We start from the raw sequence: 57,671 nt of genomic DNA, 5'->3' as shown, positions 1-57,671 counted from the left end.
TATTTTTACCTTTAAAATATTTTGCCATGTATTTTGTTAAGTGAATAAGACCAGATTTTATCGCTGCATATTCTACGGGCATAGTCATGGCCGTATTATCATACACCTCAAATCTTGGTGCTACTACTCCGTATATTGAAGAAATATTCACAATATTACCATTACCTTGCTTATAAAAATATTTTGAAAATAATTGTGATGATAAAAAGTAGCCACCTAAATTCATACCTAAATTATCGCAGAAATCTGAATAATCTACATCAAAGAAATGTTTACCATAATTTTTATTTCTGGGATATGCACTATTAACTAAAGCATCTATTCTACCATGTCTTGAATGTAATTTATTAATCAATTCTTGAATAGAGTTTTTAGAAGTTATGTTTATCTCCTCCACAAATAACCTATCACTAGCTATTTTATTTTTCACTTCTATCGCATGTTCAATGTCATACTCTGCCATTATTGCTATACCACCGTTTTCAACGATCTTCTGACAAAAGTCAGCCCCTAATAAACCAGCTCCTCCAGTAATAACAATTATTTTATTATTTAAAAGCATAGGTCTAAAACTTTATATCCTTCTTGGATTGTATTAAAAGTATTTTTTTTTGATAACGCATTTTTAATAAAGAAATTCATTTGATCTACATACATATCCATTATTTCTTGATCTTCCGAATATATAACTTCATTATTAAATAGAATTTTGTTTTCAAGTAAATTCAATAAATAAGTCCCATTACTTGTTATAACTTCAAAGGTTCTTTTAGCATCTCTTCTATAATAGTTCAAAACGATATTGACATTAAAACTATCATAATTAAATAGATAATTAGCGTAATCATATGCCGTGATATTTAGAGAAGAATTATTACTAAAAAAACACTTTTTACTAATAGGCAATCCAAAAATCCAATAAATATAATCCAACTCATGTATTAAATCTATATGTACACCACCACCTTGTTCTTTATTAGCACTGTATACATTCTTGAGATCAACTCCAGGTCTCCAATCAGGCAAATATGAGCCACAATAACTATTTACTTCTTCAATACGACAGTCATTAAGTAATTCTCTTATTTTATTTATCCCTTTATGAAATCGCAAATTACAAGCAACATATGTTGAATTATTATCATCTATTAACTGAACCAATTTTTTCTCTTCAATTCCCTTTGTGCTAAACAAAGGTTTTTCTATAAACAAAGGTATTTTGTAATGATATAAATCTTTAAGTGTCTTAAAATGAATATTTGTAGGATTAGAAATAATAATAAATTGAAGTGATAATTCTAGAATATCGGTCAAAGAATAGATGTTCTTTATCCCATCTTTTTCTTCAGATTCAGATCTTTTTAACGCATATATTTCAACTGAAGAATCAATTGTTCTCAAAGCAGTAATGTGCTTTTTAGCTATAGAACCTAACCCTATTATTAATACTCGCATTAATCTAGTTTAAAATCTAATTTATCATTAGACAACAAGTATTCCATGTAATCAAAATCCTTAGGGTGATCTAAATCAAAACAAATATGATTCATTTGAAATATTAAACTCCGGTCAGTTATAGCTGATTTACATTTATTGTCGAAAAATGATTTTGAATAAATATAAAATGATGCGTTCATATCATAAACTTGAGGGGCTGACTGTCTAGTGGAGTAATTAGCTTGCTTAGACAACCCATAGTATCCATCTTGATTTTTCTCCACCATGTTAAAATAAGGATTTCTTTCAGCCACATTAACTGAAAAAATGTTATGAGCATTTGAATCTTTTAATAATGACAATGCTTTTTCCAAATCTTCAAGAGTTCTTAAAGGCGATGTTACATCTAAATCTATTACATAATCATATAATTTATTTTGAGTTCGCTCAGCATAATTTTTGACATCTACGATGACATCAATTTTGCCAGCATTATCCGTTGCCAGAAAATCTGGCCTTGAATAACTTAAGTCAATATTATCTAGACCAAAGCTAACAACTTTATTCTTTATCCTATCAGAATCTGTTGACAAAATTATATCTGCCTTATGTTTGTTAGCAAAATTGTGTGCTATTTTTAAAGAGTAATGAATTAAGGGTCTACCTACCATCAATTTTATATTTTTATCAGGAATTCCCTTAGAACCACCTCTTGCGCACAAAGTAATTAATATATTCATATTTAGTCTCTAAGTTATTTAAATTTATAATTTACTTAAAATGCTTTATAAATTCTTGAGCTTGTTTATAATCTGACGGTTTACCTATATCTATCCAAAATCCTAAAATAGGATCATATACTAGTTTTCCTCCATCTTGGACAAGTTTCTCCATCACATCAGTAATATCACAATACTTATTTTTAGTCATTTGATCAATTAATGATTTTTTTAAGATATATATACCGGCATTAGATTGATAAATGTATGAAGGCTTTTCTTTGAAAGCTTTTACCCTATTACCATCAGTTTCAAAAACAGCGTAAGGCACATCAACCTTATACTCTGTTGAGGCAACTACCATGTCCGCATTTTCTTTAAGTAAAAGTAAATACATCTCTTCAAAATTAACGCTGGTAAACAAATCACTATTCATTAACAGTACATAGTCTGTATTAAATTTATCAACCAGTTTTAAAGCTCCTGCAGTTCCCAGAGGTTCCTCTTCCCAGATATATTCAATTTGTATTCCCTTTGAAGAGCCATCGCCAAAATAAGCCTCCAACTGTTCTCCTAAATACTTTACTGATATGTAAATTTTTTGAATCCCATAGCTTATCAAGCGATCTATGTTATGCTCAATTATAGGCTTATCACCTAGTGGTAACATGGGTTTAGGAATACTATCTGTTAATGGGCTTAATCTTTTTCCTCTTCCACCAGCCATAATCATACACTCAAGTGGTAAAGTAGACTTAGTGATTTCTAGATCTAAAATTCTAGATAAAGTTTTATCACTATTAAGAACTGGTAATATTTTAATATTTTGTTCTCTATAAACAGAAAGATCTATAAAATCTCCATTTTCAATATGGTGCACAAAATTCTTAAAACATACTTCTTCTACAGACTTATTAAGATCTTGATCGAGAGCTAGTGATCTTCTTATATCTCCATCTGTAACTGAGCCTATAATTTTAGCATTCTCATTTTTAACAAATAGAATGAGTCTACTCACTTTCCTTACTTGATTTAGCTTGTTAAGCGCGTCTAATATGGTCGCTTTTGACTCTATTGTGATTTGATTCAAATCCATAAATTATTATTTTGGAAGGTCGTAAAATGGTTTCTTTAATGATGCCTTTGTAAAATTCTTTAAAATTTTTATGATTTGTTGAGTAGCGGTGCCATTACCATATATGAGTGATTGTTTTTGTATCGCTTTCGCGAAAGCGGAATCTAAACCTAAATTTAAAGCTTTTTGAATATCCTCATATTTATTTGAACACTGTATCACACTTTGTGACATTAATCGACCAGTCTGACGATCGCCTATGTTAATGGTAGGTATATTGAAATAAGGTACTTCGAGAATACCGCTTGAACTATTTCCTAAAACAAGGTCTACATACTGAAGCATACTGAAATACCTTACTTGACCTAAAGATATAACACTTAATGATTTATCTCTATTTAAAACGGTATACTCTTCTATCATATTATTGATAACCTTACCGTTTTTATCTGAATTTGCATGTGTGAAAATTAAATAAGTATCTTCAAGTTCGTCGAGTGCTTTTAAAATCGCTGTGAATTGCTCCTCAGCACTTGATGATTCTAAGGTAACGGGATGAAACGTTATTAATACATTTCTTTTTCTAAATTTAAAATTTAAATTAACTTCTAGCTCTTCTTTACTTAATAAAGGTAAATTTTTAATAGAATCTATACCTATAGCACCTACATTAAACACACGACTAGGATGCTCTCCTAGCTGTATAACTCTATTACGATAAACACTTGCAGCAGTAAAATGCAGATAGCTCATTTTAGTAATGCTGTGCCTTATACTTTCATCATATGCTCCTATGGTAGTTTCTCCTCCATGTATATGAATAATAGGTATTGTTGCAACAGTAGCAGCAATCGCAGCACCTAGCATTTCTGTTCTATCACCTAAAATGATTAAAAAGTCTGGCTTTTCCTTATCAATAACTGTTGCAAATCCATCTATAGCTCGTGAGATGGTTTTACTTATAGCAATGCTATCATCATTTTCTTCAAGACAAGGAATTCTATAATGAATTTCAAATCCTGCTTTTATAATTTCATCGATTGTATAACCGAATCGTTCTGATAAATGCATAGCGGTAGCCCAAACAGATAATTTAAAGAAACTATCATCTTTTAATTCTTGCATTAAAGGCCTAAGCAAACCAAAATCTGCTCTTGTTCCTGTAGCTACAGCTATTTTCATTATAGTACTATTAATTCATCTACATTAAAGTTCTGTTGTGCTGCAGTCCCTAGTACTTCATCCCATTTCATAGGATTTATTCCTGTACCAGGTCTTTTAACGCCAATATTATGTATGGTAAGTTCTTCACCTTTTTTAATTGACGTTAATGCTACAATACTTTTTCTAGCAACTGGCTTATTTTTCAACTCTGATGGTGAAGGCTCTTTTATGCCAGAACCACTTATTGCAAGTTCTATATTTCTTATGGATTGAACCATATTTTTAAGCTCATCAGGCTCTAAAGATGCTCGATGATCTGGACCAGGTAATGTCCTATCTAAAGTAAAGTGCTTTTCAATAACAGTTGCACCAAGAGCTGTAGCCGCCACTGGCACCTCAATTCCCAAAGTATGATCGGAATAACCTATATCAATTCCTAACTTTCTTTTGATATCTAACATAGCAAGTAAATTTACATCCTTCATAGGTGTAGGGTACTCTGTATTACAATGTAAAACAGTAATATTGTCTTTTAAAACACCACATTCAAGAATAACGTTTACAGCTGCTTCTACTTCTTCCATAGAAGCCATTCCTGTGCTCACAATAATTTTCTTAAAATTTTGAGCCATAGCTCTTAAATAAGGCAAGTTGGTTAGCTCACCAGAAGGAACTTTAGCTAGTTCAATCCCTATTTCTTTAAGAAAAAGAAGACTCTCAATATCAAATCCTGTAGATAAGAACTTTACGTTCTTTTTTTTACAATGAACAATTAAATCTAAGTGCATTTGCCTAGTTAACTCAAGCTTCTTAAGCATATCAAACTGACTGCTATTATCGTTGGTATTCTCGACCTGATAATCTGCTTTTTTAGAGTTTTGAGTAACTAATTTATTTGCTTTGAAGGTTTGGAACTTGACATAATCTACTTTTGCTGCCGCTGCTGCATCAATGAGTTCTTTTGCCTTTTCTATATCGCCATTGTGGTTCACACCAGCCTCAGCTATAATAATTATTTTTTTCATAACATTCTTAAAGGGTTTCCAACCCATTTGCTATTATCTGGTATATCCTTTGTAACAACTGATCCCGCTCCAATTATTACGTTATTCCCTATTGTAACACCTGGTGTAATCACGGCATTAGCACCTACTAAGGTGTTTTTTCCAATTATCACATTGCCAGTTAACACTGAATTAGGAGCGATATGACTAAATTCTCCTATCACACACTCGTGTTCTATTGTGGCTCCACTATTTATTATAGATCCTTTTTTTATTAAAGCGCGGCTATTAATTATAGCGCCAGGAGCTACATATACACTAGATTCTATGATGGCCCTATTAGATACTATCGCTTGTGGATCTATTATATTTGTTTGTGCAAGTTTATTTTCTTCAATAAATTGAACTAGTTTTATCCTTATATAATTATCTCCAATAGAAGGAAATACGTAGCTTGAATCGTCAATAAAATTAAGATCTACGAGTTTTTCATTTCCTTTATACTCAAGATCATAAAAATTATCAAAAGAATTGCACGGTTCAAAATCAAAATAACCTAGCACTTTAACATTGAGTTTTGCTAAAGAATCTAGAATAACATAAGCATGTCCAGAATAACCAAGTATATAAATGCTTTTATTTAACAACACTGCTAGGAATATTAACAACACGATGTGATAACCAAGTCGCATTATCTAGATTGGTTTTTTGACAATTCTTAAACATTACCATGTTAGTCATCAATTCCCAAATAGGTCTACACATAACACCAGCTTCATTAAGCTCGGTTAGAAAGAGTTGTTGTTGTTCTTGATTTTTTAAAATGACAGCATTCAACCAATAATTACAGTTTTCACTTTCTCGTTCCTCAAAAACATCTATATCTAAAGATGTAAAAAAGTTATTGTATTCGAGAGCAAGTTGTCTTTTTCGTTTGAGAATATATTCTAATTTCTCCATTTGTGCGAGTCCTAAAGCCGCATTAATATTAGGCATTCTATAATTATAACCTACCTGATCATGTTCATAACGCCATTTATGCGGAATTTTAGCTTGCGTACTTAGGTGTTTTAATTTATCTGCAAGATTTTCGTCATCTGTGATAATAGCACCACCACCACCGGTAGTAATCGTTTTATTACCATTAAAACTGAAAGTTCCCAACAACCCAAAGGTTCCCAAATGTTTACCTTTATAACTACTACCCATAGCCTCTGCAGCATCTTCAATCAAAGTGATATTATATTCATCACAAATTTCTTTAATTTCTTCTATGCGAGCCGCGTGGCCAAAAGTATGCATAGGTAAACACGCACTAATTTTACGTCCTGATAGCTTATTTATACAAACTCCATCTTTAATTTCAGTATTCTGCTCCAAAAAAACCCTCAATGACTTTGGAGACATACCCATTGTATCCTTATCGACATCTACAAAAACAGGAACCGCATGAGCATAGGAAATTGCATTGACCGTAGCAATAAATGTTAAAGGCTGTGTTATAACCTCCTCATTTTCTTTTACACCACTTGCGATCATAGCTAGGTGTATTGCATTAGTTCCATTTACACAAACCACACATCTCTTAGCTCCTGTAAACTCAGCAATAGATTTCTCAAAATCATTTACAAACTGACCAACACTTGAAACAAAAGTTGAATCAATACACTCAGAAACATATTTTTTTTCATTTCCAGAAAAATGAGGGATATGTAGTGGTATAAACTCTTTAGGTTCATGAAACAATTCTCTTATTTTCTCAATGACATTATTAAAATTGTTCATTTTATTACATTTTACTATCTAGAAACTTACCTTTTTCTTCATGATTAAAGTTTGGTAAAGTCTGTTTGAATAAATCTACAATTTCAAATTTCTCCCATTCTCTATTGCTCTTCATTTCATTGATCTTCTCTTCAAAATGAGATATTTTATCATCATTTTGAATGTACTCATTTTTTATAACACCCAGATTTTCAAAACGGTCAAGGTCTATAGTCTCATTATTTGTATAAAACTCTTCAAATGCTTTTTCTCCAGTAGTGTCTGAAACCGTAAAGTAACATGGCCATTTTCCTTTTTGAGGGAGCGTGTTCATTAAATCCCTAGCTTCTTGTTCTGTTGAACACATATGGGGCTCGTAACCTTTTTGCTTTAAATAATTTTCTGCTATATCTGCAAAAGATATTAAATCTAAACCATGATCAAGATTTGGAAAGAAAATATCACGATTTTCTCCTAACAAGCAGGACATCAGACATAACTCTCCTGCTTCTTGAGGTACAACGAAATATCGCGTTACATCTGTAGGTGCTACAATTGGTTGCAGTTTTTCTATTCTTTTATTAAATCCGTGCAATAAGGATCCGTCAGAAAATGCAACATTCGCAAATCTTGCTGTGGAAATGTTCATTTGTTGACTAGACTTCATAATGAACATCTCCATGATACGTTTAGAGGCACCCATCATATTTACAGGGTTAGCGGCTTTATCGGTTGATACGCAAAAGTATTTTTTAACACCTTTTTGAACTGATTGTTGAATCGATTTGTATGTATTAAATATATTCACATCAATCATACGCATGAGCGTGAAAGGATCTTTTTCACTCCTTACGTGCTTTAATGCACTCAAATTTAACACGTAATCATATTTGCCATCAGAATTTATGAAAGCATCATATTCCAAACTCCCGATATCTAAAGCAAAAGTCTGAAAATCACCATCGATATAACCATAAGAACTTCTAATATCTCTTACGAGCTCTACTAGATTATTCTCACTAATATCAACTACATGTAGTTTTTGCGGATCTCTTTTAAATATTTCTTTTACAACAGCTTGACCTATAGAGCCTGCTCCACCGAGAACAAGAAATGAGCTAGATCTAACTCTCTGAGATAAAACGTTTTCATTACGCTTGATATCTTTTTCGAAAAGAAGATAATCACGCCCTATTAAATTAAGAATATTCATTTGTTTAAAGTTTCATTTGATAGCACAATGCAATTATAACGTTATTTATTGGCCTTTACCAATAGTAAAAGTTTGAAATCCAATATCAACAAGTTGATTGTGATTTAGTAACATTCTACCATCAAATAAGAAAGCAGGTTTAAGCATAGCTGCATAAATCTGTTTCCAGTCATAACTCTTAAATTCATCCCACTCTGTTAACACTACCGCTGCATGGGAATCTGCAAAAGCTAACATAGGATTTTCAACTACAGTTACTAACTCTCTATTTTCTTTATTAGTTCTAGTATTCAGATACTCAAGGTCTGAAAAGATTCGTTCAGCACTTACTTTAGGATCATATATTATTATCTCTGCCTGCTCACTCAAAAGATAATCGACTACATAAATAGCAGCAGACTCTCTTGTATCGTTTGTATCCTTCTTAAATGCCCAACCAAGAATCACGATTTTTTTACCAGAAACCGTATTGAATAAGGTCTCTACTATTTTCTTAGCAAAACGTCTTTTTTGATGATCGTTCATGATAATTACTTGTTCCCAGTAATCTGCTACTTCATGAAGACCATAGGATTGTGCTATATAGACTAAATTTAGAATATCTTTTTGGAAACAAGAACCACCAAAGCCTACAGAAGCTTTTAAGAATTTAGAACCAATCCTGCTATCAGCTCCAATTGCTCGAGCAACCTCATCAACATCTGCTTCAGTAACCTCACATAATTCAGAAATTGCATTGATACTACTCACTCTTTGCGCTAAAAAGGCATTTGCAGTTAGCTTAGATAACTCAGAAGACCAAACATTAGTAGTAAGTATACGATCTTTTGGCACCCAATTAGCATACACATCAACTAATGCTTGTTGTGCTAACCTTCCGCTTTCAGTCTCTTCACCACCGATTAAAACCCTATCAGGATTTAACAAATCAGATACGGCAGTCCCTTCAGCAAGAAATTCAGGATTAGATAAAATTTCATAATTCACTCCATTTCCTGTATTATCTAAGATCCTTTTTAAAGCCTCAGCTGTACGTACCGGTAGGGTAGATTTCTCCACAATAATTTTATCAGTGGTAGCCACCGCAGCAATCTGTCGTGCACATAACTCGATATACTTCAAATCTGCAGCCATACCTTTACCAACTCCGTAGGTCTTAGTAGGTGTATTAACAGATATAAAAATCATATCTGCGGCTTGTATAGCTTTATCTACGTCGGTAGAAAAAAACAAGTTTCTCCCTCTAGTTTCAGCTACTAGTTCAGATAACCCAGGTTCATATATAGGAATGTTATCGACATTTATATCGTTCCAAGCAGCAATTCTTTCAGAATTGATATCAACTACATTAACTTCTATATGTGGGCATTTTGCAGCAATCATGGTCATTGTAGGTCCACCTACATACCCTGCTCCGATACAGCAAATATTCTTTATCACTTTCATTTACAATCTTTTATCAGCTTTATCTCCAAGAACTCCTTTCACATCATAGATTGCTACCTTATCTGCTGAAATAGATTTTAAATCTAATTCTAAAAATTCTTTATGAGAAACAGCTAGTACAACAGAATCAAATTTTTGATCACCTAGCTCTCTTAGATTACGCACACCATACTCATGTTCTACTTCATCAGGATTTGCTAATGGATCAAATATGGTCACATTGATACCAAATTCCTTTAAATTTGACACCACATCAATAACTTTAGTATTTCTAACATCAGGACAGTTTTCTTTAAAGGTAATCCCTAACATAAGTAAGTTTGAGTTTTTAACAGTTATGTCCTTTGACAACATCAACTTAACTACCTCTCCAGCCACATAACTTCCCATCCCATCGTTCATTCGTCTACCAGCCAGTATAATTTCTGGGTGATATCCTACTTCTTGAGCCTTTTGTGCTAAATAATAAGGATCAACTCCTATACAATGTCCTCCTACCAAGCCAGGGGAAAAAGGAAGAAAATTCCATTTTGTGCTTGCCGCAGCGAGTACATCGCTTGTATTAATTTCTAGTCTATTGAAAATTTTTGCAAGTTCATTTACAAAAGCAATATTAATATCGCGCTGTGAATTTTCGATCACCTTTGCTGCCTCAGCAACTTTTATGGTAGGCGCTAAATGAGTTCCAGCAGTAATCACATCATTATAAAGTTGATCTACAACTTTACCTATTTCAAGAGTACTACCTGAGGTCACTTTAAGAATTTTTTCAACCGTATGCTTTTTATCTCCTGGATTGATACGTTCAGGTGAATAGCCTACATAAAAATCCTTATTAAAAGTAAGCCCACTAATCTTTTCTAAAACAGGAACACATTCTTCTTCAGTAGCGCCGGGATACACAGTGGACTCATAGACCACTATATCTCCTTTTTTTAATACCCTACCGACTGTCTCACTAGCTTTATATAAAGGAGTCAGAATAGGGCGATTATTTTTATCAACTGGTGTAGGTACCGTTACTATGTAAACATTAGAGTCTGCTATATCTTCACTTTCAGTAGTGCAATATAAACCAGCATCATCATTTTGAGAGGTCTTCAATACGGCAGTTAACACGTCATTCTCCACCTCTAAAGTGCTATCTACACCAGTGTTTAATTCTTCTACTCGTGATTTATTTATATCAAAACCAACTACATTATATTTAGTAGCAAATAGTCGTGCAAGCGGCAAACCTACATAACCTAAACCTATTATTGTTATTTTCTTATTCATATTTGATGAAGATTGTCAGTGTTATTAAGCTTTCGCGAAAGCGTTATTATTTCTTATAAATTAGACCAATACCAATCTACAGCTTCATCAAGACCAGCTTTGAGATCAAACTGCGGATTATAAGTTAGGAGGCGTTTTGCTTTATCAATTGAAGCTAAAGAATGAGGTACATCACCTGCTCTAAGCGGTCCGTAAATCGTATCTACATTTAAAATTTCAGGATCATATTTAGACAATGATTGTTTTAATAAATCTAATAAAAGATTTAAATCCGTACGATCACCATAAGCTACATTAAAAACGGTATTTACAGCTTCAGGATGGTCTGTAAGCATCGCTTTTTCATTAGCCTGAATGACGTTATCTATATAGGTAAAATCTCTTGAATAAGTTCCATCACCATTAATAGTCGGCGATTGTTTGTTCATTAATTGTTTTGTAAACAACGGTATAACAGCAGCATAAGCTCCATTAGGGTCTTGTTTACGACCAAACACATTGAAATAACGTAAACCTATTGTATTTAAGCCATAAGTTTTATAAAAAACATCAGCATACAATTCATTCACATATTTAGTTATCGCGTAAGGAGACAATGGTTTCCCAATATGCTCTTCAACTTTAGGTAATGCTTTGGAATCACCATAAGTAGAAGAACTCGCTGCATAGACCATCTTTTTCACGCCTGCATCTTTACATGCTATCAACATGTTTAAAAAACCTCCTACATTAACATCATTCGAGGTAATAGGGTCTTTTATAGAACGAGGAACACTACCTAATGCCGCTTGATGAAGTACATAGTCACAACCAATTACTGCTGAGCTACAAGTTTCAACATCTCTAATATCACCTTCCACGAAATGAAAGTTATCCTTTTCTTGTAAGTGAGAGATATTACTTAAATGACCCGTAGATAAGTTATCCAATCCGATGACGTCATACCCAGAACCAACAAAATATTCACTTAAATTACTGCCTATAAAACCGGCTGCACCAGTGATTAATATCTTAGTGTTTTTTGTCAATTAGTTTATCTTAAATAGTTACAAAATTATTGAGATGATAATACCCAAATAAAATGCAAATGTAGTAATATTTACTTGTTCGATTTTCTTCTAAGAGTGAACTATAGTTTAACAAAATTAAATAATCTAATCAAACGAAATAAAATTATATATACGATTTTCAAATGAATAGGTTAAAAAAACTAAAAATTACTAGTTGTCAAGTACAATATTTTTATATTTGCAAGTTGAAAGCAAGAATAAATCTTATGAAAAAAATTATTACATTATCATTTGCTTTGTGTGGCCTTATAGGTTTTGCACAAACTGATACGGAAGAAGTAAAATCTGATTACAACAAATGGTCTATCGATGTGGGCGCTGGTGTAACTAAACCTGTACGTCCAGTTAGTTCTGGTGCATACACCAACACACCATCACTATTTCAAGCGGACCTTGGTGTTAGATATATGGTCAACGACAAATTTGGTTTTAATGCTGATTTTGGATACAACAATTTTTCTAGTGACAAAGATAGTCGCGATTTCGACTCTAGATACTACAGAGTAACCCTAGAAGGAGTAGTAAATGCAGGTCACATAGTAGGTTTACATAAACTACATGACAGACTAGGTCTTCTTTTACATGGTGGTATGGGTGTTTCTAATCTAAAAGGAACTGATCCAGTTGAAACTGGTGACGACTGGATGTTGAATTTCCAAGCTGGAATTACGCCACAAATCAGATTAAGTAATAGTGTAGCTTTATTTGGAGATTTATCTGTTTTAGGTCACGTAAGACAAGATATAACTTTTGATGGTTTAGGTAGAGCAAGCACAAGAGGATTTGATGGTATGTTAGTTAATGCTTCTGTAGGTTTAAATATCTATTTAGGTAATGGTGATATTCACTCTGACTGGTACACTTATGATGTAGAAGAGAAAATTGACAATCTTACTGCTGATGTTGAAAAAATGGCAACAGATTATGCTGATGATGACAAAGATGGTGTGCCAAATTATATAGACAGAGACAACACAACTGAAAGTGGTGTACGTGTAGATAATAAAGGTAGAGCTATTGACTTAAACAACAATAGTATTCCGGATGATATGGAAAGCGCTCTTGATGGTCGTTATGCTTCTAAAGCTGACTTAGCTAACATGAAGCCTGGTGCTAATGGTGCTAACGGAATGTCTGACAAAGGTATCATCAAGAAATTGATTAACGAAGGGTATGTTAACGTATACTTTCAGTTCAATAGTACTAAGCCTGCTCTTTATTCTTTAGGTGCTATCAATACTCTAGTAACTTACATGAAGGATAACCCAAGTGCTACTGCAACTTTAACAGGTTATGCTGATGAATTAGGAAGCCCAGCTTACAATAAAAACTTATCTGAGCGTCGTGCTAAGATGGTACACGATGTACTTGTAGCTTCTGGCGTTGATGCTTCTAGATTATCTCACAACGGTAATGGTGAAGATGCTTCTGTTGACAAGAATTCTTCTGAAGCAAGACAACTAGTAAGAAGAGTTACTTTCAGAGTTAACTAATTACTATCTTTTTTTTGCATATTGAAAAGGGTCGCAATTTGCGACCCTTTTTTTATGCTTAAATTTTTATGCGTTAAAATTATAATCATCAGTAGATCTCAATACTGAAAAGAGAACCTAATCGTTCCTTAACGATTTTAAATAATAAAATTGATCATTCTAAACTTAGACTCCATTTAATCTACTTATACACTCTACGATACTCAACATAATATCCTAATTATAATGAAGCTCTAAAACATAAAACCGATAAGCTTACCTTATTCTTATTAATAAATAACTCTCTAAAGATTTGAATGGCTAATGGCTAATGGCTAATGGCTAATGGCTAATGGCTAATTCAAAACATAAAAAAAGCGACTTACAGCCGCTTTTTTTTATAAATTATAGATAAGTAAATCTATCTATTTATATTTCTTAACTCCTTCTTTTAACCATTGTTCATATACGTCCACATCTGGAGTATACCCAATCTGTTCTACTCCTTTAAGGTCGTTACCATTCTCATCTACAAGTGCATAGTAAGGCTGTGCATTTACTTGATATTTACTAATCTGTAAATCACTCCATTTATTACCTACACTGCGTATACGCTTTTGTGTCACTTCAGAGGTATATTGATCTTCTTTAGGCAGTGCTTTCTTCTCATCCACATATAATGACACCAAAACAATATCTCTTTTAAGAATGCTTAATATTTGAGGTTCTGCCCATACTCTTTCCTCCATTTTTCGACAATTAACACATGCCCATCCTGTAAAGTCAATTAATACTGGCTTTTTTACTTTTTTAGCATAAGCTAATCCTTCTTCATAATCATCAAACGCCACAATATCATGTACTGCAAAATGTGCATGTTCTGGCAATTCTACTGCTGCAGTAGCTCCACTGGCTTTTTTATAACCTACCCCATAAGGTGACTCACTATATGTCGATGGTGGCGGGAAACCACTAATTAACTTCAATGGAGCACCCCATATACCTGGCAATAGATATAATGAAAACACTAAAGAACATAAACCTAGCAACATACGACCTACAGAAATATTTTGATCTGGTCCATCGTGAGGCAATTTAATTTTACCAAATAAATAAAGTGCTAGTGCACCAAATACAGCTACCCAAATAGCGATAAAAATTTCTCTTTCAATCCAGTGCCATTGCATCACTAAGTCTGCATTAGAAAGAAATTTAAATGCAAAAGCTAATTCTAAAAATCCTAAAAACACTTTTACCGTATTCAACCATCCACCTGACTTAGGCAGCGAATTCATCCAACTAGGGAAAATAGCAAATAACGCAAACGGTATTCCCAGACCAAAACCAAATCCAGCCATTCCAGCCGTTAATGCAGTCGCTCCACCATCAGTAGATAGCACACTACCTAGTACTGCTCCTATTACTGGTCCAGTACATGAAAAAGAAACTAGAACTAAAGTAAGCGCCATAAAAAAGACACCGATGAGTCCACCAACATTAGATGCTTTATCTACTTTATTAATTAATGAATTAGGCATGGTGATTTCAAAAGCACCAAAAAAGCTTATCGCAAATATGATGAACACCACAAAGAAGAAGATGTTCAACCATGGATTAGTACTGAACTCATTGAAAATATCTGGCGATACCGATTCAAATAAGTGGAACGGGAGACTGAATAATACGTAAATTAATAAGATAAAAACTCCATAAAGAATACCTTGTAATTTACCACCAGCTTGTTTTGTAAAGAATGATACCGTCATAGGGATCATAGGAAAAACACATGGCGTCGCAAGTGTCAATATACCAGCTATAAGACATCCCAAGAAAATGGTCCATAGACTCTTATTATCTTCTTCGTCACCTTCATCACTATCTAAATCTTTCTTCTCGTGCTTATCTCCTTTTTTTTTTATAGAACCCGCTTCTGGACCAGTTGCCTTTATCGGCTCTTCACCTGCATCATAGAAAGCATTGATAATATCATCTGGAACCACATCTACGTTTTCATCGAGTTTAAAGATTAAAGACTCTGGTGATGGTGGCAGGCATTGTGTATCATCACATACCATAAAATAGGCCTCAACAGCAATATATTTTATGTCAGGATTGTTTAAAACAATTTTTTGCTCAAATCTGGCAAAATTAGCAAATTGATACACATCCATTCCCCAAATTTCCACATACTCAGCATAAGTTCCTGTTTCTTTATTGATTCCGACAAGTTCAAAATCTTCTGTACCAAAAAAATTAAACTCTGTAGCCACAGGACCTTCATCTTTCTCACCTTTAGCCTGAGAATAGACATGCCAACCTGGCTCTATATTAGCTTCTGTGATTAAAATGTATTCTGTATCAGAAATCTTTTCAACGCTGGTAGTCCAGTCAGTAGGGTCTTCAACTTGGGCTGTAAGTTGAAGACTGATGAGTGCTGTTAAAGCTATAAAGAGCTTTCTCATATTTTATAAGTTATTTTTAATAATCGGTTAGTTAAAGAAGTTACTTTACCATGTCTACTAGAACGTATTCCTACAATCCATAGTATTTCATCTTCCCATGTCAATACTACTATTTTTTCTTTAGCTATGAAAGAAACTTTGCTATCAGTTAATACATCACTTACTAATTTACTTCCCTTCATGCCCAATGGTTTAATGCGATCTCCAATTATCCAACTACGTAATTTTAGTGGGTAATCTACTAGCGCCGCATCTAAGAACAGAACATTTTTATCATGATTTTCTTTCACATAACTTAAACCATCTACCACATTTACCTCTTCTATATCGATGGTTGAATCATAAAAACGATACTGAACAGATTTATCATCAATAGTTAATTCTATCGGTCTTAATAATCTTAGCTCTTCAATAACAACTCGTTCCCTATCCTTAAATATGACAAATTGATCTGATTCAATTCTTTTACCGGACTGCCCATTAATTATATTCATAACATCTTTCATGTTATAAAACCCATATGCCTTTACAATTTCATATAAATAAGCCTGAGGATTACTGAATGTTTTAAGTTGACTAACATTAATGTTGATGCCAGTAGGTGTCGTATTAATTACGCTTTCGCGAAAGCGTGACACTGCATCATCTACTAAGTCCTGAGAGCCTTTTAAATATACTAGGGTTTGCGCAAAATGCGACTTCAAAGAAGGTAAAGCATCATGCAATAAAGGTAAAATATTGTTACGTAAGTGATTACGCTGATATTTATTACTACTGTTGCTAGAGTCTTCTCGCCATGAAATCTGAGAATCAATGGCATAATTCTTAATCTGTTCTCTAGAGAAAGGTAATAACGGTCTTATAACGCGTCCATTAGATTGTGGAATGCCTTGCAAGCCATTCAAACCTGCGCCACGATTAAGATTGATAAAAAAGGTTTCAATCTGATCATCTAAGTGATGAGCGGTAAGTAAATAATCATAGTTTTGATTATCACATAAATCATCAAAATAATTATATCGCAATTCTCTAGCAGCCATTTGAGTAGAAACACTACGTTTACGAGCATAGTCTAGTGTATCAAATTGAGCAACATGACAATCAATTTTCAAACCGTCTGCTAGTTGTTTTACAAATTGTTCATCTTGATCGCTTTCTGTGCTTCTAAGATGAAAATTGCAATGCGCAAGAGCTATATCATAACCAAGAATAGATAGTAAATGTGTCAGTACCACACTGTCTAATCCACCACTAATGGCTATTAATAATCGCTTTTCTTTAAGGTTATAAAAATGGTCGTGTAGATGTTCTTGAAACGCTGTGAGCATATCACAAATTTAATCAAAAGAAATTCCTTGATGGCTTAAAACCTCAATCATTGCATTTGCTTTTAAGAGACATTCTTCATACTCTTTTTCTGGTTGTGCTGCTGCGGTAATGGCACTACCTACACTGAAAGAAAGATATTTGTTTTCTGAATTATAAAGTATACTGCGTATGACAACATTGAAATCAAAATCGCCATCAGGTTTTATGTATCCTATTGCACCACTGTAGAGACCTCTTTTAAAAGATTCATTTTTTTCAATGATGTTCATAGCGCTTATCTTAGGGGCACCAGTCATACTTCCCATAGGAAAGGTGGCTTTTAAGACATCTATAAAGTTAAGTTCTGGTTTTACTGTAGCAATAACGGTACTGATCATTTGGTGTACCTGCTTAAAGCTATAAATACCATACAACTCTTCTACATCAACGGTGCCTTTCTTAGCGATTTTAGATAAATCATTGCGCACTAAATCTACAATCATGACATTCTCAGATCGTTCCTTAGGATCATTAAACAATTGCACTTTTAAATTTTCATCCTCTATTAAAAGCTGTGAACGTTTTGCTGTCCCTTTAATAGGTTGCGAGATAAGTTGTGAACCTACTTTTTTTAAATAACGTTCTGGACTAGCACTCATCACGTGATAATTATTCAGTCTAGCATAAACCGCAAATGGCGGCTCACTAATATCATTCAATTCTTTAAATGCTTTTAAACTATCTAAAGAAATATTTTCAGCATAAAACTCTGTACAAAAATTAGCCTCATAGATGTCTCCAAGATGAATGTGATCTAAGAAATTTTGCGCTTTTACTAAATAATTTGCTTTAGAATCTTTGGCTGTTAATTTCCCAAATCGCAATACCGTTTTGTGCGCTGGAATCTGATGTTCCATAATTTTATCGAGCAACTTCTTAATATCTAATTCACTAGCGTGATAACTATGAATCAACAGGTGATCTGATTCTAGTTCAAATATTACCTCAGGCACGTAAAAACACAAATCTGGAAATTGTGTTCCATCTGAATTTTCACTTTTTAAATCTTCTAGATCGTTTTTTAAATCATATCCCAGATAGCCAAATATCCAATCTTGGTATTCATTATAAAAATCTTCTAGTTTAGAGAACGCATCATCATATGCAGTCGACAAAGAGTCTATGCAACCTATTGCTAACAAGGAATTATAGCTATCGTGTCCGGTACCACCATGATTACTATCTAAAAACATGAGGTATTTATCATTACGATAAAAACTCAATAATTGATCTTTTATCGTTGCTAACTGGTCTAACTTATAGCGATATGTTGCCCTCGTTTTTCTCACATGGTAAAAATAACTGGAAGTTATCTATGATACCACAATATTGACGTCAAACTATTAAAAAGAATAAACTAATCTACCTTTAATGAAAAATGGGGTTCCTGGTGTAAAATGAATTTCTTCAACAGATGCCGTTTCGTTTTGCAATCTTGTTTCTGTAGCAAATTGTGTTTCATTCCACTCTACATCAAATAAGTTTTCGATTGTAAACCCTACATTTAAACGCTTGCTAAAGTCATAGTTTAAATTAAGTTCATTTACAAAATAACCTTCTGCAATAATACTATTATCTTCATTTGCAGCACGATCTGCGATGTAACGGTATCTTAATGAAGCATTCCAGCCTTTATAGTTTTTAAGACTTAAACCACCTGTACTAGTCCACTCCGGAGCTAATGGGATATAATCCTCACCAGAAGCTTCTTCTATTGCTCTAGCATGTGCATAATTAAGATTTGTATCTAGAAACAGGTAATCTGTAAGCTGATAGTTCAATCCAAGATCAAAACCATATCGCTCGGTTTTCCCGCTAGGCTCAACAATACCAGCGTCTCCTACATAAACAAATTCTTGTTCTAAGTATAAGTACCACAAAGCGGTATTAACAACTAGACGATTTGTAGGTTTGAAAATGGTTCCTAAATCAGATCCATATGATTTAGGCAGGATTTTATCTGCTTCATTCTGTATCACAACTCGTGTATCATTACTATGTAAACCTATTCCATTTTTTAAATATAATTGCCAATTGCTACCAGCCTGATAAGCTAAATTTAATTTAGGTAATAAGGCTGTAGCATCTTGTGATAGAGTATCAAAACTGCTATCTAATCCATCGCGATAAACAAATTTGAAATGTTCTAATCTTATTCCAGCATCTATATTCAAATTACCTGTAGTATATTCTAAACCTGTCCATAATGATGAATTGGTCTCGTTAATATCACCTAATTGTATTTGCTCTAAAGTTGTTCTTCTATTCAGGGTTCTTTCTAATGAACTTCCATCTGTTCTATCATTACGTAAACTAATACCAGTGTACCAATCGAGATTATTATCGCCAATGACATACTCTTTATTATAAACAGCATTAATACCTATCATGTCTCTACTTTCTTGTTGTTTAATCTGATCACCATTTAAAGGGTCTTCTAAGAAAAAAGTGAAATTAGAGAATAACTCAAAATTATAATGAGTATAATATGCTTGTGTTTTAAGCTGTTCCGTATCGCTTAAATTGAAGTTGTAGGTCAAATTGAGATTAGTTCTTGAGGTGCTTCCTCCTTCAGTATCATCAATAGCACCAAATCTTCCAATTAAACCACTAGCTACTGCACGTTCTGGAATCTGACCACTAGCATCCCATTCGCTTGTAAAGTATGATGCTGTTAGATTAAATTCACCACCAGTTTTTGTTCTATGGTTTAATTTAGAAAAGATATTAAATCGATCAAAATTTTGCGGACTATCAAATGGCCCGTCAAAAGTGATGTATTCTGTGGCAACATAGGCGCTTGTATTTGAATTATCAACAACATTAAACATACTTAATAAACGTTGGTAATTAAAATCTCCTATTTCTGTTTGAATTAGGTTGCGTTGCAAAAACTCTTTAGTATTCAAGTTTACATGTCCTGCTGTAGCAAAATTACCTTTGCTAGCATCATAGCTACCTTTTCCATAATCAATAGAGTTAATGGTTTCTGGTATCAGAAAATGTAAATCTGCATAACCTTGTCCATGGGCATGAGATACCATATTTACAGGCATACCATCTACACCTATAGCGACGTCTGTACCATGGTCTATATCAAATCCTCTTAGAAACAATTGCTCTGCCTTTCCTCCACCAGCATGCTGACCGATAAACAATCCTGGTACGGTTTGTAAAATCTCTTGGGAAGAGTTTACAGGATTAATCTGTAAATCTAATAAAGCTAGTGTATTAAATGTATCTACATCATTACTTATCACTACCGCATCTAAATCTACTGATGACGAAGTCATAATTACTTGTAAAACTAATGACGGATCCTCAATAAGAATCTCATTAGATTCAAAACCTACATGACTAAATAATAAAGTTTGATTAGCGTCTACATTATCAATACTAAAAAAACCTTGACTATTTGTATGTGTATGATTTTCTGTTCCTTTTTGAAGAATATAAAGGTCTTTAATAGGACGCCCATTTTCATCTGTTACATAACCTGTTATAGAATGAGCAAATACGGTAATACTTGTTAAAAATAAAAATAGGAATAATACTAATTGTGTACGTGAATTGAACTGCATGAGAAAATAAAATGGTTGTTAGTTATATCAATTACGATAGAACCTTTTATCTCGGTTTTAAAAATTATGTTAAAATAAAGCCGATTCATTTTTTGAATCGGCTCTAGGATAAAAAAAATATAATGTTACTATACGTGCATTGCTCTATCTGCAGTAGCCGCTAGCGCTGCTTCTTTTACAGCTTCTGCATATGTAGGGTGTGCATGAGACATACGTGCAATATCCTCTGCACTAGCACGGAATTCCATTGCCGTCACAGCCTCAGCAATTAAGTCTGCAACACGAGCTCCTATCATGTGAACACCTAATACTTCATCAGTATTCTCATCTGCGATGATTTTAACCATTCCGTCTATGTCACCACTTGCTCTAGCTCTACCTAAAGCTCTCATAGGGAATTGACCTACTTTAATAGCAATTCCTGCTTCCTTCAGTTCTTCTTCTGTCTTACCTACACTTGCCACTTCTGGCCATGTGTAAATTACATTAGGGATAAGGTTATAATTAATGTGAGGTTTTTGACCTGCGATAGTTTCTGCTACAAAAACACCTTCTTCCTCGGCCTTGTGTGCGAGCATCGCTCCTTTAACCACATCTCCTATTGCATATATGTTTGAAACATTAGTCTGTAAATGTTCATTGGTCTCTACCTGTCCACGTTCATTAATTTTAACTCCTGCAGCGGTAGCATTTAATTTATCGGTGTAAGGTCTTCTACCTACAGATACTAGACAATAATCACCAGTAAATGTAACCTCTTCACCTTTTTTATTTTTTGCAGTTACCGTTACCTCATCTCCGTTGCGCTCTACCTTATTTACAGCATGAGATAAATGGAATTTAATCTTTTGCTTTTTAAGAACTTTCATCAACTCTTTAGAAAGCATTTTATCCATTACAGGAGTAATACGATCCATATACTCAATCACAGTGACCTCAGCACCTAGTCTGCGGTATACCTGACCTAGCTCTAGTCCTATAACTCCACCACCTATAACGATCATATGCTTAGGAATCTCTTTAAGAGTTAGCGCCTCAGTAGATGTTATAACTCTTTCTTTATCTAACGTTATAAATGGTAAACTACCAGGTTTTGATCCTGTAGCAATAATGGTGTTTTTTGCTTCAATAGTTTGACTACCATCAGCACCATCAATAGTGATGTGAGTAGCATCTTTAAAAGATCCCATCCCAGTATATACATCAATATTATTTTTCTTCATAAGAAAAGAAACACCATCACAGGTTTGTTTTACAACCTGTGCTTTACGAGCTATCATCTTTTCAAAATTTATTTTGATATCGCCAGGAATTTCAATTCCGTGATCTTCAAAATGTTTCATAGCATCATCGTAATGGTGAGATGAATCTAGTAAAGCTTTTGAAGGTATACAACCTACATTAAGACAGGTTCCTCCTAGTGTGTTATATTTTTCAATAATCGCAGTTTTCATACCTAGTTGTGCGCAACGTATCGCTGCCACATATCCTCCAGGTCCTGATCCTATTATTGCTACATCGTATGTACTCATAATGAGAATTTAATGGTTTCAATTAAGATTCAAAGATAAGAAAGGCTGGATGGATAGACTTTAATTTTGAGTATTAATTAGGGTACTTATTTGTCCGCTTTCGCGAAAGCGTAATCACAAAAACAATTATTTTCACAGCAATCTGTAACATAACCAATCTATAAGGTACTTATAGAATAACCTAATCAATTAACGTGAGTCAACAACTCGAAGCAGAATTTATAAAACAACTGGATGAGAACCAGAATATAGTCCACAAGATATGTAGGCTGTATACCAATGATCAAGACGCTCACAACGATCTTTTTCAAGAGGTAACTATACAGCTATGGAAGGCTTATCCAAAATTTAGAGGAGATGCAAAATTCTCTACATGGATGTATCGTGTGGCTTTAAATACAGCTATTACACTTTATCGTAAGTCTACTAGACGCGTTAAAACTACAGACTATGACAATGTGCAATTTAAAATTACAGACTTGCAGGAAGATGATGAAACTGCCGAACAGTTGACTCTTTTATATGGAGCTGTTAAACAGCTTAATGATATTGAAAAGGCTCTCGTTTTTTTATATCTCGAGGATAAAAATTATAAAGAAATATCAGAAACACTAGGTATAAGCGAAGTAAATGCAAGAGTGAAAATGAACCGAGTGAAAACAAAATTAACTAACATTATAAATCCATAAATGATGGATCAATTAGATATACTTAAAGAAAAATGGAATACTCAAAATAGAGAGTACCCACAAGTCAGTGCAGATAATATTAAAAAAATGCTGGCACAAAAATCTACCAGTATTGTAAAGTGGTTATTGATCATCGCTATTATCGAGTTTGCGGTAATGTCGAGTATTAATTTCCTTTACTCCTTTTTAGGTAGTCCTGATGAGTTTACTAGAGAGCTTATGAATTCAAATTTCATGAAGGTATCATGGGCGATTCATATTATAGCTATCATTTACTTCATATACTTATTTTACAAAAACTACAAGAATATTTCTGCTACTCAACCAACGCGCAGTTTGATGAAAAATATCATCAAAACTAGAAAGACAATGAAGTGGTATATCTGGTATAATATTATAGGTGGATTTATTTCTGGAATGATTACAACGGTTTATATGCTTAATAATCACCCGTTGATAAATGAATTAATGGAAAGCGGGAAGATGGATGGACATGAAACGATGTTTTATGTTTTAACCTTTTTAATACTTACTGTTATCTATATTATATTCTTAGGATTTATTTACCTAATCTATATGCTTATTTACGGTATTCTTTTAAAGCGTTTAAAGGCTAACTATGATGAGTTAAAACGTATGGAAGTATAGGGAATCACTTTAGAAATGTAGGATAACGCTCTATTCTTTTAATATCTAATTAGTTGTTCTCTATCTTTCCCTATGACTATGAATAAATTAATCACAGACGTAATGTTACTTATCAAAACATTCTAGTAATAAATAAGGTCTAATTAGATCATAACGCAAAAAAGCCTGTCTCTATAAGAGACAGGCTTTTTTTTATAATGCTAAAATTATATTAGAACTTATAACCTATTGATAAGTGACCTGTTCTAGTACGTTCATCATTTGAGAAATCTACGTTATCAACAAGATCAGTAATTCCTAAATCAAATGTTCCTTTTATAAATAATCCATTACCAAAGTCATAACCTAATCCACCCGTTAAAGCAAAAGAACTATTCACTTTACCTTCAATATCTTCACGATCTCCATCTTCAACAAATGACTGCTTTGCATTTAACAAGAAACCTACTTGAGGTCCTGCATGTAAACTAAAACCTTCTGTAAGGTAATATTTGAAATGAACTGGCACGTTGATAAATCTTAAATATATCGTACTGGTTGTACCGTTAAAATCTAAAGATTCACCTTCACCTGAGTAAAATGCTGCTGCTTCAAATGACCAATTATCTCCTTGTGGAAACTCTGCAATAAGACCAATATGGTAATTAGATTTATTGTCTGCAAAATCACCGCCTAATGCGTTATCTACTTTAGAAAGGTTGTAACCTCCCATAATTCCATAAGAAAAATCTTGTGCTTGTGCTGCTGTTGTCACTAGTAATAATGCGACTAAAGAAATGTAAAATGACTTCATTGTTAAGTTTTTGGTTTGTTCAAAGATATAATAAATAAGTAAAAACAATAATAGACAATTAAAACTTAGCTTATGTACTTCCACAATCCTTTTTTAGATTGTAAAAACTGAAGCACTTTTTTAATACTTGTATTTTCTGGTAATGCAAGTGTTGCATCTTTTTGTAACAATTCTTTTGCTGTTTCTCTTGCAACGGCCAGAATATCATTGTCTTTAACTATGTCTGCAACTCTTAAAGCGAGTACACCACTTTGTCTCGTTCCCATCATATCACCAGGACCACGTAGTTTTAAGTCCACTTCTGCAATCTCAAAACCATCTGTGGTTGCGACCATGGTTTCTACTCGAGTTTTAGCCTCGGTACTTAATTTATAACTAGTCATAAGTATACAGAAACTTTGATCTGCACCACGACCTACTCTACCTCTTAATTGATGTAATTGTGAAAGGCCAAAACGTTCTGCACTTTCAATGACCATAACACTAGCGTTAGGCACATTTACTCCTACTTCTATTACCGTAGTGGCTACCATAATTTGAGTCTCGCCTTTTACAAAACGCTCCATCTCATAATCCTTGTCTTCGGGCTTCATACGACCATGGACGATACTCACTTGATATTGCGGTGTTGGAAATTCTCTTACCACACTTTCATAACCATCCATTAAGTCTTTATAATCCAATGTTTCAGATTCTTCAATTAATGGGTATACGAGATAGATTTGTCGACCTTTAGTGATCTCTTCTTTTAAAAATGAAAAGACAGCTAATCTATTCTTATCATATCTATGGACCGTTTTAATCTCTTTTCTTCCTGGTGGTAACTCATCAATAACAGATATGTCTAAATCACCATAAAGACTCATCGCTAGTGTTCTAGGTATAGGCGTTGCAGTCATTACTAATACATGAGGTGGCAAGTCGTTTTTCTTCCACAACTTTGCTCTTTGCGCAACACCAAATCGGTGTTGCTCATCTACAATCGCTACACCTAGGTTTTTAAAAACTACCTTATCTTCTATAAGTGCATGTGTACCTATTAATATATTTAAAGTACCATCTTCTAGGTCTGAATGGATTACACGACGTGCTTTAGTTTTTACAGAACCGGTAAGTAATGAAACTTTAAGTCCTGTTTTTTCTAATAATTCTGAAACACCTTGATAATGCTGTTGTGCTAAAATCTCTGTAGGTGCCATGATACATGCTTGAAATCCATTATCTATAGCTAGTAAACAAGTTAAAACAGCAACTATCGTTTTTCCAGAACCTACATCACCTTGTAGTAGACGATTCATATGGGCACCTGTTCCCATATCTGCACGTATTTCTTTGACAACTCGTTTTTGAGCACCAGTTAACTCAAATGGCAAATGATTAGAATAAAAATCATTAAATCGTTCTCCTACCTTTTCAAATGCATAACCTTTTATACGAGTTTTTCTGATCCGATTTTGCAATAGCAGCTCCATCTGTATAAAAAACAGCTCTTCAAACTTTAATCTATAAATAGACTGTTGAAGCAATGCAGCACTTTTAGGGAAATGTGCATTATACATGGCGGTATTTTTATCTACTAATTGATGTTGAGACCTAATTTGCTCTGATAGTGTTTCTGTAAAAGAATTGTGTACTTCACTAAAAAGTTGTTGCATCATACGCACCATCATCTTATTAGTCACATTGCGTTTAGTCAGTTGCTCTGTAGATGGATATATGGGCGTCATTGCACTTTGCTGTCGTGATCGATGTTCTTTTAATAACTCTACATCTGGATGAGCTATATTATATTTTGATCCATATTTTGAAACCTTACCATAAATGACATAAGGCACATTTAATTTTAAATTGTCTTTAAAATACTTTTGACCTTTAAACCAGACTAGCTCCATACTACCTGTACTATCTATAAAGGTGGCAACTAATCTACTGCTGCGTCCATCGCCCATCGTTTTAATATGAGTGACTTTACCAACTATTTGAACATGTGCACTGTCTGGAACCAGTTCATTAATTTTATAATATTTAGTCTTGTCTATGTATCGATTAGGAAACAGATTTGCCAAATCGCCGTAGGTAGATATGCCCAACTCTGCTTTCAACAACTTAGCACGAGCTGGTCCTACTCCATTAAGATAATCTATCGGTGTATGCAGAAAATTAGTGGGCAATCTTTAGCGGTTTTATACAAAAGTAACCTTCCTAAAGTAATGCTAAAAACCTTTTCCCATTCAATAAGCAATACGAACTCACGTTCTTAACTAGAATTTATCAATTTGCGTCTTTCAGCTTGGCGTGACTTTTGTATTTTGCTTACCCTATGAAGACATTTTTTATCTGGTCCATTGCCAGCCTATATTCTATATTTTCTATTGCTCAAGACAGTCCATCACAGATAGATATTGTTGATTTTAAAACTGCCGCAGTAGATATTTATGTTAATGAAAATTCCGAGATTATATCGGGTACCGTAAGTTATAACATTTCAATACTTAAAGACACTCCATCTCTGTTTATAGATGCAAAAAACATCACACGCTACGATGTTAAAGTAGATGGTAAGCCTGTAAAGGCAGATTATAATGAGAAGCAAATAGTCGTAGAATCACGCTTTCGCGAAAGCGCAACACACGACATCTCTATAGAATTTTCAACGCAACCTAATACAGCACTATACCATATCGATAAGGATAATGACGGAAAATGGGATCAAATATGGACACAAGGTCAAGGGAAATATACGAGTAACTGGTTGCCTAGTATAGATGACATGAATGATAAAATAGTCTGGGATATCAGTATCACTGCGCCATCTCAATATCAAGCTATATCTAATGGTGTGCTTCTAGAAACTACTGAGGTTGATAAGAATAGAAAATGGCAATTTAACATGGATATACCTATGAGTAGTTACCTGGTAGCTATGGTAGTAGGTAACTATGAGGTGGAGAAAAAAATGAGTGCTTCACAAAAGCAAATGGAATTATACTATTATCCAGAAGATTTACAAAAAGCAGAACCTACTTATAGACATACTATTAAAATGTTTGACTTTCTAGAACAAGAAATAGGAATTGAATATCCGTGGAAAGTATATAAACAAATACCAGTCAAAGATTTTCTTTACTCTGGTATGGAAAATACCACGGCAACCATTTATAGCGATCAATTTGTCGTAGATGATATCGCATTTAATGATGGGAATTATGTTACTGTAAACGCTCATGAAATGGCACATCAATGGTTTGGTAATTTAGTTACTGAAACCAGCGGAAAGCATCACTGGCTTCAAGAAGGATTTGCTACCTACTACTCTATGCTCGCAGAACAAGAGATTTATGGAGAAGATCATTATTACATGACTTTATTTGAAAATGCAGAGTCGTTAATTGCTCAAACTAAAGCTGGAAGAGGAACCGCTTTACTAGACCCTAAAGCGAGTAGTCTGACCTTTTATCAACATGGTGCATGGGCATTACATGTACTAAGAGATGAAATAGGTGATGTAGATTTTAAATTAAGTGTGCGCACGTATTTAAAGCAATATGCTGGCAGAAATGTAACGACTGATGATTTTTTAAAAATCGTAAGTAATACGAGTGGTAAGGACATGAGTGAATTTAAAAACAGATGGCTTACTAACACTCAATTCCCTAGCGCTGAAGCTTTACAGCTATTACGTAAGAGTAATTTTATGGAGCAGTACTTTCAACTTGCCGCACGCAGTATTTCTAGTTTTGATGAATCTTTTAATTCTTATAAAGAAACCTTGAGGTCGCCCGTTAATGAATTACTGGTTGAAGAAATGATAAGTCAATTAATACTACACAAAAAAAACGATCGAATCATTGAACTTTATAAAGAAGCCGCTGCAACCGGAAATGTTAAGGTTAGACAAGCCATAGCTTTAAGTTTACAAAATTATGATCCTGCACTAGATAAATTACTGAGAACTATGCTAAATGATCAGTCTTATTTAACTAGAGAAAGTGCTCTATTTTTATTATGGCAAGGTAACCCTATGGACCGACCTAATATTTTAAGAAATGCTAAAGAAAGTTGGAATAGTATGAGCCCTTCTCTAGAAATGGCATGGAATGCTCTTGCACTCAATTCTAGTGATTTTAAGAACAACGAGAAGTATGATTTTCTACAAGGTATTTCTAAATTTACTAGTCCAGAATATAGTCCACAGACACGTACAGCGGCATTTGACTACCTCATCAATCTAGACGCTATGGGAACGCAAAACTATCGCGACTTAATAGATGCTTGTTTTCATCACAGCTGGAGATTCTACAAAAATAGTCGTGATATTTTTGAAGCACTTTATAAAAAAGATGAATCTAGGGTTTTGATAGACAGGATACTGTCTACAATGCCTGATGATGAACAGAAAAGAATAAGGGATTTATTTAAGGTCTAGAAAAGGTCCTTTACCTCAGATCTTAAATAGCTTAAGGCAGCAGCACTAGGTGCACGCTTGTCCATTAATTCATTAACGATAGCTTGTCTTAGATCTTCGCCCGAGTTGATTTTGCTACTCATAGCGACCTGTCGTATTTGTTGAATGGTCGTATTCTTTGCCGCTCGTATGATATTCCAACATTCTTCACTCACATATATCTGTTGTGCAATATTGTGTTCAAATTCTTGATCAATAGCAGAAATTAAAGTTTGCTCATATTGCAACTTAGTCATAGAACCAGCTAGTGTTCTAACGACTAAATTATTAGGTTTAATACGTTCTAGAAATAATGTCATACGCTCATAAGAAGCCATTCTAGTAGGTAAGGTTTTACCTTGTGATTCTCTAACGGTAAGGAAACGACGTCTACGTTCCTCGTTTTTCATAAACGATGTTAAAAAATAAAAAGCTACAAAACCCACCACTAGTGCAGGTAAAACAGCTATAAAACCTAAAAGAATTTTATCATCCATAGTCATGTGTTTTTCTTATAACGTTAGTAAATCAAAAGTAATGTATCAGATTAAAATAAACTCGTGATTTAATGAATTGTTAGTATTACTCATTGCTAGTTATCTCGCCTACTTTTTACAACATTAATGGTTCATTAAAAACAATAATCTATACTACTTACCACCTAAATGTGGACAATCTTTTAAGTCTTGCATACTTTCAAATGGTACCGGTGTTTTTTGATATTTATAAGTATACTCTAAAGTTTGGGTCATATTGCTATCTCCTATACTTACATCAACGTCGCGCATATCAAACTGACATGGATGTTCATATCCAGCAGCATGTGTTATCTCAAGTAATTCTTTATTAAACTTTTTAAAATAGCTCGCTAGTCTTCCCGCTTTTTCAGGAACTACAATACCACGTTGCAACCATTTATTTTGCGTTGCAATACCCGTCGGACAGGTATTATTGTGGCAAGCTTGCGCTTGTATACATCCTATAGAAATCATCGCTTCTCTAGCAACATTAACAACATCTGCACCCATAGAAAAAGCCATAGCAGCTTTTGCAGGAAAACCTAATTTACCAGAAGCTATAAAGACTAGATCTTCAGTCATATGGCGTTTTTGAAAAACCTGATATAAATCCTTAAATCCATAAACCCATGGCAGAGAAACATGATCTGCAAAACTAGGCGGCGCAGCACCAGTACCACCTTCACCACCATCAACAGTGATAAAATCTGGTCCTTTACCGGTTGCTTTCATAATGTCTGCCAGTTCTTCCCATTGTTCTAACTTACCTATAGCCGCTTTAATACCAGTAGGTAATCCGGTCTCTTGCGCAATTTGCTCCACAAAGTCAACTAGACCTTCTATTCCTTCAAAAGCACTATGTGTAGGTGGCGATAGTACATCTTCACCCATAGGAACATTACGTATCTCACTAATTTCTTTAGTGATTTTAGAACCTGGTAACACACCACCTTTTCCAGGTTTTGCACCTTGAGATAACTTCAATTCAATTGCTCTCACTTGAGGATGATCTTTAACAAGTTGCTTTAACATGTCCATAGAGAAGTTTCCATCTTTATCTCTCACGCCAAAGTAGCCTGTTCCAATATGAAAAACGACGTCTGCACCACGTTTGTGATATGGAGACAATCCACCTTCACCAGTATTATGATAGGCATGGACTTGTTTTGCTCCATTATTCATAGCATCAACAGCTTTTGCCGATAGACTACCATAACTCATCGCGCTAATATTAATTACACTAGCTGGACGGAAAGGTCTTTTTCTACCCTTTGCAGCACCTATAACTTTAGCACAAGGTAAAAAAGTAGGTTCTTGATGTGAAATATGATTTTTTTCTACCTTGTAAGGCATCATTGCATTATTGATGAAAATATATTGATGAGCATAAATATCTCTATCTGTACCAAATCCTTCGTAATTATTCTCATTTTTTGCACTGGCATAAATCCAACCACGCTCAATTCTATTAAAGGGTAGCTCTTCACGATTATTTGCAACAATATATTGTCGTAGTTCTGGACCTACACTTTCCAACCAGTAACGGAAGTGCCCTACTACAGGAAAATTTCTAAGAATGATATGCTTCTTATTAAATATATCATATAATGCTACTACAACAACAACTATTACTAACCACCAATACCACGCCAGGTCCAGAATAAAATCAATCATCTAAAAAAATTTGAATCGTAAAAATACATAAATGAGATTAAGAATTACGCTTTCGCGAAAGCGAAATAACAAGATTATAATTGATAAAATCAGAGCTCTTGAAGTTGCAAAAAATCGTTTATAAAAAATATGAATATTGGATAAAAAAACGCCCTTCAACTCGTATCTTGTCTTCCCTAGAAAAAGAAAAAAGTGCAAGATTATATATCTCAATTAAATGACGCGCAACGTGAACCAGTGTTGCAAAAAGATGGTGCCATGATCGTTATAGCAGGTGCTGGATCTGGTAAGACTCGAGTACTAACTTTGCGTATTGCATATTTAATGCAACAAGGTGTAGATGCTTTTAATATTCTATCACTTACGTTTACTAACAAAGCTGCTCGCGAAATGAAAAAGCGTATCGCAGACATTGTTGGTCAAAGTGAAGCAAAGAATTTATGGATGGGTACCTTCCACTCTGTTTTTGCAAGACTATTGCGTATGGAAGCAGATAAATTAGGCTATCCATCAAATTTCACTATTTATGATTCACAAGACTCGCAAAGATTAGTGAGCGCAATCATAAAAGAAATGGGACTGGATAAAGATGTTTACAAATACAAACAAATTGCTTCTCGCATCTCTTCCATGAAGAATAGCCTTATTACTGTGAGAGCTTATTTTAATGATGCTGACTTGCAAGAGGCAGATGCGATGGCGCGCAGACCACGTTTTGGAGATATCTATAAAGAATATGTGGAGCGTTGTTTCAAAGCAGGCGCAATGGACTTTGACGATTTATTGTTAAAAACAAATGAACTATTGAATCGCTTTCCAGAAGTACTGGCAAAATATCAAAATCGTTTTCAATACATTCTCGTTGATGAGTATCAAGATACTAACCATTCACAATACCTCATCGTAAAAGCACTCTCTGATAAATTTCAAAATATATGCGTGGTAGGTGATGATGCGCAATCTATTTATGCATTCCGTGGTGCAAACATTAATAACATTCTGAATTTTCAGCGCGATTATGAAGGTGTAAAGGCCTATCGACTAGAACAGAATTATCGATCTACAAAAAATATTGTAGAGGCAGCAAACTCTATCATTGATAAAAATAAAACGAAGTTAGACAAAGTTGTATGGACAGCAAATAATGATGGGCCCAAAATCATCGTACATCGTTTAATGAGTGATGCCGAAGAAGGACGATATGTCGCTGGTTCAATTTTTGAAAATAAGATGCAAAAGCAACTGGGTAATGATCAGTTTGCTATTCTTTACAGGACTAATGCGCAATCCAGAGCGATGGAAGATGCCTTGCGTAAAAGAGATATCCCTTATAGAATTTATGGAGGATTGAGTTTTTACCAACGTAAAGAGGTTAAAGATGTACTAGCCTACTTAAGAGTTATTGTTAATCCTAAAGATGAAGAATCTTTAAAACGTATTATTAATTATCCAGCGCGTGGTATAGGTGCGACTACTATGGATAAATTGATTGTTGCAGCAAAGCACTATGACCGCAGTATTTTTGAAGTTATAGAACATATCGATCGCATTGACATAGGTATTGCTAGCAGTACAAAAACAAAGCTTAAAAACTTTGTCATGATGATTAAGAGCTTTCAGGCTCTTGAAGAAACACAATCTGTTTTTGAACTTACAGAATATGTGATAAAGAAAAGTGCATTAATTAATGAGCTTAAAAAAGATGGTAGTCAGGAAGGTATCTCTAAAGTTGAGAATATTGAAGAGCTACTAAATGGAATGCGAGACTTTGTTGAAGGTCAGAAAGAAGTTGATGAAGCTAGAGGTTCTCTTGCAGAGTTTCTAGAAGATGTCGCTCTAGCAACTGATTTAGATAATGAAAAAGACACCGATGATCGCGTTTCTTTAATGACTATTCACCTTGCCAAAGGATTAGAGTTTCCATACGTATATATCGTAGGAATGGAAGAAGATCTTTTCCCTAGTGGAATGAGTATGAATACTCGCGAGGAATTAGAAGAGGAACGACGCCTATTTTATGTAGCACTTACTAGAGCAGAGCATCAAGCATATCTTACTTATACCTTAAGTAGATATCGATGGGGAAAACTAGTCGATGCAGAACCTAGCCGTTTTATTACTGAGATAGATGACCAGTATCTAGAGTACACAACTCCTATGGATGATTATAGGTACAAAAGCGCCTTAACCGATCATCTATGGGATGAACCAGACAAATCTAAATTAAGACAGCGTAAACCAGTATCTGGTAAGCCACCTAGTGTTAGTAGACCTAGTGAAGATCAGATTAGAAAACTGCGCAAGATACGACCTAGTTCATCTAGTAATAATAGTGCTCCATCAGGTTTTGAAGGAAGCTTAGAGCCAGGAATGATCGTCTCACATGGACGCTTCGGCCGAGGAACCGTTGTAAATATAGAAGGTGCTGGTGGTGAGAAAAAAGCAGAAATTAACTTTCAAGTCGGTGGAATTAAAAAACTATTATTACGATTTGCAAAATTGGAGGTTATTGACGAATAAACAATCTACAAGCATCAACACGATTAGGTGTTTAAATTAGCGCTTAATATTTAACTAAACGACCAATTAAACCAACCCATAATGAATAACCTAGACTACCCTATCAAATTTAGCTTCAAGGTAACCACGCTTTCAAATGATTTTACAGCGCGCAATGCCCAAGGACAAACCATAGCCTATGTAAAGCAAAAAATGTTCAAACTAAAAGAAGCTGTAAACGTTTATAGTGATGAGAGTAAAACAAGAGTTTTATTTACTATCGCTGCAAATAAATGGTTGGATTGGAGTGCCGCTTACAGCATGATGGATGCAAACAATAAGGAGATAGGTAAAATCGCACGCAAAGGATGGCGTAGCATGTGGAAAGCTGAATATAATATCATCGATCAAAATCAGCAACCACAGTATAACGTTAAGGAACAAAGTGCTTTTACTCGTTTTCTAGATAATTTATTAGGTGAGATTCCTATTCTAGGTTTTTTTACTGGATACCTTTTTAATCCGACCTATAACGTGACTAATAGCAATGGTGAAGTTGTAGTAAAGCTTAAAAAAATGCCTTCGTTTTTAGGTAAGGAATTTGAACTTACTAAGCATACAGATATAGATGAAGATGACAAAGAAAGAGTGATGTTAGGCCTTATGATGATGATTTTGTTAGAACGACGTAGAGGATAAATATTCTTTTACCACTCGACAATAGTTTTAGAAATATAATGATAGATTACTTTTGACATTGAAAGTTTACAAAATCAAAAAAATTGTACGAACATAATTTCCCTCATAAACGATTTAATATCACGTTAGGATTTATAGAAAAGCATATTTCAAAAGACCAATCTATTTTAGATTTAGGAGTTGAAAATCCGTTTTCTAAGATAATGAAAGACGCTGGTTATGATGTACAGAATACCAGTGGTACTGACCTAGATGATGATGTTAGTGAAATAGAGAATTTTAATGGTAATGTCGTTACAGCTTTTGAAATATTTGAACATCTAGTAAGTCCTTACACCTCATTAAAAGCCATTTCAGGTAATAAAGTCGTAATAAGCGTTCCATTAAAACTATGGTTCACCAGTGCTTATCGTAATAAAAATGATATTAGAGATCAACATTATCACGAGTTTGAACCATGGCAACTGGACTATGTACTAGAAAAAGCAGGATGGAAAGTAATGGATAGTATTAAGTTTACTAACCCAGTAAAGAAACTAGGTATTAGACCATTACTGCGATATTTCACAAATCGTTATTATCTCGTTTATTGTGAAAAAATATCATCAAAGACATAATGAAAATTGCTGTCATCATTCCTACTTACAATGAAGAACGTTTTATAGCCAAAACGCTCGACAGCTTACTATCCCAAACTTTCAAAATTTCCAAAATTCTCATTGTCAACGATAATTCTACCGATGGCACGTTGCAAATAGCACAATCTTATCAAAATCAGCACGAGTCTATCAATGTTATTACTCATCAATCGAGCGATCAAAATATTCCTGGATCTAAAGTTATTAATGCCTTTAATGTAGGCCTTTCAAATATCAAAATAACAGATTTTGATATCATTTGTAAATATGATGCCGATCTTATTTTTCCTGTTAATTATATAGAATTACTAGTGTCACGCTTCCGCGAAAGCGATACAAATGGTATGGTTGCAGGTCATTGCTCAATAGAAAACAATGCTGAATGGGAACTTGAAAAAGGAACGAATAAGGATCATATTCGTGGTGCATTGAAAGCATATCGCACCACCTGTTTTCAACAAATAGGTGGACTCAAATCGTCTATAGGATGGGATACCATTGATGAAATGCTAGCTAGATTCTATGGATGGAAAGTAGTGACGATTCCTAATTTACTTGTAAAACATCTTAAGCCTACTGGTGCGTCATATAATGCTAAAGCAAAATACTTTCAAGGTGAAGCCTTCTATAAAATGCGTTATGGCTGGTGGTTAACTTTAATTACAGCTGCAAAAATGGCTTGGAATAAAAAGAAAATAAGACTTGTTTTAGACTATTTAAAAGGTTACAGATTAGCACAAAAAAAGAACCTTGAACCTCTGGTGACAGAAGATCAAGGTCGTTTTATAAGGTCATACCGGTGGAACGGTATTAAGTCTAAAATAGGTTTTAGAAATTGAAAGACATTCCGAAACTAATTGTAAACTGATTGTATAAATCCTCTGCAGGAGTTAGGTCTTCTGTTTTATATGATGCAAATGGCACTGCAGCTTCTGTGTATAGTCCAAAACCATCAGTAAAGAAATAACGAGCACCTAAGTGACCACCAAAATTCTTTGTACTAAATCCTAATCCTGGATAGATATCTAAATTAGGATCTACATTAATCACGTTACCAATGTTTGCATTAAAACGTAAACGTAGCATCGCTCTTTCATCAAAATCTACACTTACATCATCATCTATACCTAAGGCGTATGCAGCCGTTAGACCAAAAGAGATGTTCTCTCCTACTCCATAATCATAGGTCGCTTGTACACCAGTTGATCCAGATTGAAAATCAGCACCTACTTGAAATTTTTGATCTCCTTTACCTGTATAAACTTGTGCTGTTGCAGCAGTGGTTGCTATAAGAGCAAGGATAAGTAATATTTTTTTCATTTGTTATTGTTTAATTATCAAAGCACAAATATAATTATTATGCTATTCTATTATTCACCAAAGTTACTTTAATACAGGTAATATAGGATTTCCAGTCGCTCCATTAGGAAAACTAATTCCTAATAGGCTAGAAATAGTAGGCGCTATATCAATAATATGAGTGCGTTGCGCACTAGTACCATTATTAATTCCTGCACCATAAAACAATAACGGTACATGCGTATCATAGCTTTGTGAACTACCATGAGTACTACCTGTTCTAGAATAACTTATTACTCCAGGCTCAAGAACATAAACAACATCACCACTACGTTTATGGTGAAAACCATTTTGAATTAGAGCTCCTACTCCATTAGTAAAATTTGAATTAGTAAGCGCCTCACGGGTAAAAACTTTATCAATAGACTTATAATTAGTTAATAAAGAACTTAAAAATCGTTGTACATCTTCAGATTTTAATTGAGCCATTTCTAGTTGCTCATAATCTAAGAAGATTTGACTATTTGAGATTTTTTTTATGATCTTCTCATTACTATATTTAATCTTTAACTGTGCTTTTAAGAATTGCTCTAATGCATCATTTTCAAAGTACCCAGCGGCAATGCCTTGTGATTGTAAATATGCAGGATTATTAACCGCACCATGATCTGCGGTTAAGAAAACAGTGTAATTATCATTCCCAACTTGATGGTCTAAAGCGTTTAAAAGACGCTCTAATTCTAGATCTAATCTTAAATAAGTATCCTCTAACTCTACTGCATTTACACCATATTGGTGTCCTACATAATCTGTACTAGAAAAACTTATGGCTAGAAAATCAGGAATAGCATCCATTCCCATTTGCTCATTTTTTAAAGCCGCTATTGCAAAATCTGCTACTAGACTATTTCCATAAGGTGTTGCCTTTAATAAACTATAGCCTCCATTTTCATCTTGTAATGCAGGTAAATCATAAGGAAATGTTGCCGTTTCTTTTCCACGAGGTGCTTTCTCAAAATCATTTAAATCAGTACCACTAGCAGTATAGGTAGATAATGGGTAAAGTGTATTCCATTCTCTCATATAGGGTTGTGATGGATTACTAGCATTGTAATCTTTTACCCATTGCGGTAATTCATTGATATAAAAGGTAGATGAAATAAATGTTCCTTCACCACCACCACGATACCAATAAGCCGCATCAGCAGCATGACCTGCAGGCAATATAGCACCGCGATCTTTTATAGAAATACCTATTACTTTAGAACGACCTTGCGTATGTAACTCTAATTCATCTGTCACGGTTGTAGTTAATAAACGTCTAGGCGACATTTTACCTTCTGCATTTGTGGTCCCTACAGGTTCCACAGTATCATCACTAGCATTATAAATTGATTTATTCTCAAATTTATCAAACCAGTTATTACCTATAATACCATTATTCATAGGTGATGTGCCGGTATAAATGGAGGCATGACCTGGAGCAGTATAAGTAGGTACAAAATTATAATGGTTATTAGTAAGGTTAAAACCATCATTCATTAACCTTTTAAAACCACCTTCACCATATCTATTGTAAAAACGCGTGAGATAATCATAACGCATTTGATCAACTACTATACCTACGACTAACTTAGGTTTGGTTGTGTCGTTAGTATAACGTTCTTGATTAATTGATGTCTTTACGGTAGTGGTTTCTTGCTTTCGCGAAAGCGTACCACAACTGACCAATAGCGTCATAAATAGTAAAGCTGTCCAAAAAGTTTTCATGTCATAGATTTTGTGCAAAAATAAGGATAATGAAAAGCAGAAAGTTTAAGATTGCATTAAATCGCTTCATGGATTTTTTATCTACTTTTACCATTCATGAGATTTCTAAGACACATAGGTAAATATATATTGATGTTAATAGGTGTTTTCAAAAGACCTACTAAAACATCTGTATTGAGAGAACTGGTACTTAAGGAGATAGACGACTTAATCATCGGCTCCATAGGTATAACGGCTTTTATATCCCTTTTTATGGGAGCCGTAGTGGCACTGCAAACTGCCTTAAACCTAGACAACCCATTGATTCCTAAAAGTTTAATAGGTTTTGCGACTAGACAGTCCATAATTTTAGAGTTTGCACCTACATTTATATCAGTTATTATGGCTGGTAAAGTAGGCTCTTATATTACCTCGAGTATAGGTACTATGAGAGTTACAGAGCAAATTGATGCTCTTGAAGTAATGGGTATTAATCCTCTTAATTATTTAATTTATCCAAAGATTATAGCGCTATTATTCTATCCATTTTTAATTGCTATCATCATGTTTGTTGGGATATTTGGTGGATTTCTAGCCAGTGTTTATGGAAATCTGGTAAGCTTAGAAGATTTTGTTGTTGGTTTACAAGATACTTTTATCCCATGGCACATTGCATATGCATTTATTAAAACAATGGTTTTTGGTATACTGTTAGCGACTATACCTAGTTATCATGGTTATTATATGGAAGGTGGCGCATTAGAAGTTGGTAAAGCCTCTACGACATCTTTTGTATGGACATGTGTTGCCATTATTGTAGCTAACTATATTCTTACTCAAATACTTCTGACCACATGATAGAAATTAAAAACTTATATAAAGGATTTAATGAAGAAGCGGTCCTGAAAGGTATTAATGCTACATTTGAGCAAGGTAAAACAAATATGATCATAGGCGCCAGTGGATCTGGTAAGTCTGTGTTTTTAAAAAATATGCTTGGCTTATTTGAGCCTGATGATGGTGAGATTATCTATTCTGGTGAATCTTTATTGGACATGGATATTGACCGCAAGAGTGAATTACGTAAGGAAATGGGAATGCTATTTCAACACAGTGCTCTTTTCGACTCTATGACCGTTGAAGAAAACATCATGTTTCCACTTAGAATGTTTTCTAGAATGAAACTTGCTGAGCGTAGAGAGCGAGCAAACGAAATTCTGGAACGTGTTAACTTGGTAAACTTGAATAAAAAAATGCCTAGTGAGATCTCTGGTGGACAACAAAAACGTGTTGCCCTAGGTAGAGCTATTGCAAATAATCCACAGTATTTATTTTGTGATGAGCCCAATAGTGGATTAGACCCTAAAACAGCTACCGTAATCGATCAATTGATTCAAGAAATAACACACGAGCGTAATATTACCACCGTGATTATATCACACGATATGAATTCTGTGATGGAAATAGGTGAAACCATTGTTTTTCTTAAAGACGGATTGATCGCCTGGGAAGGAAGCAATAAAGAAATCTTTAAGACCGATAATGAAGCGGTAACCGACTTTGTTTATAGCTCAGACTTATTTAAGAAAGTAAGAATTGCGCAGAACGAAGGTTTTTAAGCGTTCAAATATTCGTTAATAATTATATAACATTATTATTTCAATACGGCTATTTTCATATTTTTAAGAAACTTAAAAGTATAATATGGTCAGTAACAAGATAAAGTGGTCGGTAGGTTTATTTCTAGTCATCGGGCTTATACTCGCGACTAATTTCATAGATCGTAATAACTTTAAGCGAGTACAAGATTCGGTTTCTACTATTTATGAAGATCGACTGGTTGCTAAGGATTTGATTTATGACATTCAGTTAGAGATTCACGAGAAGGAATTGCTTATTGCTTTAAATAACACTACCGCGTATTTATCTCAAAAGAACAAGGCTCAAGATGAATTAAATGATTCTATGACGCAGTTTTCTACCACTAAATTAACTCTCGAAGAAGAAAAGGTTTTTAATAATCTACAAACAGAGCTCGCTGCTCTATTCACATTAGAAAACGCTACTGATTTTACAGCTGTAAACGGTCAAGACAACAGTCGCTTACAACAGCAACTAGACTTGATCAATGAGACACTTCTCAAACTGTCAGATATACAAATAAAAGAAGGTAATCGCCAGATGCATATCGGTAAAAAGGCGATGGCGTCCATGGAACTTTTAACTCAAATGGAAGTATGGATTATGATTGTTCTCGGCGTTATCATTCAGTTTATTATTTTATACAGTCCGAAAAATAATTAAAATTATACAATTCTGATTGCCATTTAAGGATTAGAAACTTCAACGGTATCTGTGGCACTAACCACACTACGTTCCAACTCATTAATTTTAATCTTGTCGGTTTTAAGGCGGTATTGCAACCAGTTTGCCATGCGTTTTTTTATCGCACCGCGATCTTGCTGGGTTAAAGTGGTATCGTTAAAACGGATATTATACTCTGCAATCGTGTCTGTAAGTTGTGTGATAAAGTCCTTATTCACAGACTCAGCATAGCTGATACTGGAGATTTGAGGATAGTTCAATCGTACCTCTTCACTAATGATGTCAAAGTTCTTACCTTGTTCATTAACGCGACGCAATTCATCTTCTAGCGCTGCAATACGCACATCCTTATCTTGTATCAAGCGCAGTTTATCAATTAGTTCTTCTTGTACCATTTCTACACCATCATTATTGACGTCAGGCATCGTACTACCTTGATAAAATCTTACGTTGGCTTCTTCTAGATGTTCTTGTGATTTAAATTTTTTCTTCCATTCATCAACGATAGGTTGTGGAACTGGCGCACCTAGCATGACTATATCTAGGGTTTGAGTATCCTTATTCCAGTCATCGTTAGGTCTCATGCCATCGTATTGAACAATTTCATTCATAAATTGGTTCACAGCATTTTGTCTTAGTTGATCTTGTAATAACTGATAGAACAATACTACAGATGGTAGTAATACTAAAAAACCAATTAGTGAAGCTAATCTAGACACACGTTTACGTTTAGCCTGATTTGCATATTTTACCATAGGAAATGCAAGAAGCTTACAAACTAGATATGTCGATAAAGCGATGAAAACTGCGTTAATACAGAATAAATAAATCGCACCTCCAAAAACTTTTAATTGCCACGTAGCAATACCATAACCTGCCGTACATAACGGTGGCATTAATGCAGTAGCAATTGCTACACCAGCAATGGCATTTGATATAGTTCCTTTCTTAGCTTTGGCAACAATTAATGCTAATCCACCAAAAATAGCAATAAGAACATCGAGTATTGTAGGATACGTACGAGCATCTAATTCACTGGTAATCTCTTTCATAGGAGTGATTAAAAAGTACAAAGACGCTGTTAAAAGAGATAATCCCATCATTACACCTAGATTGATCAACGACCTGCGCAACATAGTATCATCGTTAATTGCTGTACCTAATCCCATACCTACAATAGGTCCCATAAGTGGAGATATTAACATGGCTCCTATTACAACTGCAGTTGAGTCTGCATTAAGTCCTATAGATGCAATGAATATAGAGAAGATTAGAATCCACGCATTATGGCCTTGAAAAGAGATATCTTTTCTAACCGACTCAATGGTTTCATCTCTATCAGAATCTTTTCTGATATCTAATAAGTCATGTAAAAATGCCATGATATTATCCCAAATACCACTAATTTTTTGCTGGTTAACCTCAAGACTGTTATCAATTTCAGTCTGTGAATTTTGTGATTCTTGTGATTCCATTAACCTATTTCTTTACCATACTTATCCATTGCTGTATTACGGATTTCTTTAATTTCTTGCTCAGCATTTTTAGGGATAATCATTAATACATCATCTTGATCAACCACGATATAATCTTCTAGACCTTGTAAAATTACTTTTTTACCATGCGCTGTTCTCACCATATTGCCGTGTGATTCTATCGCTGTGACACTAGCATTAACAATGGCATTAGACTCTTCATTCTTTTCTAGTTTGTCATATAAGGAACCCCAAGTACCTAAGTCATTCCAAGAGAATCGAGCTGGTAGCACATAAACTTCTTTAGAATTTTCCATAATAGCATAGTCTACTGATATGTTCTCTGCTTTTGGATATTCACTCTCTAAAAACGACACTTCTTCTTCCGTATTTAGAACCTGCATGCCGTTGGTGAATAATTGGGTCATGGTAGGTTGCGCTTTCGCGAAAGCGTCAACCACAGCATCTACACTCCATATAAATATACCAGCGTTCCATAAAAAATTACCTGCATCTAGAAATTGCTGTGCTGTTTCTAAATTAGGTTTCTCACGGAATTGATTTACCTTTTTTACAGCTGTTGTCTCTTGATTATACTCAATATATCCATAACCAGTATTAGGTGATGTAGGTTGAATCCCTAGAGTCATCAATGCCTGTGGATGTTGCTCACAAAAGGCAAATGTGGTCGCTAAATCTTCATTAAAAAGATCTTCTTCGGCAATATAATGGTCGCTGGGCGCAACAATCATACTAGCCTCTGGATTCATTTTTTGAATTTTTAATGCTGCTAGTAAAATACATGGTGCGGTATTGCGCATGGCAGGCTCTGCAACTATATTCTCTGGTAAGACCTCAGGTAATTGCTCTTTAACAAGATCTACATAAGCCTCATTAGTTAAAATAAGAATGTTATTTGCTGGTATTTGAGCTTGCAATCTGGTAAAGGTCATTTGTAATAATGACTTACCTAACCCTAGCATATCATGAAATTGCTTAGGAAATGATTGTTTACTTACTGGCCAGAATCGGGAACCGACTCCACCGGCCATTATAACTGCATATTTATTACTCATTCTTAACTTTTTAAAACTTCTACCTGAACATTAGGCTGGAAAAGATAAACTTTACCACTCTCTATTTCTAAGCATTCATAGCGTTTACGCAACTTTTTACCTTTTTGAAATTTACGTCCATTATCTGTCGCAAAAATAGCGCCTTGCACTAACTCAAATATATAATTTTTATCAGTGGCAGCATCATACTTTTTAAGAGCTACACTTAAATGTGCATCAGTATCACTACTGGCTGTTGGATTTTTAAAATGTCTGGCCAGTAAAGGCAAAACATCATTGGGGAAAATGTCTGGTCTTAAAAAAGGTAGCATTAAATGTTGGAAGGTATGTTTCCACTCTACTCCATGTGGTTTAATAGCCCTACCATACTTTTTAAAAGCAACTAAATGAGCAATCTCATGAACCAATGTTACTAAAAAACGATACTGATTTAAGTTTGCATTAATGGTAATGCGATGAGAACCATCTGGCAATGGTCTATAATCACCATGCCTGGTCTTGCGTTCATTTACAATTTTGAGATGAACAGCATTCATCTCTAGCAATTGAGTTAAAGGCATTACAGCAAGTCGTGGTATATATTTATCTAAAACCGACACTAATAATTAGTTACTTTAATGAATTACAATTTAGGGATGAAAAGTAGGATTAGAAAGTGAATAATAGCTTAGTTATTAAGATACTTTATAAAAAGTTAATACTAGTAAAATCAAAAATCCCATCTAGAAACTTAGATGGGATTTAAAGTATTAAACTAAAAGTCGCCGCTACAGGTGACCGATGATATAATTTTATTTATTTCTTTCCTTTTTTCTGTTCTTCTTGTTGGGCTTGTGCTTGCTCCATGATCTCACTCATCTTTGAAGCAAAACGTCCTTTCTTCTTTTTAGGTGCTGCTTTTGCTTTCTCGATTTTAGCAAGTACTTTATCTTCTTTGATTACAAAGTTTTTAATTACTAGCATGATACCTATGGTAATCAAATTCGATACAAAGTAATACAATGACAATCCACTAGCATAGTTATTGAAGAATACTAGCATGAACAGTGGTGATAGATACATGATGAACTTCATATTAGGCATACCAGGCTGCTGTGTGTTTTGCATGGTCTGACCAGTAGTCATTTGCATGTAAAAGAATATAGCAACAGAAGCTAGGATAGGAAACAAACTTACGTGATCACCATAGAATGGGATATCCCAGCCTTCAGGTAATTTAAATATTTGATCATAGCTTGATAGATCGTCTGCCCATAGAAAACTCTTTTGTCTTAAGTCAAAGGCTGTTGGGAAGAACTTAAAGAGTGCAAAGAAAACAGGCATTTGTAATAGCCCTGGCAAACAACCCGATAGTGGACTGGCACCAGCCTCACTCTGAATGCGCATCGTTTCTTGCTGCTTCTTCATCGCATTATCCTTATACTTCTCGGCAATACGATTTAATTCTGGACGTAGAATTTTCATTTTTGCCTGAGTCATATAACTCTTATATAAAACAGGAGATAAAATGATACGAACACATATCGTTAAAAGAATAATCGCTATTCCATAAGGTATACCGGCATTTTTAGTTAACAACGAGAATAATGGACGTATTACAAATTCATTAATCCATCCAAAAATTCCCCAACCTAAATCTACAACTTCATCTAGATTACGATCATAACCATCTAGAATATCATAATCTGTCGGACCAAAATACCAGTCCATATTGTATGCTAGTTCACCACCAGTATATTCTAACTCAATTTGAGAGTTGAATTTTTTAGTATAGGTATCTTGCTCATCATCTTGAGAAGCGATATTCTCAGAAATTAATTTAGCTTTCTTAAATGGTGTATCTGTTAATAGAATGGATGTGAAGAAATGTTGTTTATAAGCAATGTAAGAAACCTTGTCTTCTTCTTCGTCAGCTTCAGCACCTTGGCCAGTATAGTCATCACTACCATCACCGTACTCAAACTTAATTTCAGTATAACGGTTCTCGTTATCCATACCTTTAGAACGCTTGTAAGCAAGCATTTCCCAGTTAAGTTGTGGAGCGTCTGCCGTATTAAATGTTTGAGATAAACCTTGAGAACGGATGGTAAAATCCATCATATAATTCTTAGGTTGTAACTCATATCTAAATTCCAGAAATTGAGAAGGACCGACATTTGCTTTAAAAGACAATACCTTATTTGCACCATTCATAGACTGTGAAGGCGTAAAGCTCATATCTTTAGTATGCATTTTACGACCATCATTAGTTACAAAGACTAAATCTAGCTGGTGATCTTTCTCACTAGGTTTTGCCAGATAAACTGGTAAAGAGTCATAGGTTTTGTAGCTTTTCAATAACGCTTCTTGAATCAAAGCTCCTTTAGAATCAATTTTGAATTGAATTAAATCATTTTCAAAAGTGATTACTTCATTTGATCCTGCTTGAAAAACACCGTTGCTAATTGGAGCAGTTGTCGTCTCATTATTAGATGTTAATTGTGGTGTGGTATCTGGCGTCGATGCACTAGTCTCGGTAGTGGTTTCTGGATTAGCCTCTACGTCTGCTTGATTCTGACTGAACCAGTACATTAGGATTATGAAAATAAGTCCCATTCCTACTATTGACTTCCAGTCGATTGATTTTTGTTCCATAAAATTCCCCTTGCAAGGGCTGTACTGTGGTTCTTAAAAAGAACCTGTTGATTGATTTTTACACGCTTTCGCGAAAGCGCAATCTTTATAATCTTATTGCTTTCTCGCAGCTGCTGCCGCTACAAATGATTTAAATAAAGGATGTGGATTTGCCACCGTACTTTTATATTCTGGATGATATTGAACACCTATAAACCATGGGTGATCTTCTATCTCTATTATTTCTACTAATCCTGTTTTAGGATTAACACCAGTAGATTTTAATCCAGCTTTTTCTAGCTGTTCCTTATATTCATTATTATACTCATAACGATGTCTGTGGCGTTCAGAAATCATGCCTGAACCATAAATATCTGACACATTGCCACCGTTTAACTCACAATCCCATGCACCTAGACGCATGGTACCGCCCATATTTGTGATATTTTTTTGCTCTTCCATGAGAGAAATTACCGGATTTGCGGTCTTCTCATCCATCTCTACAGAATTTGCATCTTTGAGTCCTAATACATTCCTACTATACTCTATAACAGCCATTTGCATTCCTAAACAAATTCCAAAGAATGGCATCTTATTTACTCGAGCATAACGTACTGCCTCGATCTTACCTTCTATCCCACGTTCTCCAAAACCTGGCGCTACTAATAAACCATCTAGGTGCGACAACTTGGCGTCAATATTATCAACTTCAAGAAATTCACTGTGAATAGATTCAATATTTACTTTTACCTCATTTGCAGCTCCTGCATGGATGAATGATTCTAGTATGGATTTATAAGAATCTTGTAATTCTACATACTTCCCTATTAAGCCAATAGTGACTTCACTCTTAGGATTTTTGTGACGTTGCACGAACTCATTCCAGTTAGTAAGGTCTGGAGCTTTTTGAATATCTAAATTTAGTTCCTCTAGAACGACTTTATCTAGACCTTCGGCCAGCATTTTATTAGGTACATCATATATAGTTTCTACATCAATAGATTGTATGACTGCCTCACGTCGCACGTTACAGAAACGTGCTAGTTTAGTTTTAATTTCTTCAGATAATTCATGCTCTGTACGGCATACTAATATGTCTGCCTGTACTCCACTTTCCATCAATGTTTTTACACTGTGTTGAGTAGGTTTAGTTTTTAATTCACCAGCTGCGCTTAAGAATGGAATCAGCGTTAAGTGAATAACCATAGAATTATGTTCTCCTAATTCCCAACTTAATTGTCTTACACTTTCAATATATGGTAATGATTCAATATCACCTACCGTACCACCTATTTCAGTAATCACGATATCATAGTCACCTGATTTACCTAAAATCTGGATCCGGTGTTTGATTTCGTCTGTAATATGTGGGATAACCTGAACGGTCTTACCTAAAAACTCACCACGACGCTCTTTTTGAATAACGCTTTGATAAATTCTACCAGTGGTAACGTTGTTAGCCTGAGAGGTGTTCACGTTTAAAAATCGCTCATAGTGACCTAAATCTAGATCGGTTTCTGCGCCATCTTCTGTGACATAACACTCACCATGTTCGTATGGATTAAGTGTTCCTGGATCTACATTAATATAGGGATCAAGCTTTTGTATAGTTACTCTAAAACCACGCGCCTGAAGCAGTTTTGCAAGAGATGCGGCTATAATTCCTTTACCTAAAGAAGAGGTAACTCCACCGGTTACAAAAATGTATTTTGCGTGTGCCATAAACGTGTTCTGAGCTTTTAAAATCAGCTGCAAAAGTAGTCATTTTATGTAGAATTATAGAAAGGAAAAAGGTGAGTATTTTAAGACTTTTAAATAGATATACACAGAATATTTATTGTGTAACGATAGTTAAAAGATTTAATGGAATATCGTAAAATAACAATGCTTAACTAGTTTTAAAAAACTCTTGAGAGATGTAGGTTTCCCATTCTCTTTGCTTCGATAAAATCAGACCATGATTGGTTTCTTTATCATAACGTGCTTGCATGGTTTGCCTGTTAGACTCTACTCTTTTAAAAATACCTAAGATCTCTACTTTATAATTTTGAGTGGGATTGTAGTTATCAAAAGCTCTTTTAAGTATCCGAGCATGCAACTCTGATATGTTCCAATGTAATTGCTCGTGTCTCAATAATTGTGCATCGTCTTCCAGCAAATCTTTTTTCCAACTAAGCTGTGGATAAAATTCACTGCGCACATCAAATTCAATGGTTACTTGATCACGAGTTCTTTTTGCCGAATATCCATAAGCTATTCCAGAATTAACACTTGCCGCATGATGTGCATCTACCGGTGGAGTCCCCATAAAATCATCCCAAGTTAAAACTGGTTTTTCTTGAAATGTAAACTTCTTATCTGGTACTAACAAAGTAGTCCATAAAACGGATATAAGAAGAAGTGACCAGCGCATTGTTTAAGACCAGTTAAAAGTTATATTCTTAACAATATCTGGATGAAGACTTTGATGAACAGGACAGGTATTTGCTATACGTTCTAAAATAAGCTGCGCACGCTTATCACAATTACCCTTCATATCTAAAATAACATCTATTTGAGATATGCGACGTGGATTTGCTGCCATAGTTTTAGTAACCTGAGCAACACTTCCTTTTAAGTCTAATTCTAAATCTCTAGCCTTGATACCCATCATGGTAATCATACAGCTAGCAAGACCAGTGGCCACAGTATCTGTAGGTGAAAACGCTTCTCCTTTACCATTGTTATCCGTAGGCGCATCTGTCGTGAAAGTATCATCACTTTTTAAGTGCTTACTCTCACATCTTAAATCTCCTAAATAAGTTACCGTTGATGTCATTAATCCAATTCTTTAATGGTTAAATCTTCTTGATATTGCAATAGATAAACCGATTCGTTATAATAACCTGCCATGAATTTTTTTGAATAGTTGAATTTATTCTCTACTTGAGAAGTACTTCCATTATTCATTGCGCTATCATATAGATTACCGGCACTCGCATTTCTTAAGATAATATCCATTGCTACGTCAAAGCCTCTCGTAGCATAAGCATTAGGAGTTATTTGATATTTGCGATAATACTTTTTTGAAAATCCATTCTCACTTCCAGAGTCTCTATTAATACTAGGATATGTATACTTTAATGAACCTAATCTCATATGAGGTAGTTCTAGTTCATCATAATTTTCATAACCAAACATGGTTACATTATGCGATTTTGCCTTTGCAGAATAATGTGATATCGCATCTGTTATAAAACCTTCATTATCTACCGCAAGTATTACCCAGTTATCTTTGTCAGAATCTAAAGCATTGATATAAGTCTGTTTATAGATGTAATTATCTTTATTAGGCTTCAATTCTTTCGCATTTGGAAAAAGCGCTAGATACTCGTTCTTCAATTCTGGTTTTTTAGAATCCGTTACTAAGATAATGTTCTTCCCTTCAGAGTTTGCTACTAGATAATCCATGAGCTTTTGTTTTAAAAGAGCCTGATCTGGTCTAGCTTGGAAAAGATTTTTATAAAGACGTACGTCAGTGTTAGTCAATGGTGATATGACAGGTATACCATCACTTTTCAATTCTTTAGCGGCCTCTACCACATTTTTAGCTAATAGAGGTCCTACAACAGCTGCATAACTATTAAAGTCATGAGAATTTATAATAGAATTCACCTTACTAGTACTTTTTTGGGTATCAAAAACATCATACGTCACCATAAGGCCTAGTGACTGTGCGGAGTCTCTGGCAATGGTCATACCACTATAAAAATCTAAAGCAATACGAGTTGCAGACTCCTTGCGCAATAACGCATCATCAGATGTTTCCTCTCCTAGTTTATTAAGTGATAATGGTAACATCACAGCAAATCGCTGCGGATTATAATTAGATATACTATCCAAAAGGTTTGAAAATCCAGTAATTTTGGAATCCATAACATTGATATGCCCTATTTCAGAATTCGGGATTCTAATATTCATACCCAGCTTTAAACCATCTTTAATATGTGGATTAAGTGCTATTAGTGAATCTTCAGTTATACCTGTTAAATTTTCTAAAGAGTACATGGTCATTTTTGCAGGCACTTCATAATTCACAAATTTATTTATAACTGCATTTCCTTCATTTAAAACTGAACCATCATTAACTACTGTTTTTATAACAGGAACATTAATAACCATTCCAGGATGAAGATCTTTTATTTCTGGATTAAGACTTTCTAAAGCCGGAACCTTTATACCATATTTAGTAGCTATACCAAATTTAGTATCCTTAGGCATCACACGATATTTACCGTCTTCTAAAGGTGCATCTGTAGTTACTTCATCAACAGGTGTAGTAACAGGTACAGGTATTTCTACTTCTTCAAAAACTGGTATTTGTATACGGTCACCTTTTCTAAGTCCTTTAGAATACAATTCTTTATTGGCCTCTTTAATATCTAGTTCTGTGACATCATATTTTTTTGCAATACCATATAACGTTTCTCTGCGACGAACTTTATGCTTCTTATATTCAACAATTTTACGTTGAGTCAGCACATTTGAGCTAGCAGGAATTAATAGTATAGAACCTTCTTTTAAACCAGATTTAATATCAGGATTAAGTTGGGTTAATTCTGTAGCATTAATTCGGTATTTACCTACGATACTAAAAACGGTCTCTCCTTTTTGAACGACATGCTGTTTGTAGTTCTGAAGGACTGTTGCATTCGCTTTCGCGAAAGCGAAAAAAACAAAGACTACTAAGATTATATTTTTCATATTATTTTATTCCCATTCTATAGTTGCTGGCGGCTTTGAACTGATATCATATACCACTCTATTAACGCCTTTTACTTTATTTATTATTTCATTGCTGGTCGCCTGTAAAAATTCATATGGTAAATTTACCCAATCTGCGGTCATACCATCTGTACTTTCTACAGCTCTTAATGCAACGCATTTTTCATAGGTACGTTCATCTCCCATAACACCTACACTATTTACCGGCAGTAAAATGGCGCCTGCTTGCCATACTTTATCATATAAATCCCATTTTTTAAGATTATTGATAAATACGGCGTCAACTTCTTGTAATATAGCGACTTTTTCTGGAGTGATATCTCCTAAAATTCTAATCGCTAATCCAGGACCCGGAAATGGATGTCTACCTAAAAGGTCTGCAGCCATACCCATCGACGCTCCTACTCTTCTTACTTCATCTTTAAATAATGCTCTAAGTGGTTCAACAATCTTCAATTTCATGAAATCTGGTAATCCACCTACATTATGATGTGATTTAATAGTCGCACTAGGTCCACCTGTTGCACTAACACTTTCTATCACATCTGGATAAATAGTACCTTGAGCTAACCAGGTTACATTTTGAACTTCCTTTGCTTCATCATCAAAAACTTCAATAAAAACACGACCTATTGCCTTACGTTTCAATTCTGGATCATCTAACCCAGCAAGAGCATCCATAAATCGTGCCGAAGCATCAACACCTTTAACGTTCAAGCCCATACCTTCATATTGCTTAAGGACTTGTGTATACTCGTCCTTGCGCAATAATCCATTATTAACAAAAATACAATAGAGGTTCTCTCCTATAGCTTTATGTAATAACATTGCCGCGACTGATGAATCGACTCCACCGCTTAATCCTAAGACGACTTTATCGTTTCCTATCTTTGCCTGCAATGCCTCTACCGTTTCATCTACAAATGCATTAGGTGTCCAGTCTGGATTAACATTTGCTATTTTAATCAAAAAGTTTTCGAGTAATTGCTTTCCATCTGTCGAGTGATAAACCTCTGGATGGAACTGGATTGCATAAGTATCTTCTCCATTAATTTTATAAGCAGCATTTTCAACATCATGTGTACTAGCTAGCAATTCACCGTTAGTCGGTAACTTTTTAATGGTATCACTATGACTCATCCACACCTGACTACCAGTAGAAATCCCTTCTAAAAAGGCCTCACCTGTTTTTATATAAGACAGGTTTGCACGACCATATTCTCTGGTACTAGATGCACCTACTTCACCTCCATGAAAATGTGCGAGATATTGAGCACCGTAACAAACACCTAGTAAGGGTTTTTTACCTCTTACTTCATCTAGCTCTATATGAAATGCGTTTTCTGAACGCACAGACATAGGGCTCCCCGATAGTATGATTGCTTTATAATCATCAAGATTAGATGGAACTTTATTAAATGGATGTATTTCGGAATAGATGTTCAACTCTCGAACTCTGCGCGCAATAAGTTGTGTGTACTGCGATCCAAAATCTAATATTAAAACCTTATCATGTTGCATGCGCAAATTTACTTTTTTATGAGTGAAAGTAAATCTGTAAATGAGACTTTTGTTAACGTGTTTTAAAGATATTTAAGAATCAAGTATTATGACCGAAAATCTTAAATCTAAAGGATCAAGATTTTCTTTAAGTATTTTAATCAAATTTGACCCATATTCTACATAAAGACTTGAGAAGTTTTCCTGACGTTCTTGTAGACTAGCGTTAGGAAATAACTCTTGTTGTAGAATGGTTGCTCTTTGTAAAAAATCTTTAAGCTTACGCTTTTGAGCTTTTAAAAGTCTTTTTTCTAGATTTTCTAATCCTTTTATCTGTTTGCGTTCTTGGGCTGCAACAGCTCTTTCAAAAGAGCTTTCAGTTTTTTGAGCAAGTGTATATAAATCTTTAAATTGATTCTTTAAATGTTTTTTCTGGGTAGAGAAATCAATTTTAATTTCACTCAATTGTCGAGTTAATCTCTCTTCAAGTTGAAAATCTTTGAGAAACAAATCTTTGATTTCTAAATCTAGTTTTTGCACTTTTTCAAATTCCTTATTAGCAAGTATTAATGCAGAGTTGCGCATTAATAAAATAGGAAATGTAATTTCTTGGGAATCAAAATACTCCTTAAGCTCTAACCAATAAGCCATTTCACCACCACCACCTATATAACATAGATTAGGCAAGATAGCTTCTTGATACAAAGGACGCATAATCACATTAGGAGAGAACCGTTCTGGGAATTGTTCTAATTCGGTTAAAATCTCTTTTTCAGAAAAAACAATTTTAGTATCAACTACTTTATATAGATTATTTTCAAAAACAATACGTTCTCTTAAATTATCATTGAGATAAAATAAATTTATTTCTCGAGGTGATACTTGTACTTTATAAGCTTCCGGCCAATTTGCTATGGTATTAGTGACTTTATGATAACTAGTTTGATCTAGCAATTCTTCTTTAAAATGCGGTGTCATTAAACTTTTAAGCCCATGATCATCACCATCAACTATCACTAGCCCATCTTTCCCAAATAATTGATGAGCAAGAAAACGAGTAGCACTTGCAAGATTATCATGGTCTAGATAAGCTGTTTTGAAAAGTTTAATAATTTCTAAAGCATTTTTACTAGTACCTATCTGACCTTTAAAAATATCTAAAACCTCTTTTAAACCATCTGTATTTAACCTACCTACACCACCATTAGATTCTTTATTCCAGACAACCTTTTTACCATGATATTTAAAATATTGAATTTCTTCAAAGTCATGATCTTCAGTAGCCATCCAATATACTGGAATAAAGTTATAGGATGGATAAGCCTCTTTTAATTGCTTACAAAGGTTAATTACAGATATAATCTTATATAAAAAGTAAAGTGGTCCTGTAAATAAATTAAGTTGATGACCTGTTGTTATTGTAAATGTATTTTCTTCCTTTAATAAACAGATGTTACTTAAGGATTCTTGTACATTATCAAGCTTACTATATTGATTTAACAATGACTCAACCAGAACTTTCCTGGTTTTAGGTTTCTGTTTAAACTCAATTTGCTTTTCCTCAATTTGATCTTGAAAATTTTCTAGTGCAGGAAACCTATGATATAAATTCTTTAAATTATCTTTTTCTACCAGATAATCTTCCATCAAAGAGGAAAAATACCTTGCATCTGGATAAGTAAGTTTTTCTAGAGTCATAGGTTCAAATATAGAACTACAGATGTGAAATAGTTCTTAAAACAAGATGGTATTGATAGAAATTTTAATAAAACTAGTTTCTATACCTTAGACCTGTAAGAACCTCTTTAATGCGCAATTTTAGATCTTCACCTGCATCATAGATCATCTGTTCATTAGATGGGAATGGTATAGCTCTCGCATTTAGAGTTTGTAAATAATCTTCATCAACTGCTCGTCTATCTCCATTAACACTGCCGTATATGTAATTAAAAATAAAAGTACTTCCTATAGGAAAACGATCAACTAGTTGTCTATTATAATTATTAGTGACGATAATATTTGCATCAATAGACACTTCTTTTTGTTGCGTACTTTGAAATATAGTAGCCTTTACAAGTTTGTATTTATCCTTTTTAATGTCATCTCCTAGACTATCCTTTTTTACATTCCCGCGCTCATCTAATTCATATTCAAAGCCGTCTATTACTTGTTTTTCTTTTTGAAGTTCTTTTTGTAAAACTTGCTCTGGAGAAATATTAATGTTTCTAAAATTAATATTTAAGCTGTAATCATAAAAAATATTATCATTATGTCGATTATGATAAACAGTCCATTTATCATTTAATCCATAAGTTGAAAAATTAAGTAACTCTTCCTCTAGACGTTCTGGTATTACTAATTGTGTTTCATTTTTTAGTGAAACCATGATGTAATCAGTTCCTTTTTCTAAGGCTTTATCCAGTAATACTGCCGTGTCTTTGTAGTTAGGGTTTATTTTATTTAAATATATTAAATCATCATAAATAGTACGTGCTTGCAAGGTATTTGCCACATTCAAAGATTTTCTAGCGTTGTCTAATAAATGATCTGATAATGATGTTCTTGCAGCAATAACTTTTTTAGAATAGTCAACCATCGGGAAACTTGCAGATTTACCGGTTTCATAGATTGTTAGTGGTAGTAGCGGTCTTATCTTAGATTGCCGATACTCCATATTTAGTAGAGTTTCATAAATCGACTCCAGTACCGAAGGATTAGGATCAGATTGCAATCTGTTGAGTACAATCTGATCTTCAGAAACCGCTTTCGCGAAAGCGTTTTCCAATAAAACTACGTACTCTTGTTTACGCTTTGCATTCTTATCACTGGCTAAATTGCTAATTGCAATATCTATAGCCTGATCAAAATTACCCGTATTAATAGCTGTTTCAGCTTTTTTAACACTGCTACAACTCGCTAACATAGTATATACAAAAAGTACCGAGTATAGGGTTTTCATCTAATGTTTAGATTTAGGTTCGTATACTGGTAACAATTGATTAGAAACTTCACCAAAACCTATACGAACAGGACCATTTTTACAATAACCTCTCATTGTTACGGTATCAAAGTCATTTATAAATTTACGCTCTGTACCATCATTTAGTTGAACAGGGCGTTCACCTCTCCAACTCAGTTCTAGCATAGAACCATAAGAGTCTGGTTTAGGACCAGAAATGGTTCCACTCCCCATCATATCTCCACTATTTACTCTACAACCATTTATAGTATGGTGAGCTAATTGCTGAGACATATTCCAATACAGATGTTTGAAATTTGATTTACAGATTGTAGTTGGTTTACCTTGTTGTGGGGTGATATCAACCTCTAAATGAATGTCATATGTTTTATCATTACTAGATTTTAAATAATCTAAAACAGGTTTTTCCATATCAGGACCGCTTGTTCTAAACGGTTCTAAGGCATCAAGTGTAACAATCCATGGAGATATGGAACTAGCAAAGTTTTTTGCTAAGAAAGGACCTAAAGGTACATATTCCCATTTCTGAATGTCTCTTGCACTCCAATCATTAAAAACGACCATTCCAAAGATATAATCCTCAGCCTCATCCACGCTTATAGGTTGTCCCATATTGTTTGCATCAGTAGTGATGAACGCCATTTCTAATTCAAAATCAACTAATTTTGAAGGACCAAAAACAGGCTGTTCACTACCTGCCGTTATCGTTTGACCTTGAGGTCTATGGATAGGAATTCCAGAAGGTATAATCGTACTTGATCTTCCATGATAAGCAACAGGCATATGTAACCAGTTAGGTAGTAAAGCATTATCAGGATCCCTAAACATAGTACCTACATTAGTAGCATGCTCTTTACTGCTGTAAAAATCAGTATAATCACCGATTAAGACAGGAAGTTGCATTTCTACTTCATCCATGTTAAAGATGATACGATTTCTATGCTCTTTATTGTCTCTAAGAAGCGGATTTTCAGAATCAAAAATATCTCCAATACGATTACGTACAAGTCTCCAAGTTTTTTTACCATCAGATATAAAGTCATTCAAGGTATCCTGCATAAACATATCATCCGTGAGTGGTACACCATCAAAATAACCCATTTCCTGCAACGCACCTAAGTCTATAGCCCAATCACCAATACGGGTTCCTATAGTTATTACATTATCTCTCGTTAAAAACACACCAAATGGAATGTTCTGTATTGGAAAATGAGAATCGCTGCTATAGCCTATCCATGATTTTCTATTTGGGTCGTTAGTTTGAAGTGGCATATTATATTTTTATATCCTGTTAAAAAAACTATCCAAATATATCATATTCGTAACGTTTGCAAAGAGCAATGAATTATTTTTGTTTTAATCTTAACGATATAAATTATGAGCTACAACGATAAAGAGATTTTTGATTTAATTCAGGAAGAACAAGAAAGACAAAAAACTGGATTGGAATTAATTGCAAGTGAAAATTATGTAAGTACTGATGTCCTTGCTGCGGCAGGCTCTATTCTAACCAATAAGTATGCAGAAGGTTATCCAGGTAAAAGATATTATGGTGGATGTGAAGTTGTTGATGAAATCGAGACAATTGCCATTGAACGCGCAAAGGAACTTTTTAATGCAGAATACGTAAATGTTCAACCACATTCTGGAAGCCAAGCTAATACTGCAGTATTTCATGCTTGCTTAAAGCCCGGCGAAAAAATATTAGGATTTGATTTGTCACATGGTGGTCATTTAACTCATGGGTCACCAGTGAATTTTTCAGGTAAGCTTTATGAGACTTCTTTTTATGGAGTTGAAAAAGAAACTGGTTTATTGAATTATGACAAAATTCAATCTATTGCAGAAAAGGAAAGGCCAAAGTTAATAATAGCTGGTGCATCTGCTTATAGTAGAGAAATAGATTATGAAAGATTTCGTGAGATAGCAGATAGTGTAAATGCCATACTTTTAGCCGATATAGCGCATCCTGCTGGACTAATAGCAAAAGGCATATTACAAGATGCCGTTGCGTATGCACATATTTGTACCAGTACAACGCATAAAACTTTAAGAGGTCCAAGAGGTGGTATTATTATTATGGGAAAAGATTTTGAAAACCCATTTGGTGAAAAACTAAAAAATGGTAATCTTAAAAAAATGTCTTCATTATTAAATAGTGGGGTATTTCCTGGTAATCAAGGAGGCCCTTTAGAGCATATTATAGCAGCCAAAGCTGTTGCTTTTAAAGAGGCTTTATCCGAAGACTTCTTAAAATATATAGTGCAAGTAAAAAAGAATGCAAAAGTCATGGCTGAAGAATTTGTTAAGAGAGAATACAATATAATCTCTGGAGGTACGGACAATCACATGATGTTGATTGATTTGAGAAATAAGAATATCACAGGGAAACAAGCAGAAGAGGCATTAGGCAAGGCTGATATCACGGTTAATAAAAATATGGTCCCATTTGATGACCAATCACCATTTGTTACAAGTGGAATTAGAATAGGTACCGCAGCAATTACTACTAGAGGATTATTAGAATCAGACATGTCCAGTATAGTAAAACTTATCGATAATGTTATATCTAATTCTGAAGATGAAAATTATATAAAAGAATGTAAGCGCTTAGTAAATCAATTAATTTCAGATTTCCCGTTATACAAGGTTTAATCAGGTTTGATATCTGAACGACAAAATGTCTAGCAGTTCTTAAGAGCG

At 34.3% G+C, this 57,671-nt stretch carries 47 protein-coding genes (1 of these 47 cut by a window edge); 12 read left to right on the top strand and 35 right to left on the bottom strand.

Annotated features, from left to right (window positions below):
• The 12 genes in view from IL45_RS13210 to IL45_RS13155 are tightly spaced (at most 53 nt apart) and all read right to left on the bottom strand, a layout consistent with a single transcriptional unit that may run on beyond the window.
• A protein-coding gene (locus tag IL45_RS13210; protein WP_036584762.1) for an oxidoreductase crosses the window boundary here: on the bottom strand, nt 1-562 show its 5' portion. It extends 200 nt beyond the left edge of the window; the window shows 562 of its 762 coding nt (coding positions 1-562); its start codon is at nt 560-562; its stop codon lies off the left edge, out of view.
• On the bottom strand, nt 553-1,455 hold the full coding sequence (locus tag IL45_RS13205; protein WP_036584760.1) for a Gfo/Idh/MocA family protein: 903 nt from the start codon (nt 1,453-1,455) through the stop codon (nt 553-555). Before IL45_RS13205 ends, IL45_RS13210 begins: the two co-directional genes overlap by 10 nt.
• Nucleotides 1,455-2,177 (bottom strand): acylneuraminate cytidylyltransferase family protein, encoded by a 723-nt coding sequence (locus IL45_RS13200; RefSeq protein WP_036584758.1) that lies wholly within the window; start codon nt 2,175-2,177, stop codon nt 1,455-1,457. Before IL45_RS13200 ends, IL45_RS13205 begins: the two co-directional genes overlap by 1 nt.
• A gap of 31 nt (nt 2,178-2,208) precedes the next feature.
• Entirely contained in the window at nt 2,209-3,252 is a 1,044-nt protein-coding gene (locus IL45_RS13195; RefSeq protein WP_036584756.1) for a nucleotidyltransferase family protein, read from the bottom strand.
• A gap of 6 nt (nt 3,253-3,258) precedes the next feature.
• Nucleotides 3,259-4,413: a UDP-N-acetylglucosamine 2-epimerase gene (gene neuC / locus IL45_RS13190; protein WP_051788733.1), complete on the bottom strand. Its 1,155-nt coding sequence runs from the start codon at nt 4,411-4,413 to the stop codon at nt 3,259-3,261.
• Complete coding sequence (neuB, locus tag IL45_RS13185; protein ID WP_036584753.1) at nt 4,413-5,420, bottom strand: N-acetylneuraminate synthase; 1,008 nt, start codon at nt 5,418-5,420, stop codon at nt 4,413-4,415. The genes neuC and neuB overlap by 1 nt, the downstream gene beginning before the upstream one ends.
• Nucleotides 5,417-6,049 (bottom strand): acetyltransferase, encoded by a 633-nt coding sequence (locus IL45_RS13180; RefSeq protein ID WP_170062961.1) that lies wholly within the window; start codon nt 6,047-6,049, stop codon nt 5,417-5,419. Before IL45_RS13180 ends, neuB begins: the two co-directional genes overlap by 4 nt.
• Complete coding sequence (locus IL45_RS13175) at nt 6,036-7,184, bottom strand: LegC family aminotransferase (RefSeq protein ID WP_036584749.1); 1,149 nt, start codon at nt 7,182-7,184, stop codon at nt 6,036-6,038. Before IL45_RS13175 ends, IL45_RS13180 begins: the two co-directional genes overlap by 14 nt.
• A 4-nt stretch (nt 7,185-7,188) precedes the next feature.
• Complete coding sequence (locus tag IL45_RS13170) at nt 7,189-8,376, bottom strand: UDP-N-acetylglucosamine 4,6-dehydratase (protein ID WP_036584747.1); 1,188 nt, start codon at nt 8,374-8,376, stop codon at nt 7,189-7,191.
• A gap of 45 nt (nt 8,377-8,421) precedes the next feature.
• Nucleotides 8,422-9,822 carry a UDP-glucose 6-dehydrogenase gene (locus IL45_RS13165; protein WP_036584745.1) on the bottom strand — a complete coding sequence of 467 codons (1,401 nt, stop codon included), beginning with the start codon at nt 9,820-9,822 and terminating at the stop codon, nt 8,422-8,424.
• Nucleotides 9,823-11,100, bottom strand: a complete 1,278-nt coding sequence (locus IL45_RS13160) for a nucleotide sugar dehydrogenase (RefSeq protein WP_036584743.1) — start codon at nt 11,098-11,100, stop codon at nt 9,823-9,825.
• Between the two features lie 53 nt (nt 11,101-11,153).
• Nucleotides 11,154-12,128 carry an SDR family oxidoreductase gene (locus IL45_RS13155; RefSeq protein ID WP_036584741.1) on the bottom strand — a complete coding sequence of 325 codons (975 nt, stop codon included), beginning with the start codon at nt 12,126-12,128 and terminating at the stop codon, nt 11,154-11,156.
• Nucleotides 12,129-12,376: 248 nt separating this feature from the next.
• Here IL45_RS13155 and IL45_RS13150 point away from each other — a divergent pair, with 248 nt between their 5' ends.
• Nucleotides 12,377-13,663: an OmpA family protein gene (locus tag IL45_RS13150; RefSeq protein ID WP_036584739.1), complete on the top strand. Its 1,287-nt coding sequence runs from the start codon at nt 12,377-12,379 to the stop codon at nt 13,661-13,663.
• A 404-nt stretch (nt 13,664-14,067) separates the two neighbouring features.
• Here IL45_RS13150 and IL45_RS13145 read toward each other — a convergent pair whose 3' ends face one another.
• The 5 genes from IL45_RS13145 to lpdA form a co-directional block, all read right to left on the bottom strand.
• The gene (locus IL45_RS13145) at nt 14,068-16,104 is read right to left on the bottom strand and encodes a protein-disulfide reductase DsbD family protein (RefSeq protein WP_036584738.1); all 2,037 of its coding nucleotides are present in this window, start codon (nt 16,102-16,104) and stop codon (nt 14,068-14,070) included.
• Complete coding sequence (gene tilS, locus IL45_RS13140; RefSeq protein WP_036584735.1) at nt 16,101-17,432, bottom strand: tRNA lysidine(34) synthetase TilS; 1,332 nt, start codon at nt 17,430-17,432, stop codon at nt 16,101-16,103. Before tilS ends, IL45_RS13145 begins: the two co-directional genes overlap by 4 nt.
• 9 nt (nt 17,433-17,441) lie before the next feature.
• Nucleotides 17,442-18,761 (bottom strand): anthranilate synthase component I family protein, encoded by a 1,320-nt coding sequence (locus IL45_RS13135; protein WP_036584733.1) that lies wholly within the window; start codon nt 18,759-18,761, stop codon nt 17,442-17,444.
• 54 nt (nt 18,762-18,815) lie between these two features.
• Entirely contained in the window at nt 18,816-21,053 is a 2,238-nt protein-coding gene (locus IL45_RS13130) for a TonB-dependent receptor (protein ID WP_036584731.1), read from the bottom strand.
• Nucleotides 21,054-21,181: 128 nt separating this feature from the next.
• The gene (gene lpdA / locus IL45_RS13125) at nt 21,182-22,585 is read right to left on the bottom strand and encodes a dihydrolipoyl dehydrogenase (RefSeq protein WP_036584730.1); all 1,404 of its coding nucleotides are present in this window, start codon (nt 22,583-22,585) and stop codon (nt 21,182-21,184) included.
• 194 nt (nt 22,586-22,779) lie between these two features.
• Here lpdA and IL45_RS13120 point away from each other — a divergent pair, with 194 nt between their 5' ends.
• Nucleotides 22,780-23,274, top strand: a complete 495-nt coding sequence (locus IL45_RS13120) for an RNA polymerase sigma factor (RefSeq protein ID WP_036584729.1) — start codon at nt 22,780-22,782, stop codon at nt 23,272-23,274.
• A 3-nt stretch (nt 23,275-23,277) separates the two neighbouring features.
• Nucleotides 23,278-23,922: a hypothetical protein gene (locus IL45_RS13115; RefSeq protein WP_036585381.1), complete on the top strand. Its 645-nt coding sequence runs from the start codon at nt 23,278-23,280 to the stop codon at nt 23,920-23,922.
• 211 nt (nt 23,923-24,133) lie between these two features.
• On the opposite strand, the gene IL45_RS13110 is transcribed toward IL45_RS13115, so the two are convergent.
• Nucleotides 24,134-24,715 (bottom strand): porin family protein, encoded by a 582-nt coding sequence (locus IL45_RS13110; RefSeq protein ID WP_036584727.1) that lies wholly within the window; start codon nt 24,713-24,715, stop codon nt 24,134-24,136.
• Nucleotides 24,716-24,780: 65 nt separating this feature from the next.
• Nucleotides 24,781-26,886, bottom strand: a complete 2,106-nt coding sequence (gene recG / locus IL45_RS13105; protein WP_036584725.1) for an ATP-dependent DNA helicase RecG — start codon at nt 26,884-26,886, stop codon at nt 24,781-24,783.
• A 149-nt stretch (nt 26,887-27,035) separates the two neighbouring features.
• Here recG and IL45_RS13100 point away from each other — a divergent pair, with 149 nt between their 5' ends.
• A complete protein-coding gene (locus tag IL45_RS13100; protein WP_036584723.1) occupies nt 27,036-29,141 on the top strand; it encodes a M1 family metallopeptidase in 2,106 nt (701 codons plus the stop codon).
• Here IL45_RS13100 and IL45_RS13095 read toward each other — a convergent pair.
• Together IL45_RS13095 and IL45_RS13090 are read right to left on the bottom strand one after the other, a co-directional pair.
• Nucleotides 29,138-29,656, bottom strand: coding sequence for a DUF7935 family protein (locus IL45_RS13095; protein ID WP_036584721.1), 519 nt, complete (start codon nt 29,654-29,656; stop codon nt 29,138-29,140). The two genes, IL45_RS13100 and IL45_RS13095, sit on opposite strands and share 4 nt — an antisense overlap.
• A 153-nt stretch (nt 29,657-29,809) precedes the next feature.
• On the bottom strand, nt 29,810-31,351 hold the full coding sequence (locus IL45_RS13090; RefSeq protein WP_036584719.1) for an FMN-binding glutamate synthase family protein: 1,542 nt from the start codon (nt 31,349-31,351) through the stop codon (nt 29,810-29,812).
• A gap of 192 nt (nt 31,352-31,543) precedes the next feature.
• Between IL45_RS13090 and IL45_RS13085 the strand changes: the two genes are divergently transcribed.
• The 4 genes from IL45_RS13085 to IL45_RS13070 all read left to right on the top strand — a co-directional run bounded on the left by IL45_RS13085 (nt 31,544) and on the right by IL45_RS13070 (nt 36,026).
• Nucleotides 31,544-33,871: an ATP-dependent helicase gene (locus tag IL45_RS13085; RefSeq protein WP_036584717.1), complete on the top strand. Its 2,328-nt coding sequence runs from the start codon at nt 31,544-31,546 to the stop codon at nt 33,869-33,871.
• Between the two features lie 81 nt (nt 33,872-33,952).
• Nucleotides 33,953-34,549 carry an LURP-one-related/scramblase family protein gene (locus IL45_RS13080; RefSeq protein ID WP_036584714.1) on the top strand — a complete coding sequence of 199 codons (597 nt, stop codon included), beginning with the start codon at nt 33,953-33,955 and terminating at the stop codon, nt 34,547-34,549.
• Between the two features lie 83 nt (nt 34,550-34,632).
• Nucleotides 34,633-35,166, top strand: coding sequence for a methyltransferase domain-containing protein (locus IL45_RS13075; RefSeq protein ID WP_036584712.1), 534 nt, complete (start codon nt 34,633-34,635; stop codon nt 35,164-35,166).
• Nucleotides 35,166-36,026, top strand: coding sequence for a glycosyltransferase family 2 protein (locus IL45_RS13070; protein ID WP_036584710.1), 861 nt, complete (start codon nt 35,166-35,168; stop codon nt 36,024-36,026). Before IL45_RS13075 ends, IL45_RS13070 begins: the two co-directional genes overlap by 1 nt.
• Here the strand turns inward: IL45_RS13070 and IL45_RS13065 are convergent.
• Nucleotides 36,016-36,507 carry a DUF6646 family protein gene (locus tag IL45_RS13065; RefSeq protein ID WP_036584708.1) on the bottom strand — a complete coding sequence of 164 codons (492 nt, stop codon included), beginning with the start codon at nt 36,505-36,507 and terminating at the stop codon, nt 36,016-36,018. The genes IL45_RS13070 and IL45_RS13065 overlap by 11 nt on opposite strands.
• A 63-nt stretch (nt 36,508-36,570) precedes the next feature.
• Complete coding sequence (pafA, locus tag IL45_RS13060) at nt 36,571-38,256, bottom strand: alkaline phosphatase PafA (protein ID WP_036584706.1); 1,686 nt, start codon at nt 38,254-38,256, stop codon at nt 36,571-36,573.
• A 96-nt stretch (nt 38,257-38,352) separates the two neighbouring features.
• On the opposite strand from pafA, the gene IL45_RS13055 reads away from it, so the two are divergent.
• The 3 genes from IL45_RS13055 to IL45_RS13045 all read left to right on the top strand — a co-directional run bounded on the left by IL45_RS13055 (nt 38,353) and on the right by IL45_RS13045 (nt 40,539).
• Nucleotides 38,353-39,093 (top strand): MlaE family ABC transporter permease, encoded by a 741-nt coding sequence (locus IL45_RS13055; protein ID WP_036584704.1) that lies wholly within the window; start codon nt 38,353-38,355, stop codon nt 39,091-39,093.
• The gene (locus IL45_RS13050; protein WP_036584702.1) at nt 39,090-39,854 is read left to right on the top strand and encodes an ABC transporter ATP-binding protein; all 765 of its coding nucleotides are present in this window, start codon (nt 39,090-39,092) and stop codon (nt 39,852-39,854) included. Before IL45_RS13055 ends, IL45_RS13050 begins: the two co-directional genes overlap by 4 nt.
• Nucleotides 39,855-39,939: 85 nt before the next feature.
• Nucleotides 39,940-40,539, top strand: a complete 600-nt coding sequence (locus IL45_RS13045; protein WP_036584700.1) for an MCP four helix bundle domain-containing protein — start codon at nt 39,940-39,942, stop codon at nt 40,537-40,539.
• Between the two features lie 23 nt (nt 40,540-40,562).
• On the opposite strand, the gene IL45_RS13040 is transcribed toward IL45_RS13045, so the two are convergent.
• The 12 genes from IL45_RS13040 to fahA form a co-directional block, all read right to left on the bottom strand.
• The gene (locus IL45_RS13040) at nt 40,563-42,035 is read right to left on the bottom strand and encodes a DUF389 domain-containing protein (RefSeq protein ID WP_036584699.1); all 1,473 of its coding nucleotides are present in this window, start codon (nt 42,033-42,035) and stop codon (nt 40,563-40,565) included.
• A complete protein-coding gene (locus IL45_RS13035) occupies nt 42,035-43,111 on the bottom strand; it encodes a mannose-1-phosphate guanylyltransferase (protein WP_036584698.1) in 1,077 nt (358 codons plus the stop codon). Before IL45_RS13035 ends, IL45_RS13040 begins: the two co-directional genes overlap by 1 nt.
• A 2-nt stretch (nt 43,112-43,113) precedes the next feature.
• Complete coding sequence (locus IL45_RS13030) at nt 43,114-43,671, bottom strand: SprT-like domain-containing protein (RefSeq protein WP_051788730.1); 558 nt, start codon at nt 43,669-43,671, stop codon at nt 43,114-43,116.
• Between the two features lie 235 nt (nt 43,672-43,906).
• On the bottom strand, nt 43,907-45,745 hold the full coding sequence (gene yidC, locus IL45_RS13025) for a membrane protein insertase YidC (RefSeq protein WP_036584692.1): 1,839 nt from the start codon (nt 45,743-45,745) through the stop codon (nt 43,907-43,909).
• A gap of 93 nt (nt 45,746-45,838) precedes the next feature.
• Nucleotides 45,839-47,446 carry a CTP synthase gene (locus IL45_RS13020; RefSeq protein ID WP_036584689.1) on the bottom strand — a complete coding sequence of 536 codons (1,608 nt, stop codon included), beginning with the start codon at nt 47,444-47,446 and terminating at the stop codon, nt 45,839-45,841.
• A 166-nt stretch (nt 47,447-47,612) separates the two neighbouring features.
• Complete coding sequence (locus IL45_RS13015; protein WP_036584687.1) at nt 47,613-48,137, bottom strand: DUF922 domain-containing protein; 525 nt, start codon at nt 48,135-48,137, stop codon at nt 47,613-47,615.
• A gap of 3 nt (nt 48,138-48,140) precedes the next feature.
• Nucleotides 48,141-48,542 (bottom strand): OsmC family protein, encoded by a 402-nt coding sequence (locus tag IL45_RS13010; protein WP_036584685.1) that lies wholly within the window; start codon nt 48,540-48,542, stop codon nt 48,141-48,143.
• Nucleotides 48,542-50,467, bottom strand: coding sequence for an amino acid ABC transporter substrate-binding protein (locus tag IL45_RS13005; RefSeq protein ID WP_036584682.1), 1,926 nt, complete (start codon nt 50,465-50,467; stop codon nt 48,542-48,544). Before IL45_RS13005 ends, IL45_RS13010 begins: the two co-directional genes overlap by 1 nt.
• 6 nt (nt 50,468-50,473) lie before the next feature.
• Nucleotides 50,474-52,009: a glutamine-hydrolyzing GMP synthase gene (gene guaA / locus IL45_RS13000; protein ID WP_036584681.1), complete on the bottom strand. Its 1,536-nt coding sequence runs from the start codon at nt 52,007-52,009 to the stop codon at nt 50,474-50,476.
• Between the two features lie 72 nt (nt 52,010-52,081).
• The gene (gene bshC, locus IL45_RS12995) at nt 52,082-53,686 is read right to left on the bottom strand and encodes a bacillithiol biosynthesis cysteine-adding enzyme BshC (protein ID WP_036584679.1); all 1,605 of its coding nucleotides are present in this window, start codon (nt 53,684-53,686) and stop codon (nt 52,082-52,084) included.
• 73 nt (nt 53,687-53,759) lie between these two features.
• Entirely contained in the window at nt 53,760-54,947 is a 1,188-nt protein-coding gene (locus tag IL45_RS12990) for a hypothetical protein (RefSeq protein WP_036584676.1), read from the bottom strand.
• Nucleotides 54,948-56,240 (bottom strand): fumarylacetoacetase, encoded by a 1,293-nt coding sequence (gene fahA / locus IL45_RS12985; protein WP_036584674.1) that lies wholly within the window; start codon nt 56,238-56,240, stop codon nt 54,948-54,950.
• 105 nt (nt 56,241-56,345) lie between these two features.
• Between fahA and glyA the strand changes: the two genes are divergently transcribed.
• A complete protein-coding gene (gene glyA / locus IL45_RS12980) occupies nt 56,346-57,623 on the top strand; it encodes a serine hydroxymethyltransferase (RefSeq protein WP_036584672.1) in 1,278 nt (425 codons plus the stop codon).
• The last annotated feature ends 48 nt before the right edge of the window (nt 57,624-57,671 follow it).

This window comes from Nonlabens ulvanivorans, assembly GCF_000732625.1.
GTDB lineage: Bacteria > Bacteroidota > Bacteroidia > Flavobacteriales > Flavobacteriaceae > Nonlabens > Nonlabens ulvanivorans.
This window is presented reverse-complemented; position numbering and strand designations above follow the sequence as displayed.

What these genes read in the sequence shown, in the direction of transcription:
- IL45_RS13205 (WP_036584760.1), bottom strand. Translation starts at nt 1,455, where the DNA reads ATGCGAGTATTAATAATAGGGTTAGGTTCTATAGCTAAAAAGCACATT.
- IL45_RS13200 (WP_036584758.1), bottom strand. Translation starts at nt 2,177, where the DNA reads ATGAATATATTAATTACTTTGTGCGCAAGAGGTGGTTCTAAGGGAATT.
- IL45_RS13195 (WP_036584756.1), bottom strand. Translation starts at nt 3,252, where the DNA reads ATGGATTTGAATCAAATCACAATAGAGTCAAAAGCGACCATATTAGAC.
- neuC (WP_051788733.1), bottom strand. Translation starts at nt 4,413, where the DNA reads ATGAAAATAGCTGTAGCTACAGGAACAAGAGCAGATTTTGGTTTGCTT.
- neuB (WP_036584753.1), bottom strand. Translation starts at nt 5,420, where the DNA reads ATGAAAAAAATAATTATTATAGCTGAGGCTGGTGTGAACCACAATGGC.
- IL45_RS13175 (WP_036584749.1), bottom strand. Translation starts at nt 7,184, where the DNA reads ATGAACAATTTTAATAATGTCATTGAGAAAATAAGAGAATTGTTTCAT.
- IL45_RS13170 (WP_036584747.1), bottom strand. Translation starts at nt 8,376, where the DNA reads ATGAATATTCTTAATTTAATAGGGCGTGATTATCTTCTTTTCGAAAAA.
- IL45_RS13165 (WP_036584745.1), bottom strand. Translation starts at nt 9,822, where the DNA reads ATGAAAGTGATAAAGAATATTTGCTGTATCGGAGCAGGGTATGTAGGT.
- IL45_RS13160 (WP_036584743.1), bottom strand. Translation starts at nt 11,100, where the DNA reads ATGAATAAGAAAATAACAATAATAGGTTTAGGTTATGTAGGTTTGCCG.
- IL45_RS13150 (WP_036584739.1), top strand. Translation starts at nt 12,377, where the DNA reads ATGAAAAAAATTATTACATTATCATTTGCTTTGTGTGGCCTTATAGGT.
- IL45_RS13145 (WP_036584738.1), bottom strand. Translation starts at nt 16,104, where the DNA reads ATGAGAAAGCTCTTTATAGCTTTAACAGCACTCATCAGTCTTCAACTT.
- tilS (WP_036584735.1), bottom strand. Translation starts at nt 17,432, where the DNA reads ATGCTCACAGCGTTTCAAGAACATCTACACGACCATTTTTATAACCTT.
- IL45_RS13130 (WP_036584731.1), bottom strand. Translation starts at nt 21,053, where the DNA reads ATGCAGTTCAATTCACGTACACAATTAGTATTATTCCTATTTTTATTT.
- lpdA (WP_036584730.1), bottom strand. Translation starts at nt 22,585, where the DNA reads ATGAGTACATACGATGTAGCAATAATAGGATCAGGACCTGGAGGATAT.
- IL45_RS13115 (WP_036585381.1), top strand. Translation starts at nt 23,278, where the DNA reads ATGGATCAATTAGATATACTTAAAGAAAAATGGAATACTCAAAATAGA.
- IL45_RS13110 (WP_036584727.1), bottom strand. Translation starts at nt 24,715, where the DNA reads ATGAAGTCATTTTACATTTCTTTAGTCGCATTATTACTAGTGACAACA.
- IL45_RS13100 (WP_036584723.1), top strand. Translation starts at nt 27,036, where the DNA reads ATGAAGACATTTTTTATCTGGTCCATTGCCAGCCTATATTCTATATTT.
- IL45_RS13095 (WP_036584721.1), bottom strand. Translation starts at nt 29,656, where the DNA reads ATGGATGATAAAATTCTTTTAGGTTTTATAGCTGTTTTACCTGCACTA.
- IL45_RS13090 (WP_036584719.1), bottom strand. Translation starts at nt 31,351, where the DNA reads ATGATTGATTTTATTCTGGACCTGGCGTGGTATTGGTGGTTAGTAATA.
- IL45_RS13080 (WP_036584714.1), top strand. Translation starts at nt 33,953, where the DNA reads ATGAATAACCTAGACTACCCTATCAAATTTAGCTTCAAGGTAACCACG.
- IL45_RS13070 (WP_036584710.1), top strand. Translation starts at nt 35,166, where the DNA reads ATGAAAATTGCTGTCATCATTCCTACTTACAATGAAGAACGTTTTATA.
- IL45_RS13065 (WP_036584708.1), bottom strand. Translation starts at nt 36,507, where the DNA reads ATGAAAAAAATATTACTTATCCTTGCTCTTATAGCAACCACTGCTGCA.
- pafA (WP_036584706.1), bottom strand. Translation starts at nt 38,256, where the DNA reads ATGAAAACTTTTTGGACAGCTTTACTATTTATGACGCTATTGGTCAGT.
- IL45_RS13055 (WP_036584704.1), top strand. Translation starts at nt 38,353, where the DNA reads ATGAGATTTCTAAGACACATAGGTAAATATATATTGATGTTAATAGGT.
- IL45_RS13050 (WP_036584702.1), top strand. Translation starts at nt 39,090, where the DNA reads ATGATAGAAATTAAAAACTTATATAAAGGATTTAATGAAGAAGCGGTC.
- IL45_RS13045 (WP_036584700.1), top strand. Translation starts at nt 39,940, where the DNA reads ATGGTCAGTAACAAGATAAAGTGGTCGGTAGGTTTATTTCTAGTCATC.
- IL45_RS13040 (WP_036584699.1), bottom strand. Translation starts at nt 42,035, where the DNA reads ATGGAATCACAAGAATCACAAAATTCACAGACTGAAATTGATAACAGT.
- IL45_RS13035 (WP_036584698.1), bottom strand. Translation starts at nt 43,111, where the DNA reads ATGAGTAATAAATATGCAGTTATAATGGCCGGTGGAGTCGGTTCCCGA.
- IL45_RS13030 (WP_051788730.1), bottom strand. Translation starts at nt 43,671, where the DNA reads ATGCCTTTAACTCAATTGCTAGAGATGAATGCTGTTCATCTCAAAATT.
- yidC (WP_036584692.1), bottom strand. Translation starts at nt 45,745, where the DNA reads ATGGAACAAAAATCAATCGACTGGAAGTCAATAGTAGGAATGGGACTT.
- IL45_RS13020 (WP_036584689.1), bottom strand. Translation starts at nt 47,446, where the DNA reads ATGGCACACGCAAAATACATTTTTGTAACCGGTGGAGTTACCTCTTCT.
- IL45_RS13015 (WP_036584687.1), bottom strand. Translation starts at nt 48,137, where the DNA reads ATGCGCTGGTCACTTCTTCTTATATCCGTTTTATGGACTACTTTGTTA.
- IL45_RS13010 (WP_036584685.1), bottom strand. Translation starts at nt 48,542, where the DNA reads ATGACATCAACGGTAACTTATTTAGGAGATTTAAGATGTGAGAGTAAG.
- IL45_RS13005 (WP_036584682.1), bottom strand. Translation starts at nt 50,467, where the DNA reads ATGAAAAATATAATCTTAGTAGTCTTTGTTTTTTTCGCTTTCGCGAAA.
- guaA (WP_036584681.1), bottom strand. Translation starts at nt 52,009, where the DNA reads ATGCAACATGATAAGGTTTTAATATTAGATTTTGGATCGCAGTACACA.
- bshC (WP_036584679.1), bottom strand. Translation starts at nt 53,686, where the DNA reads ATGACTCTAGAAAAACTTACTTATCCAGATGCAAGGTATTTTTCCTCT.
- IL45_RS12990 (WP_036584676.1), bottom strand. Translation starts at nt 54,947, where the DNA reads ATGAAAACCCTATACTCGGTACTTTTTGTATATACTATGTTAGCGAGT.
- fahA (WP_036584674.1), bottom strand. Translation starts at nt 56,240, where the DNA reads ATGCCACTTCAAACTAACGACCCAAATAGAAAATCATGGATAGGCTAT.
- glyA (WP_036584672.1), top strand. Translation starts at nt 56,346, where the DNA reads ATGAGCTACAACGATAAAGAGATTTTTGATTTAATTCAGGAAGAACAA.